This window comes from Kribbella yunnanensis, assembly GCF_039529655.1.
Classification (GTDB): Bacteria; Actinomycetota; Actinomycetes; order Propionibacteriales; family Kribbellaceae; genus Kribbella; species Kribbella yunnanensis.
The window spans coordinates 583,095-637,861 of the sequence record NZ_BAAANF010000017.1; the positions used below are offsets into that span (position 1 = coordinate 583,095).

Below are 54,767 nucleotides of genomic sequence, written 5' to 3' on the forward strand. Positions count from 1 at the left end.
CGGGCGCTTCGGGACGGCTCAGTAGCCGATGCTCCAGAAGAGGTTGACGCCGGAGCTGCCCCCAGCGCCGATCTGGACGCTGCGGCCCGTGCAGTTGGTCCCGGAGTACGCGGTCTGCTGGATCCGCGACCGGTTCTTCACGAAGTCGAACTCGTGCGAAACGAAGTGGCACTCGCCCGGATTCATCGCGCGGTTCTTGGAGACGAGTGCACCCTTGTAGTAGGTGCAGACCTCGCCGTCGTTGCACGGCGGGTCAGCTGCCGCCGGTACGGCGGTGGCGCCGACCAGCGCCGTCGCGCCGACGATGACTGCGGTCAGCGTGCGGGCGATCATCTTCTTCTTCATACAGTTCCCCTCGAGCTCGTGTCCGTTGCGCATGAACGTAGGAGCTCCCGACGGGCCGTTCCAGGGTTTCGACCTGTGCCGTAAGGGTCTGGCGTTGGCCTGTCGATTGTGTTAGACCGCCGGAGTAGTTGCTCCACGCAACTTTGCGCGGCGGCCGAGGATGTACGCGACGAGGGCGGTCGGGAAGAACATGACGATGCCGTAGACGGCTACCGGAGTGGCCATTTCGCTGTTGTTCAGCAGGGCTGGGCTGAGTGCGATGGTGAGTGCGAGGGTGGCGTTGTGGATGCCGATCTCCATCGAGCAGGCGATGGATTGCCGCTCACCGAGCCCGGCCACGCGCGGGACGACGTACCCGAGAGCAAGGCTGATCACGTTGAGCAGTACGGCGATCAGGCCGACCGCGGCCAGGTAGTCGAGGAAGTTGTCCCGCTCGGTGTAGATCGCGGCGAAGATCACCAGCGCCAGTACGACGGCCGACCCGATCTTCACCGGCCTTTCCATCCGGTCGGCGAAGCCGGGCTTGCGGCTGCGGACAAGCATGCCCAGGGCAACCGGTACCAGCACGATCGCGAACACCTGCAGCATCTTCGCCGGCTGCAACCCGAGCTGTCCGGAGTCGCCGAGGAAATGCGCGATCGACAGATTCACCACGATCGGCAGCGTGATGACCGCCAGCACTGAGTTCACCGCGGTCAGCGTGACGTTCAGCGCAACATCACCTCCGGCGAGATGACTGAACAGATTGGCCGTCGTACCGCCCGGCGAGGCCACCAGCAACATCATCCCGACCGCCAACGCCGGCGCCAGCCCGAAGACCTTCACCATCCCAAAACAGATCACCGGCAACAACACCACTTGGGTGCCCAACGCAACCAGTACCGCCTTGGGCATCCGCGCCACCCGCGCGAAGTCCCCCGTGGTCAGGCTCAACCCCAGCCCGAACATGATGATCGCCAACGCGATCGGCAACAAAACCGAAGTAAGCACTGAGTCGGACAAGGTGGTGTTCCCGTCGTAGGCCCGAGGCGGTGGGAGAACAGGGTCCTACGCCGGGCGTCCGTCGTCCAGAGCTCACCAGCCGCGGGCTTGCCAGGTTTCGACGTACGGGCGTTCGGTGCCGACTGTGGTGTCGGGGCCGTGGCCGGGGTGGATGGTGGTGTGTTCGGGGTAGGTGAGGAGGTTGCGGACCGAGGTCATGATGGCGGCGAAGTCGGTCAGCGGATAGACCGGGCTGGTGAGGCCGGGGCCGCCGGGGAAGAGGGTGTCGCCGGTGAAGAGGTGGCCGGCGGCGTGGACGGTCAGGCTGCCGGGGGAGTGGCCTGGGGTGGGGATGATGTCGACGTCGAGGGGGCCTAGCTTGAGCGTGGTGGTCGTCTGGATCTCCTGGTCGAGGTGGCCGTTCCAGAGGGGTACGTCGGGGTTCGGGCGCGGGGCGTTGCCGGTTGCGACCAGGTCGGCGGTGGCGGTGCCGGCGTCCAGGTAGCCGTGTTTCGCTAGGTGGTCGAGCTCGGCGGTCCAGACCTCGCGCTCGGCGGGGTGGCCGATGATCGGGGCGTTGAGGGATTCGGCGAGGGGCTGGAGGGCCAGGACGTGGTCGGCGTGGGCGTGCGTGATCAAGAGCCCGACGACGTCGTACGACGCTGCCGCCGCGGCAAGGTAGTCCGGGTCGTCACCGGGGTCGACGATCAGGGCGGGTGGGCGACCGGGGAGGTCGGGCGCGATGATCCAGCAGTTGGTGTCGAGGTAGCCGACCACCAGGCGTTCGCACCGGATCATGCGGCCTGCTTGAGAAGTCGCTCGGCCCATCCCGGGTCGACGTTCTGAGCAATCGGATAGCCCTCCGCGAACGGACCTTCCCAGCGCACGCTGATCCCGGGGTTGTGCACACTCGACCCATCCGGCAGCACGAACTGCGGACTGCCCTGAATCGCATCGGTGACGGCGACCGCATGGTCGGCCATCATCGTGGCCCGCGCCCGCCCGTCGTCGAGGGCCGCAGCCAATGCGGTGCTGTCGATACCGACCTCAGTCGCGACATCGAGGATCACCTGCCGATGCCCGATCGACCGCGACTCGAACCAGAACGCCTTACGCAGCGCATGATCCAGCTCCTCGGACTCCCGCAGTCCCTGCTCCTTCGCCGCATGCACAGCCTCGGCCGCGAGCAGCACGGTCGACGGATAAGCCCAGTCCGGCTGCGACCACAACCGGAACCCGACCTCCGGCGCCACCTGACCAAGCCCTACCGCCTCGCTGTCCGTACCCGGCCGTGGATGCGGTCCGTTGAACAGCTCAAGCGCAAACGTGTGATGGTCCAGCCGTACGTCGATGCCCAGTTCCTCCCGCGCTTCCCGCAGCCGGTGGATCGCCACATGAGCGAACGGGCACAGCAAATCCGACCAGACCTGGATCGCGTTCATTCGCCCTCCTCGTGGTCAGCGCCCGCAGGGTTGCTGGTAAAACGCTCCGGCCGGATGAAGACCGCCGTACGACGGTCCTCGACCATCGCTCGGTCGTATTCGTCCAGGTCGGGGTGCTCGCCGCCGGCCGCGTGATAGATGTCCCGCAATACCAACCGCAGCGCTTCCGCATCGAGCCCGGGTAGTTCGTCATCGGGTCCGGCCAACTCGACCGGTCCAGTCACGCCGGTCCAGTCCCAGCCGGCCCGAAACACCAGCGTGGCCTGCGGATTCCGCCGCAGATTCGCCAACTTCGCCGTACCGCCTCGAGCCACGAACGCAACCACCGGCTCACCCGTCAACGGGTGATTCAGCACCCCCGCATTCACCACCGAGGCCGCCGGCTCCCCGGACCGCCGCTGCGTCACCAACACCGCAAGCCAAAAGTCCTGCCGCCCCAGCGCCTGGATCCGCTCAAGTCCCGCACCAATATCCATGTCCGCGACTTTAACGGACCGCAGTCCGGTTAGTCTAGAGGCGGCGCAGGAGCTGCGGCCCGAGCTCGACCCACGCGCGCAGCTCGTCCGCGACCTCAGCGGCACGGATCGACGGCGGGTACCCCCGCAGTTCAAAAGCCTGGTCGCGTAGCCGGCGAGACAGGCGGATCTCGTCCGGCGTCAACGTGGTCGCAGCGGCCAGTCGGCGTCCCTCGTCGAGAGTAGGAGTGGTGGTGAGCCACTGTGTGACGGCGTCATCCAGCGGCGGTGCGCTCTCGATCGAGGACCAGCCGGCCAGGTTCAGTGCAGCGCGATCGGGGGAGTCGACACCGCGCTCGGCCGCCGCAAGATCCAGCGCGAGGCCAAGTTGATCGCGGCAGTGGCTGCGCAGGAACGTCCACCACAGCTCGCGGTCTGCCGCGGGTTCACGTTTGTCCAGCCAGCGCGCGAGCTGCTCATCGCTCAGCGTCCGCAAGTCCTTGCTGTAGGCCTTGAACTTCTTCTCCTCGCCGTGGAAGACCGCGCGTGCCTTCAAGATGTCATGGCGGTCGCCGACCCCGCCGAGCATCTTGATCACGGTGCCCGGCGGTCCCCACTCAGGGTCGGAATCGGCGACCAGCGCGCTGATCGACACACCGGGCACCCAGTGTTCGGAGAAGTCGGCCCCAGGCCATTGCGGGCTGCTGTCCATCGTGAAACCGCGCTCAGTCACCGCGCCCCGGAGCTCGTCGATAAGCAGTACCGGCTCGACCCGGTGGTTCTGCGTACCGGCGTACAAGCAGGTCCACTCGCTGCTCCCGCGCTCGCGACCCCAGCCGAAGTCGATCAGACCGTAGTCCGCGTTGGCGTACTCCCAGGTCGATCCTTCCGCGACGGGCTGCACATAGAAGTGTTCGTTGCCGAGCACCTCCTGCACGGTGGCGAGATCGCTGGTGGCGTCGACACCCAGCACCGTGCCCGTGATCGCCAGTCCGGCGAAGAAATCGAGGTCGTTCACGTGAGCATGATCTCCGGCTGTTCGGTCGGCCGCATCTCACTTTCGCGGACAATGCGGGTCGGCCATTGGACGATCAGTACGGCGGACAGGACGATCGCACCGCCGATGCACTGGAGCGGGCTGAGGTGTTCACCGAAGACGAGGGCGGCCGAGGCGACCGTCACCACCGGCTCGAGGATGGACAGGATCGACGCGACCGACGGTCCCACGCGGGCCATTCCGGCGAAGAACAGCAGGATCGCGGCGACCGTGCTGACCAGCGACAACACGGCCAACCAGAACCACCCGGCCGAGGAGATCTCGGTGATCCCGCCTGCGTTCCCGCGGAGGATGGCGTTCACCAAGAAGGTGCCGAAGGCACCTATGCAGACCAGGGTCGCGAGAGCGAGCGGTGGTACGTCGGCCGTCGTCCGATCGCCGACGAGGATGTAACACGTGTAGACGACAGCCGCGCCGGCGGCCAGCAACGCGCCGGTCAGGTTGAAGCGGCCGGAGGTGGCGCCGCTGAGGACCAGCACGATCCCGCCGAACGCCAGGCCGAGTGCCCAGACGCGACGGCGAGAGGCACGTTCACGACCGAGCAAAACCGCGCCGACCATCACCAGGATCGGGTAGAGGTAGAGAAGCAACGCGACCAGGGATGCATCGATCCGGGTCAGCGCGGAGAAGTAGAGCCCGGCCTGAGCGGCGTACCCGAACACGCCCATGCCGAGGCTGACCAGCACCGCGCGCCGCGGGATACCCCGGAACACCCCGCGGGCCAGAGCGATCGCCAGCAGAACCAACCCGGCCAGCCCGAACCGGACCAGCAGAAGTGCGTCCACCGACGCACCTTCGTCGTACGAGAGTTTGCCGAACACGGCCATCGCGCCGAAGGCGGCAGCGGAAAGGAGACAGAAGAGGGCGCCCACGACAACGATGATCAAGCTGTTCAACTGTTCACGTCCATCACGGCTTCGTGGACATGATTGTGTAGCTATCCTGAACAGATGCTGGATCTGCATCGCCTCCGACTGCTCCGCGAGGTGCACGACCGCGGCACTGTCCACGGCGCTGCCCGCGCGCTCGGCTACACGCCCAGCGCGGTCTCCCAGCAACTGTCCGTGCTGGAGCGAGAAGCCGGTACGCCGTTGCTCGAGCGCGTCGGCCGCAATGTCCGCCTGACCGCGGCCGGCCACGTCTTGGTCCGGCACGCCACCACTCTCCTGGAGGGGGTCGAGGCGGCCGAGGCCGAGTTGGCGTCCGTCGCGGCAGGCCGGGTCGCCGGGGTCGTTCGGATCGCCTCGTTCCAGTCGGCGTTTCTGCGGATCGTGGCCCCCGCCGTACGGGCGCTGGCCGTCACCCACCCGAACATCCGGGTCGAGGCGACCGAGGGCGAGGTCGAGCAGGCAGTACCGGCGCTCCGGCTGCAGCAGCTCGACGTAGTGGTCGGCGACGAGTACGACGGTCAGCCGCGACCTGTCCACGCGGATCTGCAGCGAGAGCCCTTACTGCGTGAGCACATCCGGGTGGTGCTCCCGGAGAACCATCCGGAGGCCAAGGCGGACCGCGTGAAGATCGCCCACCTCGCCGACATCCCCTGGGCTGCCTGCCAGCCCGGTACCGGCCACCGCGAGATGCAGGTCCGCGTCTGCCGTGAGTACGGCGGTTTCGAACCAGACCTGCGCTACAGCTCGGACGACTTCCTCATCCTGCTCGAACTCGTCCGTACGACGGGTGCCGCGGCCCTGCTCCCCGATCTGGTACTCCGCCACGGCACCCCGGGCGTCGTCGTACGGCGACCTGCCGAAGCCGACGTCGGCCGTGCCGTCTACCTGCTCACCCGCCGAGCCCGCACCCCAGCGGTCGACGCGGTAGCGGCCGCACTGCGGGAGAACGTCTCTCACTGAGTGGAAGCAAGCGTTGAAGGCCCTCCGGGCGGCTCCTACGGTGACGCCACCAACTGAGCGACCCGCGTCGAAAGTCCTTTGGCGCTTGCGGCGCCCAGGCACGCCACTGGAGGGCAGCGAGATGACGCTTCTGGACACCGCCGACTGGTCGGGGCACGTCTTCAAGGCCGGCAGCTGGCAGCCGGGCCAGGCCGGCGCGTACGCCGTCATCGAACCCGCCACCGGCCGTGAACTCGGCCGCATGGGTCAGGCCGGCGTCGACGATGTCGCCGAAGCCGGACGGGCCGCGGCCGACGCCCAGCGAGCGTGGGCGGCGCTCCCACACCCGGCACGGGCCGCGGTGATGCGCCGAGCCGGCGACCTGTGGCAGCAGCACGCCGACGAGATCGCCGGTTGGAACACCCGCGAGGTCGGCGCGACCGCCGGCATCGTCGGCTTCTCCCTGCACGTCGCCGCCGAGGAGTGCTATCAAGCGGCAGCGCTGCCAGGACATCCGCTCGGTGAGGTGTTGTCGTCGGAGGAACCGCGACTCTCGCTGGCCCGCCGGATGCCGGCTGGAGTCGTCGCGGTGATCTCGCCGTTCAACGTCCCGATCATTCTCGGCATCCGCTCGGTCGCTCCGGCCCTTGCCCTCGGCAACGCAGTGATCCTCAAGCCGGACCCGCGCACAGCGGTCACCGGGGGCGCGTTGATGGCCCGCATCTTCGAGGAGGCGGGACTACCTCCCGGCGTACTGCAGATGCTTCCCGGTGGCGCCGACGTCGGCCAGGCGCTGGTGACCGATCCGAACATCCGCGTCATCTCGTTCACCGGCTCCACCGGCGTCGGCCGCCGCATCGGCGCGCTGGCCGGCGAACACCTCAAACGAGCCCACCTAGAACTCGGCGGCAACTCCGCCCTCCTCGTCCTCGACGACGCCGACGTCTCAGCAGCCGTCAACCTGGCCACCTGGGGTTCGTTCTTCCACCAAGGCCAAATCTGTATGACCACCGGCCGCCACCTCGTCGCCGCCCACGTTTACGACGATTTCGTCGAAGCCCTCGCCGAGAAGGCCGCCTCATTGACGGTCGGCAACCCAGCCACCGAACAGGTCGCCCTCGGCCCCGTCATCGACGCCGGCCAACGAGACAAGATCCACGGCCTCGTGAACGCCTCCACCTCAGCCGGCGCGAAACTAGTTGCCGGCGGCACCTACACCGACCTCTTCTACCGCCCCACCGTCCTGGCCGACGTACCGACCGAGGCCCCCGCCTTCACCGAAGAGATCTTCGGCCCAGTCGCCCCCGTCACCAAGGTCGACTCGATCGACCACGCCATCCACCTAGCCACCTCCGGCGACTACGGCCTTTCCCTGGGCATAGTCACCAAAGACCCCCTCCGCGGCCTGGCCATCGCCGAACAGATCCCCACCGGCATCGTCCACATCAACGACCAAACCGTCAACGACGAAGCCAACGCCCCCTTCGGCGGCATCCGCGCCTCCGGCACCGGCGCCCGCTTCGGCGGCCCCACCGCCAACCTCGAAGCCTTCACCGAAACCCGCTGGATAACCCTCCGCTCCACACCCCCCACCTACCCCCTCTAAAAGTTCCCCCACCCCGCGCCCCCACCCCGCGCCCCCACCCCGCCCCCAAAGAGCAGCCCCCCGCTCCCCGACAACCCCACTGCTCTTTGTGCACCCCCCTCAACTTTGAGAACCCACCAACCACTTGGAGCTCTCGAAAATGACTGGTGGGAGCACAAAGTTGGGTCTCGTGCACAAAGAGAAGGCGACCCACCTTTGGGTGCGAGGGGGGTGCGGGCGACGCTGAATGACGTCCATGGGGCCGCCCCGATCCTCCGATCGACAGGACGTCTACGGCTGCTGGTCGTGCTGGTTGCCGACGGTGAGTGTGGCGGCGGCAGTCAGCACATCTATACGTCCTGTTCTGCGGACGACGGTGGTTACGGGGTGATGGTTCGGCCTATGCCTTGGGCGGCTACTTGGAGGGCGGCTAGCAGGGCTGCTCGGTGGGGGCGGAGGTTGGGGACTACTACGCCTACGGCGGCCACTACTGGGCCTTCGGGGCCGGTGGGGCGGATGGGTACGGCGATTGAGCAGGCTCCGAGGGTCATTTCTTCGGTGGTGGTGGCGTAGCCGCGTTCTCGGATTTCGTCCAGTTGTCTGGTGAGGCGGGCCGGGTGGGTGATGGTGTGGGGAGTGAAGCGGGTTAGTTGGGTCATCGCTTCCTCCTGGATTTCGGCGGGGGCGTGGGCGAGGAGGACTTTGCCTACGCCGGTTGAGTGCAGGGGTAGGTAGGAGCCGACGGTGCTGATGATGGGGACCGATGCGCGTCCGGTGAGTCGTTCCAGGTAGAGCGTGCGGATGCCTTCGCGGATTGCCAGGTGGACGGTTGCGCGGGTCGCGGCGTGGATGTCGTTCAGGAACGGGCCGGCGGTTTCGCGCAGGCCGCTTGGCAGGGGTGCGAGTAGGCCGACTGACCACAGTTTGCGGGCGACGACGTACCGGCCGTCGGGGCGGCGGCTGAGGGCGCCGCCGGTGACTAGTTCGCCGACTAGGCGGTGGGTGGTGGGTAACGGGAGGTCGGCGAGGGTTGCTAGTTCGGTGAGGGTGAGGCGGCGGTGCTGGTCGTCGAAGGCGAACAGGAGGCTGAGGGCGCGGGACACCACGGTCGCGCCCGGGGTGGAGACTCTGCCGGCCATCTCGCCATTCCTTCCACTCAGCGGAAGACCATCGTGGCAGATGGGGTGCGTGCTGGCGACGATTGGCGGGTGACAGAACCTGCCGCGCCTCTCCTTGCCCAAGAGCAGATCTCCGCCGAGATCGCCGCCGCCCACGCCGGGCCGGGCGGGATCCGGGTCGAACCGACTGGTCCGGCGCTGGACTTCGCGCCGTACCGGAGTTCGTTACTGCGGTACCCAACCAAGGAGCTGCGGCAGGCGGACCCGGAAGGTGCTGAGTTGCTCGCACCGGTCTTTGGGGAACACGACGTCGATCCGCTCGAGGCCGACCTGACGATTCAGGCGGGTGGTGAGCCGATCGGCGAGCGGATCCTGGTCGCCGGTCGGGTGCTGGACGGCGACGGCCGGCCGGTCCGGCATCAGCTGGTCGAGATCTGGCAGGCGAACGCATCCGGCCGCTATATCCACCAACGCGACCAGCACCCCGCCCCGATCGACCCGAACTTCACCGGGGTCGGGCGCTGTCTGACCGATGCTGACGGCAACTATTCGTTCACCACGATCAAGCCTGGTCCGTATCCCTGGCGGAACCACCGCAACGCCTGGCGGCCGGCCCATATCCACTTCTCGCTTTTCGGTACCGACTTCACCCAGCGACTCGTCACTCAGATGTACTTCCAGGGCGACCCGCTGTTCGGCCTTGACCCGGTCTTCCAGTCGATCGCCGATCCGGCCGCACGCGAACGCCTGGTCGCGACGTACGCACACGACCTGTCCCAGCACGAATGGCTGCTGGGCTACCGCTGGGACATCGTCCTGACGGGCTCCCACGCCACGCCGCTGGAGGACGAGACCCATGCCTGACCGCACCCCCGGCCAGACCGTCGGCCCCTTCTTCCACTACGCCCTCCCGTACGCCGGCGACCGCGAACTAGTTGCTGTCGGCACCGGCATCCGCCTCCACGGCACCGTGTACGACGGCGCCGGCGAACCGGTCCCAGACGCGCTGATCGAGATCCGGCAAGCCGACGCGGCGGGTGTCGTCCCGGTTGTCGCCGGATCGCTGCGCCGCAACGGGGTCTTCACCGGCTGGGGCCGTTGCAGCACCGACCGGGCAGGGGAGTACTGGTTCTCCACCGTCGAGCCGGGGTCAGTCGACGGCGGTGCACCGTTCTTCGCTGTGACGGTGTTCGCCCGAGGCCTGCTCGACAGGTTGTTCACCCGCATCTACCTGCCGAACCCACCCCCCGAGTCCGACCCCCTACTGTCCACCCTCGACCCCGAAGACCAGACCCGCATGATCGCCACCCGCTCACCCGACGGATCCCTGAAGCTGGACCTACACCTCCAAGGCGAAGACCAGTCGGTCTTCTTGACCTATCCAGGCCACAAATGAGCGACCTCCTGGAGCCCGGCCGCCACCGCGCCGCCGGCCTCGACGACGAAGGCCTCTGGAACGCACTCCTACAAGTCGAGCGAGCCTGGCTGACCGCCCGCCGCGCGGCCGAGCAGTTCCGCGCCAAAGCTGCTGTCCGCGGGGGAGCCTCTGCTGAGCCCGGTGCGGCTCCTGCCGACCGCGCCGCCCGTCGTGCTGACCCCGCCGCCGTTGCTGAGCTCGACAAGGCTATTGCCGACTTCGACAGCGCGGTTGCCAACGGGGTTCCGCGGCCGGGGGTGGAGGCGGTTGAGGGCGCGGGTAGTCCGGTGGTGGAGCTTGTGCGCATCCTGCGGTCGCTGGTTGGCGACGAGTACGTTCATCGCGGGCTTACTAGCCAGGATGTTCTCGATACTGCGTTGATGTTGTTCGCTAAGGATGCACTTGGGCGGGTTGACACCTACCTCACGTTGACGGCTGCTTCGTTGGGTGAACTGGCTCGCGCACATCGCGAGACCGTCATGGCGGGGCGGACGCTTACGCAGTACGCCGTACCGGTCACGTTCGGACTGAAGGTTGCGCAGTGGTTGGTCGGCCTGCTGGATGCGCGGGATGCTGTGCGGGCGATCGAACTCCCGGTGCAGGTCGGGGGAGCTGCTGGGACGCGGTCGTTGCTGGGCGAGTTGACCGACGTACCGGATGCTGTGGTTGATGCGTTCGCGGCCGAGCTTGGGTTGCAGTCGGCGCTGCCGTGGCACACCCGTCGTACGCCGATCACTCGGATCGCGGACGTGTTGGCCGAGGCATGTGCGGCGGCTGGGGTCATCGCCGGGAACATCTTGTTCTTGGGGCGTCCTGAGGTCGGAGAGGTCCGGGAACGGCGATCCGCCGGGAAGGGGACCTCATCGACGATGCCGCAGAAGGCGAATCCGGTGCTGAGCGTGCTGATTCGGAGTGCGGCGTTGCAGGTGCCGCCGTTGGTTGGGCACCTCCACACGTGTAGCGCGCTCGCGGTTGACGAGCGGCCGGATGGTGCCTGGCATGCGGAATGGCCTGCGTTTACTAGGGTTCTGACGTTGAGTGTGACCGCGTTGTCCCAGACCGCTGACCTGGTTGGTGGTCTGGAGGTTGATGCCGCGAAGATGGCTCAGCGTGCGCAGGAGGCGGCGGGTGAGTTGCTGGCTGAGCGCGGTACGGGAGACGACCCGGCGGAGTATCTCGGGTCGGCGACTGCGTTCGTCGATCGGGTTTTGGAGCGGTGGGATCGTGGTTGAGCTCACCTGCACCGACTTCGGCGGTACCGGCGACCTGCTGATCGTCGGACCATCGCTGGGCACATCGGTCGAAGCGTTGTGGGGTCCATGCATCCAGCACCTGACGCCGTCGTTCCGCGTCGTCGGATGGGATCTGCCGGGTCACGGTCGGAGCGCACCCGCGGTCGGGTTCGACCTCGCCGACCTCGCCGACACCCTCCGCAAGATCACCGCAGAGCTTGCCACCGGCGACAGCCTCCGGAGGTCCGGCTCGGAGCTTGCCGTGAGCAACAGTTGGTACGCCGGGGTGTCGGTGGCCGGCGCGGTTGGTTTCGCTCTCGCTGTCGATCCGGGGCCGTTCGCCGGGATCGCGACTCTCGCGGCGGCCGCGAAGATCGGGGAGCCCGCAGCCTGGTATGAACGTGCAGCTCTTGTCCGGACAGCATCGACCTCGGCGTTGATCGCGGGGTCGGTGGAGCGATGGTTCGCCCCTGGTTTCACCGACCGCGATCCGCGGACGGCCGCTCGGTTGTTGGAAAGCCTGACCGATGCGGACGCACGGTCGTACGCCGCGACTTGTGAGGCGCTGGCCCGGTTCGACGGTCGCGAGCGACTGGGTACCGCGACTGTGCCGGTTCTGGTGGCTGCGGGTCGGCACGATCGCGTCGTACCGATTGAGCTGGCGAGGGATTCGGCAGACCGGTTGCCGGGAGCAACGTCGTACGTGTTCGAAGGTAGTGCGCATCTGCCGCCGGCCGAGGAACCGGCTGCGGTGGCTGGAGTGCTGACCGACTTCTTCCAACGAGGGGTGCGATGAGCGATCCGACGTACGAGGCCGGGATGCAGGTTCGTCGAGAGGTGCTGGGGGATGAGCATGTCGACCGCGCTGAGGCCGCGAAGACACCGCTCACCGAGGACTTCCAGGAACTGATCACTCGCTACGCCTGGGGTTCGGTCTGGACACGGCCCGGGCTCGACCGACGGATGCGGAGCGCGATCACCATCACGGCGCTGATCGCGCACGGGCACTGGACCGAACTGCCGATGCACCTGCGGGCCGCGCGTCGCAACGGGTTGAGTGATGCGGAGATCACCGAGGTGCTGTTGCAGGCGGCCGTGTACTGCGGGGTGCCCGCCGCCAACCACGCTTTCGCGATCGCCCAGGACGTGCTCAATGACTGAACGGACACGCACCCAAGTCGGGATCGTCGGTGGCGGACCGGCCGGTCTGATGCTCTCCCACCTCCTGGCGTTGGCGGGAATCGACTCTGTCGTCGTCGATCGCCGTACACGTGAGGAGATCGAGAACACCGTCCGCGCCGGCATCCTCGAGGAGGACAGTGTCCGGCTGCTCGTCGAGACCGGCGTATCCGACCGGGTACGTCGAGAGGGGATCGCGCACGACGGCATCGTCCTGCGGTACGGCGGGACCAGCCACCGGATCGACTTCAAAGGGCTCGTCGGGGCGGCGTCGTGGTTGTATCCGCAGACCGACGTGTTCGTCGACCTGGCCGATGCGCGGGCGCGTGATGGTGGTGATGTGCGATTCGGGGTTGCTCAGACTCGGGTTGTCGATGTCACCTCGGATCTGCCCGGCATTCTGTTCACCGGGGCGGACGGGCGCGAGCATGAGGTGCGGTGCGACTACCTGGTCGGTGCCGACGGGTCGCATTCGATGTGCCGGCTGGAGGTGCCGGAGTCGGTACGGCGGCATTACGTGCGCGAGTATCCGTTCGCCTGGTTCGGGATTCTCGCCGAGGCGCCGAAGAGCGCGCCGGAGCTGATCTACGCGCACTCGCCCCGAGGGTTCGCGCTGATCAGCCAACGCACCGACACCCTGCAACGCATGTACTTCCAGTGCGACCCGGACGAAGACGTCGACGCCTGGTCCGACGACCGCATCTGGTCCGAACTCCAGTCCCGCGTCGCCGGCCCCGACGGCCTCACCCTGAACGAAGGCCCGATCTCCGGCAAGACCGTCCTCCGCTTCCGTAGCTTCGTCGCCGAACCCATGCGCCACGGCCGCCTCCTCCTAGCCGGCGACGCCGCCCACACCGTCCCACCCACCGGCGCCAAAGGCCTCAACCTCGCCCTGGCCGACGTACGGGTCCTAGCCGAAGTCCTAGACCGCACCCTCCACGGCCAAGACGCCCTCGACGAATACGGTCCCCGAGCTCTGGCCCGAGTCTGGAAGGCCCAGCACTTCTCCTACTGGATGACCAGCATGCTCCACACCCACCCCACTGCCAACGCCTTCGACCTCCGCCGCCAACAAGGCGAACTGACCTCCATCACCACCTCCGAAGCCGCCGCCACCTACCTAGCCGAGTCCTACACCGGCTGGCCCACCCGTTAGCCGGTACTTTTTCGGCGCCCACACCCGAAAATCTTCCGACCAACTGACGAACCCACGTCACGAACCCCAGCCCAAGCCCGTCAGCCCCAGGCAAGGTGAACCGCGGTAGCCGACCTCGCCATCCGGCCCAGCCATCTACCCAGCCCACCCTCTTGCTTTGTCGGCCGTCTTTTGACGGTCGAGTGGGCGCCGGGCCTGGGCTCGGCCGACGACGTACGGGGATGGTTGCTCGCCGCGGCGGCCGACCAAAAGAAGGGGTGGCTGGGCGATGCGGTGGCTGAGGGGGATGGCGAGGTCGGCTACCGCGGCTCGACGTCGCCTGGGGCTGACGGGCTTCGGTTGCCGTCCGGGCCGTCAATGCTTGGGGCGGTAATTTTTTCTCGAATAGCACCCAAAAGTTACCGTCCGCCGACAGCGCCGTTCGGCGGCGGTGGAATCAGCGGATGGACAGGACGTATACCTCCAATTGGTGGCGGCCCGGGTGGCGGTTAGCGGGTGGTGGGGGTATACGTCCTGTTGTTAGAGGGTTGCGATGGCGGTGATGCCGGTGGCGATGCCTACCAGGTAGGTGCCTAGGGCACCGATGTCGCGGAGGGGGCCGTGGGCGGCGAGGGTTTTGGCGGTGAGCATGCCGATGGCGTGGGTGGTGCGGACTACGAGGGCGGCGATGGCCAGGGCTTCTACTACCCAGCTGTTCGAGAGGAATGAGCAGACCAGCAGCAGGACCAGCAGGGTGGGGATGTACTCGGCCGCGTTGCCGTGGGCTCGGACGGCGATGAGGAGGGGGTCGGCGGGGTCGGTGGGGGCTTGGTTGCCGCCGCCTCGCATGGCTCGGTGGCGGGTGACGTTGGCGCCTAGGAGGAAGAGCAGGATGCCTAGTAGGGCCATGCAGATGATGGTGATGGTGCTCATGTCAGTACTCCTTCGCGTGCGGTGAGGTGCTGGACGATCGATTGGCTGAGGGTGGTACCCAGGAGGGCGTCGGTTTTGTGCATGCCGCCGGGGCAGGTGACGTTGACCTCGATCAGGCGGCCGCCGATCACGTCGGCGCCGGCGATGGTGAGGCCGTGCTGGATCAGCACCGGCCGGAGCGCGGCCGCGATCGTGAGGTCGACGGCGTCGATCGGGGCGATGGCGACCGGTGGGCCGATGCGGAAGTCGGAGGCGTCCGGTCGACGGAGGACGGCGCCGACGATCTCGCCGTCGAGCAGGAAGAGCCGTTTGTTGCCGTGCGCAACAGCTGGCAGGTACTCCTGAGCGATCACCTGCCGCCGGCCGCCGCGGGTGGCCGACTCCAGCAGGGACAGCGCCGCGTGGTCGTCGTGGACCAGCCAGACGTCGAGTCCGGCGAATCCGTCGACGGGTTTGACGATCGCAGTCCCGGTCCGAGCAACAAACGAGCGGAGGTCGGCGACCGACGTACCGACATAGGTCGATGGGCACAAGGAGGGGAACCGCAGCGCGATCAGCTTCTCGTGTACGGCGCGGACCCCGTCCGGCCGGTTGATGACACGGGTGCCGGCGAGGTCGAGCAGGTACGTCGTGTGCAGGTACCGCTCGTCCACCGGCGGATCGATCCGGAGGTGCGCGACCTCGAAGCCAGCAACGTCGAGCAGCGCGGTGTCGAGTTCGTCGTACCAGGTGGGGTCGACGAGCCATCGGTGATCGCAGCCGGGGCGGCGCGGACGGAGGCGGATGCGGTGCGCGCGGGCGTACAGGCGGCCGTCGATGACCGCGAGTTCCTCCGGCTGACAGCACCAGACGTCGTGGTCGAGGTCCTGCGACGCCGCCATCAGGCCGATGGTCGCGTCGATATCGGCGTGCAATCCGACCAGCGGATCGGTGACGAACAGGATGGCGCTCATGCGACCAACTCCAGATCGAGATCCCCGGCGGCCGCGGCGAGCCAGTGCTCACCCAGGTCAGCCCGATCCACTTCTAGTCGCCGCAACACACTGCGGCGGTGGTTGTCGTCGTACATCAGGCTGGTCAAAGCACTGACCACGGGACCGATCGCGGACGGCTCTTGCGCATCGAGGAAACGAACCTCCAGGTACGTCGACCGCGGCCGGACCGGCGGGAACATCGTGGTGAGGTGCTCGGCCGCCGTACCAACGAAGGCCGTGGCGCCGACCGCGAAGGCCGTGTACGCCGCAACTGGATCGCCGACGAGCAGCCGGTCGTCGAAGCCGGTCCGCGCAGGGTCGGTCTCCAGCCAAGTGGTGAGCCGCCCGTGCGGGCCTGAGCTTCGGGCGAAGGTCGCGGCGAGATAAGGACCGGCGAGGTTGAGGACCCGCCACTGTTCGAGACCCGCCTGCCCCGGCCACCAGTCGAGGCAGAGCTGCGTGGACGCGGTACGCCGCATCATCCGCCGACCGGCCGGTCCGATCGAATCGAAGTGTCGGTGCATGGCGACGTACCGGGGGCTCGTCAGTTGCAGCGGGACCTCGTGCTCGGGGCGCGGGTCGACCGGCAACGCGTAGGTGGTGATGTGCGCGGCGGTCAGGCGGTGGGTGAGATCCGCGACCATCATGCGGAGCTGGCCGACCGGGTCGAGGCTGCACGGCAGGCTGAGTTCCAGCTGCCCGCCCGGCTCGAAGCTCAGGTACGGCGCCGCGATCGCGCCGGCCGCCGCGCGTCGTACCCGCTCGATCGGTACGGCGGCTCCCGTGGTGGCGTCGGCGACCAGGAACTCCTGCTCGACCGCGACCCGGACGGTCCGGCGCCGGCCCTGCGCAAACAGGTTCGCCACCAGCGGCTGCAGTTCCTTCTGATTCATGGTCGCTCCTGATACTGTAAGGATTCCTGTCGAAATAATGGAAGGAATCCTTACGAGTGTCAAGCGCCAAGCTGCCCCGACTCGACCGCAAACCGTTCATCGCCCTGGTCGACCGCGCCAATCGCGCGCTCCAGATCGACATGGTCCGCGAGATGCACAAGCGCGGTCATCCGAAGGTCAAACAGGCCCACAACGCCGTCTTCGCCACCCTCATGTCGGAGGGATCCCGCTCGGCCGAGATGGCGGTCCGGGCCGGTATGACGCGCCAGTCCATGGGTGAACTCATCCGCGAGATGGTCGCCCTGGGCATCCTCGAGATGCGCCCCGATCCGGAGGACGGTCGCGCCAAACTCGTCACTTACAGCGAGCTGGGTGTCCGCGTCGCGACCGACGGCTACCTGCGCCTCCATGATCTGGAAGCACGATTCGCCGAAGAGTTCGGCCCTGATGAGTACGCCGTTGCTCGCGACGTCCTTGCCCGGGTTGCCGACGTACTGGAGCGCTGGTCGGACGAGTGAGCGATCAGTCGGGCAGGTCGGCGATCCGGTCGGCGACGCGCTCGAGTACGGCGACCTCTTCCGGGCTGAGGTGGTCGAGGAAGCGGGCCCGGACCGACTCGAGGTGGCCGGGTGCGGCCTCGGCCAGTACGGCGAAACCGGCGTCGGTCAGGTGGTAGATCGAACCGCGGGCGTCGGCCGGATCCGGCTCGCGCTCGATCAGGCCGCGAGCCTCCATTCGCGCTGCGTGATGTGACAGCCGGCTGCGGGACCACTGCATCTTCTCGGCGAAGTCCTTCAGGCCCCAGCGGCGATCGGGCTTCTCGGACAGCGTGCTGAGCACTTCGTAGTCCGCGGTGGAGACGCCGAGCCGGGTGAGATCGCGGCCGAGCCGCGACGGCAGCACGGTCAGCAGTCGCCGTACCGCACGCCAGGCGCGCTCCTCGTCGGTGGTCAGCCACTGAGTCATGGGGTGATCCTAGCTTTCTTTGACATGTCATAGAAGCTTGGTATCGTCTTTGACATGTCAATGAAAATCATGCTGGTCGTTGCGAGTACTCGGCCTGGGCGGCTTGGGCCGGCGATCGGGGAGTGGTTCGTTCGGGCGACGGCCGCGACTGCGGCTGAGCTGGAGATCGAGATCGACGTGGCGGATCTCGCCGAGGTCGGGCTGCCGTTCCTCGATGAGCCGGAGCATCCGTCGACCGGTGTCTACGTGCATGCGCACACCCGGGCCTGGAGTAGTCGAGTGGATGCGGCCGATGCGTTCGTGTTCGTGACGGCCGAGTACAACTTCGCGATGCCGGCCACGCTGAAGAACGCGTTCGACTTCCTGAGTCGCGAGTGGGCCTGGAAGTCGTGTCTGTTCGTCGGCTACGGCAATACGTCGGCGGGTTCGCGGGCGGTCCAGATGGCGCGTGGAGTGGCGGCGACGATGCGGATGCTCTCGATTGGCGGTGACGTATATCTGCGGATCGCCGACGACGTGTTCGAGGGTGAGGTGGTCGCGAACGAGCGGCGGGAGGGGTACGCCCGCGGTGGGTTGACCCAGCTGGCGCGGGCGGCCGCCGTACTGCGTCCATTGCGTGGGCAGGATGGGCGGATCGTGCCGGCGCGCACTGGGGATGTGCCGGAACTGGTCGTGCTGCAGCGCGCCTGCTGGGTCGACGAGGCGATCGCGAATCAGACACTCGACTTGCCTGCGCTGACTGAAACTGCGGCCCAGGTCGAGGCTGCGCTCGCAGACTGGCAGGTCTGGGTGATTCGCTCCGGTGCTCGATTGATCGCCTCGGTGCGAGCTCGTCGGGACGGCGAGGCGTGGCTGATCGGGCGGCTGATGGTCGCCCCGGACTATCGACATCAGGGCCTAGGGCAACAACTTCTCGCCCACGCCGAATCCCACGCCCCCGCCGGTACGGCGACAATCGCGTTGCACACCGGCGTTCGCAGTACCGGCCCCCAAACCCTCTACCGCCAAGCCGGCTACACCCTCACCCCCGAAGGCGCCCCACCCGGCGCAGTAACCATGCGCAAAGCCGCCGTACTGGCGGAGTCGGCAGTTGGCATGAACCTGCCGTAAGTTCCCGTCGGGAACCCATGACGTGGGATAATCGGGCATCGACTAGAGAGCTGGGGGTGCTCGATGCGGACTTATCGCGTTATAGCCGGTGTTACTGGGGTTGTGGGAGTTCTCGGGGCGGTGCTGAGTCAGGTTGGGGCTGCTGAGGCGGATCGGACTTTTGCGTCGGCTTCTGGGGTTGCGCAGAGTTTGATCTCGGTCGGGGTGCCGTTCATTGGTGCGGTCGCGGCGGCTCGGCGGGAGCGGTCGGTGTTTCGGTTGGCTCTTGGGTACGCCGTGGGGTTGGCGGCGGTCGGGTTGGTTGCGTCGATACTCGTTGCGTGGTTGGTGCCGTCGACGGCTAGTGATCGTTGGCAGCATGCGGTGGTGTTGATCGTTGGAGCCTTCGTCACGCAGGTCGTCGCGCAGTTGGTCGGCATCGGGCTGGGGAGGCTGATTGGGCGTGGGTGGATTGCGGCCGTGCTCACCATCGTGATCCCACTCGGTCTGTACGGCGTACTGTCCGCGGCCGCACCAGATGCGCGGCCGTGGCTGACGCCGTTGGGGTCGGCGATGCCGTGGTGGAAGGGTGAGTTCGGTGGATCGGACTGGCCGCCGTTCCTGGTGATGCTGGCGTTGTGGGGGCTCGCGCTCAACCTCGCGGGCCTGTACGTCGCGCGTTCGCGACGATCCTGAGGGCGATTCCGGTCAGGAAGGCAGCGCCGCCGAGAGTGCCGACGATCCCGAAGGCCCAGGTGGCGGCGCTGTTCGTGGGGTCGTCGTGGCGGCGGCCGATTTCGGCGGCTAGTTCGCTCAGTTTGAATTGGTCGACCGTGTCGAGTCTGTCGTCGGCGGCCATCGTGGTCGCGAGCTTGAGGATCTCCTCGCGCTCGGCCGTGGTGAAGCCGCCCTCAGGTGTGCCGGAGCACGGGAGCTCGGCGCCCGTGCTCTGGTCGAGCAGCAGCAGGGTTGGTTTGCAGTCGGGTAGACGTCCGGACGCGGCCGGCTCGGTGACCATGACCTGATAGCTCAGCTTGGTGGCCGAGTCGGTGACCATTGCGCCCACCAACCCGACCACCGCGGCCAAAGCTCCGCCAACCAGCAGCCGCGTCGCAGTACGTCGTACGTTCATCGCTAGGGCAGGGTGTTGCCGGCGGCGGTGTAGAGGCGGTACCACTCTTCGCGGGTGAGTCGGATCGCGGCGCCGGTGGCGGCGTCCTGGACTCGGCTCGGTGTCGTGGTGCCGATGACGATCTGCATCTTGGCGGGATGCCGTGCGAGCCACGCGATGGCGATCGCGTCGGGGGAGGTGTTGTGCGCCTTCGCCAGCTCGTCCAGAGCGTCGTTCAGGTCGGGGTAATTCGACCGGTCGCCGATGAAGACGCCACCGCCCGCGGGGGACTGTACGGAACCCCACGTCTGGATGGTCATGTCGTGCAGCCGGCTGTAGTCGAGGATGCCGAGGTCGCGGTCGGCCGACTGCTCGAGGCCCATGATGTTCGCGGCCAGGCCCTGCGCGACCAGTGCGGCGTTCGTGATGCTGAACTGGAGCTGGTTGGCGACCAGCGGCTGGCGGACCGACTTCTTCAGCAGTTCGATCTGACCGGGCGTGTGGTTCGAGACGCCGAACGTGCGGACCTTGCCGCTGCTGTGCAGCTCGTCGAACGCGGCCGCGACCTCGTCCGGCTCGACCAGAGTGTCGGGACGGTGGATCAGCAGTACGTCGAGGTAGTCGGTCCGCAGCGCGGTCAGCGACTGCTCGACACTCGAAAGAATGTGCTCGCGCGACGAATCGAAGAACCCCGAGCGGATCCCGACCTTCGACTGCAGCAGGATCTGGTCCCGCTCGGATTCCGGTACCGGCTGCGCCTCGCCGTACCGTTGCTCGCACCCGTGCGAACCGCCGTAGATGTCCGCATGGTCGAACATCGTCACCCCGGCATCGCGCGCGGTCCCGACGAGTGTGCGGATCTCCTCGTCGGACTTCTCCTTGATCCGCATCAATCCAAGAACGACCTGCGAAGCCGCGGTCCCGGTCCCACCCAAGTCAATTGTCGTCACAAATGTCGACCCTAGCCTTCATCCGCGGTCGGCGGCAGCGTCGGGTAGTCGACGATCGGGTAGAGACCGACAGTGAACCCGTACGTCGTGTCGCCGGCGCGCGGGAGTTTGTCGAACGTGTCGATCAGGTCGCGGACTCCGCGCCAGAACTCGCCCGCGCGTTCCTCGGGGATCCGGGCGTGCCGGATGAACGAGCGGAGCTGACCCTCGTCGTACGCGGTCCTGGACTCTTCGGCGGCGACCTCGAAGTCGTTGAAGTCTTCCGGCAGCTTGCCGCCCTGGCGGCCGAGGCCGACGTAGAACGAGCGGGCGGCGCGGCCGTAGAACCGCTCCTCGATCGCGCGCACCTTCCGGGTCCGGACGACGCGCAGGATGCCGGCGTCGGCGAGCACCTTCACGTGATGGGCGACTGTGCTCTTCGGTCGTTTGACCGCGGTGGCCAGCTCGGTGACGGTCGCCGCACGTTCGTGCAGGAGGCCGAGGATCGTCGTACGGAGTGGGTCGGCGATCGCCCGCACCTGCTCGGCGGTCGTCAGCTCGAGAGTCTCCGCGAGTTCGTAGTCCGGGACCGCGGGGTTGTTGCCTGTCACGGTCGAACAGACTAGCATTCCCGATTGTTCGAGATATTTGGATCATTGGAGCTGAAGATGACCGAGGTCGTTCTCTTTCACCACTCGCAGGGGCGCACCGATGGGGTGAAAGCCTTCGCCGAAGAGTTGCGGCAGGCCGGGCACACCGTCCATTCGCCGGACTTCTACGACGGCAACACCTTCGACACCATCGACGAGGGCATGGCCTACGCCAAGAGCATCGGGTTCGGCAAGCTGCTCGAGCAGGGCGTGGCCTACGCCCAGGACCTGCCCGAAAACGTCGTGTACGCAGGGTTTTCGATGGGTGTCATGCCGGCCCAGCAACTCACCCAGACGCGTCCCGGCGCGCTCGGCGGTCTCTTCTGCTACTCGTTCCTCCCGGTCAGCGAGTTCAGCGAGACCTGGCCGGCCGGGGTCCCCGTCCAGATCCACGCGATGGACGAAGACCCCTGGTTCACCGAAGAAGACGGCGACCTGACCGCCGCCCAAGCCCTGGTAGCGGCGAACCCCGCCGAGGCCGAACTCTTCCTCTACCCCGGCAAAACCCACCTCTTCGCCGACTCCTCCCTCCCCGACTACAACGAGCCCGCCGCCAAACTCCTCACCGAACGCGCCCTCGCCTACCTCGCCCAGCTCGCCTGACCCGCCGAGAGCTTGCCCCCTAACCCAGGGGGTTGCCCCCTGAGATTCCCGCCGGGCAACCCCCCAACTGAAGGGATAACGCCTGAGATCGGGGGTTGTGGGCGCGAGTTCGGGGGTTGCCCGTTGAGATGGGGGGTTGCACGGCGGGTTTTTGAGGGGGCAACCCCTCGGCTCGGGGGTTATCCACTGAGATGGGGGGTTGGCCGGCCGGGGCGGCGGATTTGGGTGGGTGGCCAGTGTGGTTGGGGGTTGTGCACCGTGGTTATGGGAGGGGAACCCCCGAATTGGGTGGCTAGCCAGGCAAATGGGCGGGTGGGGTGGGGTTAGGCTGGGGCTTCGGCGGAGGCCGGGGTTGCTGGGGGTGCGGGGGTTGGGGAGCGGGTGGGGATGCAGGCGGCGATGGCTAGGGCTACTAGGGCTGCGGCGGCGCCGGTGATGAGGACTGTGCGGAAGCCGGTTTGGGAGGGGAGGGTGTGGGTGCCTAGGTTGATGGTCAGGTTGGCGAGGATTACGCCGGCTACTGCGCTGGAGACCGAGGTGCCGATGGAGCGCATCAGGGTGTTGAAGCTGTTCGCGGCGGCGGTCTCGGAGACGGGGACGGCGGACATGATGAGGGCGGGCATGGCGCCGTAGGCGAGGCCGATGCCGGCGCCGATGAGCAGGGAGACCAGGACGATCTCCCAGACCGAGCCCATCAGGACGCTGCCGACGCCGTACCCGGCGGCGACCACGATGGCGCCGAGCATCAGCGTGGCCTTGGGTCCGCGGGCGGCGGAGATCTTCGCGGACAGCGGTGCGGTGAGCAGCATGACGAGGCCGGACGGGCCCATCACGAGACCGGATGCGAGCATCGACTGCCCGAGTCCGAAACCGGTTGCCTTAGGCATCTGCAGCAGTTGCGGTACGACGAGTGACATCGCGAACATGGCGAATCCGAAGACCATCGATGCCAGGTTCGTCAGCAGCACCTGCGGTCGCGCGGTGGTCCGCAGGTCGACCAACGGCTCGCTGGTACGGCGTTCCCACCAGCCCCACGCGAGAATCGTGACGACTGCCACCGCGAACAGGCCCAGTGTCGGAGCGCTCGTCCATCCCCAGTCGGCGCCCTGAGAGATTGCCAGTAGCAACGAAATCAGGCCGACCGAGAGACCGACACCACCCAGCAGGTCGAAGCGCCCGCCGGAGCGGACCGAGGATTCGGGGACGAAGCGCAGTACCAGCCCGAAGATGATCACGCCGAGTCCGGCCGATACCCAGAACAGCGCGTGCCAGCTGATGTTCTCGGCCAGCAAAGCCGCGGCGGGCAACCCGAGTGCCCCGCCGACTCCGAGGGACGCGCTCATCTGCGCGGTCGCCGTACCGAGTCGGTCGGACGGTAGTTCGTCGCGCATGATGCTGATCCCGAGCGGGATCACGCCGGCCGCGAAGCCCTGCAGTGCGCGGCCGACGATCAGCGGGATGAGTGAGCTGCTGAGGGCGGCGACGATCGAACCGACGACGAGCAGGCCGATGCTGATCAACAGCATCCGGCGCTTGCCGTACATGTCACCGAGTCGGCCCATGATCGGCGTCGCGACCGCGGCCGCGAGCAGGGTGGCGGTGATGGCCCACGCGGTCGCGCCGGACGAGGCGTTCAGCAGCCGCGGCAGTTCGGGGATGACCGGGATGACCAGGGTCTGCATCAGCGCGACCGTGATACCGGCCGACGCGAGCACTGGGACGACTGCGCCAGTGCGCACCGGCGAGCCGGCGGGAACTGCGGACATCGGAAGCCTCCGGGAGAGGAAATAGTTGGTTTCTGCAACCAAATATTAAGTCAGTCAGTTGACTTAAGCAAGATCGCGAGGCAAGGTGGGAGCAGAGATCAACGCGGAGGTGATGTCTCGTGACCGAACGTGAAGCGATCGACTATCCATTGGCGCCCATCGATGCCATCGAGCCCCCTACCGAGTGGGCGGAGCTGCGGGAGCAATGCCCGGTGGCCTACGTCCGGCTGCCGAGTGGCGACCAGGCGGCCCTACTGACCCGGTACGACGACATCCGGCAACTGATCGGGGATCCGCGTTTCGCGCGCAACTCGAGTGAGAAGGACGCGGCCCGGATCTCGATGCTGAGCCAGCAGGAGTCGCCGATCCCGCGGCTCGGTGAAGGTCACCAGCGCTGGCGGCGGATGCTGACCAAGTGGTTCACCACCAAGCGGATGGCCGCTCTGCGACCGCAGATCGAGGCGATGGCCGAGCAACTCGTCGACGAGATGGTCGCGGGTGGTCAGCCGGCCGACCTTCGGGCAGGCTTCGGTTTCCCGCTCCCGGTCTGGGTGATCTGCCATCTGCTCGGCGTGCCCAATGAGGATCGCGATCGCTTCTCGCACTGGTCCGACACGTTCCTGAGCGTCAGCCGATACAGCCAGTCGGAGATCGACGCTGCGCAGGCCGAGTTCACGACGTACATGGCAGGTCATGTCGCGGCCAAACGGGCCGCTCCTGGTGAGGATCTGCTCGGCGATCTGATCACGCGCGCTGATGCTGCTGGGGAGTATCTGAGCGATGACGCACTCGTTGCCACCGGCAAGGGGTTGCTGATCGCCGGGCACGAGACGACCACGAACATGATCGGCAAGATGATGGCGATGCTACTCGCCGACCGCAGCCATTGGGAGCAGTTGCTGGCCGATCCGTCGCTGGTCCGCACCGCGGTCGAGGAGACCCTGCGGTACGACGCGAACGCCGGCTTCGGGCTGACTCGGTACGTCGATGAGGATGTCGAACTGCCGGGTGGGACCTTGACCGCCGGTACGACGGCGATCTGCAGCCTCGGTTCGGCGAACCGCGATGAGTCGGTGTTCCCGGATGCGGCCGAGCTGGATCTGTCGCGCAGCCCGAATGTCCATATGTCGTTTGGAGTCGGACCGCATTCGTGTGTTGGTCAGTCGCTGGCGCGGACTGAGTTGCAGGTCGTCCTGGAGGTTCTGTTGCGGCGACTGCCGACGCTGGCTCTCGGCGTACCGGTGGGGGAGTTGCCGCCGGTCGAGGGGTTGCTTGTCGGGGGTCTGCAGAAGGTGCCGGTGGTCTGGTGATGATGGCGAAGACGGTTCGGACCGAGCGAGTGAACGCGACCCGGGAGCTGATCCTGGTCACGGCTGAGCGGATGTTCGCCGAGCGTGGGCTGCATGAGGTGTCCAACCGGCAGATCAGCGAAGCTGCGGGGCAGGGGAACAACACTGCGGTCGGGTATCACTTCGGGACGAAGACCGATCTGATCAAGGCGATCCTGCAGAAGCACGCGGTGCACGTTGAGCAGCGTCGTGCTGAGTTGATCGCTGAGGCTGGGGATAGCGAGGACCTGCGGGTTTGGGTCGGGTGTTTGGTGCGGCCGAGTACCGACTACATGGCGACTCTCGGGATCCCGAGTTGGTTGGCGCGGTTCAACGCGCAGTTGATGAATGATCCGGTACTGCGTGGGCCGATGGTTGACGACCTACTGACGTCGCGGTCGATGCAGTGGATCATCGAACGGCTCGATGTGATTCTCGCTGACCTTCCGCTGGAGGTGCGGATGGAGCGCGGGAGCATGACGCGGCTGCTGATCTTGCAGATGTGCGCGGAGTACGAGCGCGCGCTTGCGGATGGCGAGCCGACCAACCGCGCGACGTGGCACGACATGGCGACCGGGCTGATCGACGGCATCGTCGGGGTCTGGAACGCTCCGGTGACGCAGTGAGCGTCTTGATCGTCGGCGCTTCCGCGGCTGGGTTGTCGACGCTGGAAGCCCTGCGCAGGCAGGGATACCAGGACCCGATCACCGTACTCGGCGCCGAAACCCACCTCCCGTACGACCGCCCGCCGCTGTCGAAGCAGTACCTCTGCGGCGACTGGGACGAGGCCCGCACCCGGTTGCGTCCCGAGGAGATGCTCGCCAAGCTAGGCGCCGACTTCGTCCTGGGTGACCCGGCAACCGCCCTGGACGTCGAACGGCGAGTGGTGAGCACCGAGTCGGGTCGAGAGCTCGCCGCCGACTCGATCGTCATCGCAACAGGCCTCCGCGCCCGCCGGCTACCCGGCCAAGAAGGTCTAGCCGGCGTCCACGTCCTACGCACGCTAGGCGACGCCGACGCCCTACGCCGAGACCTGGCGGGCGCATCCAGGGTGGGGGAGCCGGGCGCGGCAACCACACCACCCGGTGGCGCCCCCTTCACTCCACCGCGGTTGGTTGTTGTGGGGGACGGGGTGCTCGGGGCTGAGGTTGCTGCTACTGCTCGGAAGCTGGGTTGTTCGGTGACTATGGCTGGGCCGCAGGCGGCTCCGTTGGAGAGTCAGTTCGGGGCTGTGGTGGGTGGGTTGCTGGGCGAGCTGCACGTGGCTGAGGGGGTCGAGCTTCGGCTGGGTACGGCGGTTAGTGGGCTGACGTCGGCTAGTGGTCGGGTGACTGGGGTGCAGCTGGCTAACGGGGAACTGCTGCCGGCTGATGTTGTGGTGGTGGCGCTTGGAGCGACGCCGGCAACGGAGTGGCTCGCAGGTAGCGGGCTTGCGCTGGACAACGGGGTTGTTTGTGATGCGCGGTGCCGGGCGGCGGAGGGGATTTACGCCGCGGGGGATGTCGCGCGGTGGCGGCATGACGGGCTGGATGCCTTGTTGCGCTTGGAGAATCGGACGAACGCCACCGAGCAGGCCGCATGTGTCGCCGCGAACATTCTTGGCGAGAACCGTTCCTACACGCCGATTCCGTACTTCTGGACCGACCAGTTCAGCACCAAGATCCAGGTTCACGGCCTGCCGAGCGCCGACGCCGAGATCACCGTCGCCGAAGGGGCGATCGACGAGCGCCGGTTCGTCACCCATTACCGCCGCGACGGCCGCACAGTCGCCGTACTCGGCTGGAACATGCCCAAACAAACGCGCCTGCACCGGGCACACCTGGTGCACACGTAAACCCTCGCTGGGGAAGGGAATGCGATGACAGCAACACAGCAAGCTCCGGAGTATCCGATGGCCCGGGCGGCCGGCTGTCCGTTCGATCCGCCGCCGAAACTGCGGGAGCTGCAGGAAGAGGCGCCGCTGACGAAGGTGGAGGTCTTCGGCCAGGTCGCCTGGATGGTCACCCGGTACGACGATCAGCGCCGGCTGATCGGGGATCCGCGGGTCAGCTCGGACATCTACAAGCCGGGTTATCCGGCCGGCAACCGGATCCTGCCGCGTCAGGACGACGACACCGGGATCGGCTTCATCCTGATGGACGATCCCGATCACGCGCGGATGCGGCGGATGGTGACCGCGCCGTTCATGATCAAGCGGGTGGAGGCGATGCGCCCGCAGGTGCAGAAGATCGTCGACGACCTGATCGACGAACTGCTGGCCGGGCCGAAACCGGTCGACCTCGTGCAGGCGTTCGCGTTGCCGATTCCGTCGCTGGTGATCTGCCAGCTGCTCGGCGTTCCGTACGAGGACCACGACTTCTTCCAGAAGAACAGCAGCATCCTGTTGCGGACCAGCGCCTCGATGGAGGAGCGGACCAAGGCGCGCGGCAACATCGGCGGCTACCTGAACGAGCTGATGGGCGACAAGCTGGAGAACCCGTCCGACGACCTCCTGTCCGGGCTCGCCGAGCGGGTGAAGGCGGGTGAGCTGACCCGCCGGGACGCGGCCGGGATCGGTGTACTGCTGCTGATCGCCGGGCACGAGACGACCGCGAACATGATTGCCCTCGGCACCCTTGCGCTGCTTGAGCACCCCGATCAGCTCGCCCGGCTGCGCGACACCGGCGACCCGAAGCTGATCTCCAGTGCGGTCGAAGAACTGCTGCGCTACCTGACGATCACCCACCAGGGCCGCCGTCGGGCGATCCTGGAGGACATCGAGTTCGACGGTCAGATCCTCAGGGCCGGCGAAGGGATCATCTTCCCCAACGACATCGCCAACCGGGACCCGGAGATGTTCCCGGACCCCGACAAGCTCGACGTCACCCGGGATGCGCGCCGGCACATCGCGTTCGGCTTCGGCGTCCATCAGTGCCTTGGGCAACCATTGGCGCGGATGGAACTACAGGTTGTCTACGGGACCCTCTACCGCCGGATCCCGACCCTGCGCCGCGCGGTCGAGCTGGACGACATCCCGTTCAAACACGACGGCGGCGTGTACGGCGTCTACTCCCTGCCCGTCACCTGGTAACCCGCGGGCCCACGAGAGAAAGAAGCAAGCTATGAAGATCATCGTCGATCAGGACAAGTGTGTGGCGTCGGGGCAGTGCGTGACCGCGGCCATGGATGTGTTCGACCAGCGGGACGAGGACGGCATCGTCGTCCTGCTCACCGACAACCCGCCGGAATCCCTCGCCGCCGACGTCCACCAGGCCGCCGCCGTCTGCCCGGCCTTGGCCATCGTCGTCGAGGACTGAGGACCGCCCCCTGCTCGGCGTAGGTTCCTTGTATGGACCCGTTCAGGATCGAGATCCCGGACCAGGCCGTGCAGGACCTCGCCGAGCGGTTGCGCGGGGTGCGCTGGCCCCGGCAACTCCCCGGCACCGGATGGGACCGCGGCGTGCCGGTCGACTACCTGCAAAAGGTCGTCGAGCGCTGGCAGTCCTACAACTGGCGCACCTGGGAAGCCCGCCTCAACGCATACCCGCAGTACACGACAAGGATCGACGACCAGACGATCCACTTCCTGCACGTCCGTTCCCCCGAACGCGACGCCGTACCGCTGATCCTGACCCACGGCTGGCCGGGTTCCGTCGCCGAGTTCCTCCCGGTCATCGGCCCGCTGACCAACCCGGCCGCGTACGGCGGCGATCCGCGCGACGCGTTCCATGTCGTCGTACCGTCGGTCCCGGGCCACGGGTTCTCGATCCCGCTGGAGTCCGGCTGGAACCACGAGCGGATCGCGCGCGGCTGGGCCGAGTTGATGCGCCGGCTCGGCTACGACCGGTACGGCGCTCAAGGCGGCGACACCGGATCAGTCGTGTCCCCGTGGCTCGGCGCGGTCGACCCCGAGCACGTGATCGGCGTACACATCAACGGTGGGCTGGCGTTTCCCGACGTACGGGCGGATGATCTCGCGTACCTCAACGAGGTTGAACGGGAGCGGCTCGCGGCGGCTGAGCGGTTGCGTGCCGTCGGGACCGGGTACGCCGAACTGCAGGGGACGCGGCCGCAGACGGTGTCGTTCGCGCTCAGCGACTCACCGGTCGGCCAGTTGGCCTGGATCCTGGAGAAGTTCTGGGAGTGGACCGATCCGACCCGCGCGCTACCGGAGGATGCGGTCGAGATTGATCACCTGCTGACCGATGCGTCGATCTACTGGTTCACCAACACCAGCGCGAGCTCCGCGAACCTGTACTACGAAGGTCGCGGCGAACCCGCGCCGCCGCGGACCGAGGTGGCGACCGGCGTGGCCGTGTTCCCAACCGATCCGGCGATCCGGCGGGTGCTCGATCGCCGGCACCGGATCGTGCATTGGTCCGAGTTCACCCGCGGCGGTCACTTCGCGGCGTTGGAGGCCCCGGATCTGCTGGTTGACGACATCAGGACGTTCTTCCGTGGGTTGTGAGGAAGGCCTGGAGATCGGCGGCGAGCTGGTCGGGGTACTCGCCGTTGATCGCATGTGAGGCACCCGGATAGAACTTCACCGTCTTGTTCTTCAACGCACGCTCGGCCACCTCGCGAGCCTTGACCGGGTCGTGCATCACCGACTTCCCCGCGATGATCGCGAGCACCGGCATCTTGAGGTCCGCCAACTGCTCCTCTTTGATCTGCCCGGGTTGTGGCTGGCGGATCGTGTAGTTCTTCATCGCGGACTCGATCATGTCGGCGACCGGCACGTGCTCCACCGGCGCGCCGCCGGCCGTGTACGAGTTGAAGCTGTCGCGCCAAGACCTCGGCAGCCATTTCACCGAAGCCGGGAGTGCCCGGATGGCAGTCTCGGCCGGGATGTTGCCGAAGACGAGACCCGGCTCGAGGAGCGACAGCGTCGCGATCCGATCCGGACGCCGTACGGCGAGGTTTGTGGCGGTCCAGCCGCCGATCGACAGGCCGAGCACGTTGAACTGCTTGTCCGGGAGCGCAGCCAGCGTCTGATCGAGCCAGGCGGCCTTGTCGTCGGCGTTGGTGATCGGCCGGTTCTGGATGCTCATGCCGGGCTCGCCGAGCAGGTCGAGGGTGTAGACATCGCCCAGCTTGAGCAACGACGGCATGTTGTCCGCCCAGACCGGCGTACCGGACATCGTGCCCGGTAGCAGTACCAGGGGGTGCAGGTTCTTCGGTGAACCAGCGAACCGATAGACCCGGACCAGGCCGTAGCCGGTGCGGACGTCGAGGGTCGCGGCCGGCTTCGGCATGTCCTGCATCGACCGGTCGTACTTGGCCAGGTAGTCCTCGTATCCGGCCGCACTGTTCCAGTGGCCGACCGGCGACGGCGTGCGCAGCACGAACACGCCTGCGAGCACCAGCGCGCCGACAACTCCGAGCGCTATCAGCAGCCGGCGACGTCGCTTCGGCTTCACCATTTTGACCCTCTCCTAACCGCTTGGTAAGTAATTCCACCATAGGGTAAGTTGAGGTCATGCGCGAACGGACCTTCACCGAGCAGGCCCGGCGTACTCAGCTGATCGACGTCACGATCGAGCTGGTCGCCGAGCACGGCTATCCGGCAACGTCGCTGGCCCGGATCGCCGAGAGCGCAGGGATCACGAAGGCCGCGGTGCTTTACCACTTCCCGTCGAAGAACGCGCTGGTCGAATCGGCCTACGCACACGTCCTGACGGGACTCGTCACAGCAGTCGGTACGGCGGTTGCCGCGGCTGCACCGGTCGACGGACCGGCGGCGTACGTGCGGTCGATGGTCGGGCATCTGCGGGAGCATCCGCGGCACGTCCGGATGATCATCGAGGCGATGATCAACGTCGTACCGGAAGCCGCATCGGCCGACCGCTGGACCGCGGTCGCCGATCTGCTCGATCAGGCTCGAGCGGCGCGCGGAGTCAAAGGGCCGTTCGATCGGCGTACGGCGGCCCTGGTGATCGGCGGCGGGATCGACGCGATTGTGGCCGAGTCGCTGACCGATCCGGCCTACGACACGGCTGCGGCGGCCGACGTACTGGTGACTGCCATCGAGCGGGCCTGGCTCATCTGAGCTGGGACTCGGGCGGGGGCGTGGAACATGAGGAGGGCGCCGTCGCGTTCGACGGTGGCGTCGGGCCAGCGGCGGCGGACCATTCGGAGGCTGGCGTCGTTCGCGGAGCTGACCACGAACAAGAAGTGGGTTGCGCCGGCCGCGATCGCGTCGGCGGCGGCGATGGCGAGCATCCGGACGCCTAGGCCGCGATGCTGCTCGGCGTCGCTGATCACGGCGGCCAATTCCGCCGTACCGGGGGAGCCGGCGACCCACGCCCACATCGCGTGGCCGACGACCTCGTCGTCGCGGTCGGCGACCCAGGAGGCGCCGTTCGGGCAGAGCATCCGCAGCAGCAGGGCCGGGCGGGGTGGTCGGCCGACCCCTGCTTGGAAGCGGAAGTAGAGGCTGAGGTCGGAGAGTCCAGTCAGCATCAGGGAGACTGCATCCAGGTCGGCTTCCCCTGCGCGACGAATGGCAGGAGATCTCACGAGCTGAGTCTGATTCACGGATTCAGCCTGACTGCACTTGGCTAAGTCTGTCAAGCAGACTTATCCTCGAACCATGACCATTCGGGTACCGGAGGCGATGGCCTTCTCGACGGAGAACTGCACGATCTCCCGGACGATGGAGATCCTCGGCGACAAGTGGACCTTCCACGTGTTGCGGGAGCTGTTCGTCGGCGTCCGCCGGTTCGAGGACATCCGGACCCGGTCCGGGATCCCGCGGCAGGTGCTGACCGATCGGCTGGCCGCGCTGATCGAGCGCGGCGTGCTGCGCCGGCACCCGTACCGCGAACCCGGCCAGCGCGAGCGCTACGAGTACCGCCTGACCCAGGCCGGTCTCGACCTCTACCCAGTGCTGGTCGCGATGATCCAGTGGGGCGACCAGTACCTCGCGACCGCGGGCGGTCCGCCGATCGAGCCGCGGCACCGCGAGTGCGGTGAGCACGTGAGCGTCGTACTGCGATGTGAGGCCGGGCATGAGCCGGAGCCGCGCCAGGTCGCGATCCTGGCCGGACCGGGCGCCGTCTTGCGCGAGGCGAGCTAGATCTCGTCGAGCGCTGCGCGGATCAGCCGCTCGGTGTCCCGCGGCTGCGCAGCGGCGATGGACAGTGCGTCCATGGTGACGATGTAGGCGTCGAGGTCCTCGCGCTTGTCCAGGTAGACCGCACTGGTCAGGTGCTCGATGTAGACGATGTCGTTCAGCTCTGCTTCGTTGAAGCGCAGCAGGGTGAAGGCGCCGCCGGTCGCGGTGTAGCCGCCCTTGCCGAACGGGATGATCTGCAGCGTCACGTTGTGCCGCCGGGACTGCTCGATCAGGAACTCGAGCTGGTTGCGCAGGATCGTCTTGCCGCCGATCGGCCGGCGCAGTACGGCCTCGTCGATGATCACCCACAAGCGGGCCGGTCGCTGCCGCGTCAGCACCTCCTGGCGGCGCATCCGCAGGGTGACCAGGCGGTCCTGCTCGGCCCGCGGCAGCGGTTCGTCCAGCCGGCCGAGCGCGATCACTGCCCGCGCGTACTCGGGGGTCTGCAGGAGACCTGGGACGAATTGGAGCTCGAAGGTCCGGATCAGGTCCGCGGCCATCTCCAGGCCCAGATAGGAATGGAACCAGTTCGGCGTCAGGTCGTCGTACCGCTGCCACCAGCCGGGGTCGTTCGCCTGCTTGGCCAGGCTCAGCAGCCGGTCCCGCTCGACCTCGTCCTCGAGTTTGTAGAGCGTGAGCAGGTCCTGGACGTCGCGCACCTTGAAGCCGACCCGGCCGAGCTCCAGCCGGCTGATCTTCGACTCCGAACCGCGGATCGCCCAGCCCGCGTCGGTGCGGCTGATCCCGGCTTCCTCACGCAACCGGCGCAGGTGTGTACCCAGCATGATGCGCAGGGCGGTAGGCCCGCCGTACGCCGGTTCCGTCACGCCTCGCCTCCCGAGCTCTTTGGGTCGTCAGCGATCATTTCACAACAGAATGTGAAGACGTCCAGGGAACCCGCGCGCACGACGTGTTCTCCGGAGCCTACTGTCAGTAGAGTTCCTTCAAAGCTCCCGACAGACAGTGATGAGGTTCGTATGCCCGACTCCAGCAAGGCTCCCAGTTCGGTTCCGGTCGGGGTGGACACCACCAGGGCCAGTATCGCCCGGGTGTACGACGCCTTCTTGGGCGGCAAGGACAACTTCGAGGTCGACCGCGAGGTACTGCGCGGGGTCCAGGCCGCCGCGCCGCAGGCCCAGGACCTCGCCTGGTCGAACCGGAACTTCCTGATCCGCTCGTGCCGGTTCCTTGCGGGCCAGGCCGGAATCACCCAGTACCTGGACTGCGGATCCGGTCTGCCGACCGCCGAGAACACCCACCAGGTCGTGCAGCGGATCCAGCCCGACGCCAAGGTGCTCTACATCGACAACGACCCCGTGGTGCTCGCGCACGGCCGCGCGCTGCTCGAGGAGAACGAGAACACGCTGTTCGTCAGCGCCGACATCTTCGAGCCGGACGAGGTGCTGAGCACGCCCGAGGTGCGTGAGTTCCTCGACTTCAGCCAGCCGATCGCCGTGATGCAGGCCGGCACGCTGCACCACTACATCGGCTCCGAAGGTGCGGAGATCATGCAGAAGTACGTCGACGCGGTGGTGCCCGGGTCGTACACGGTGATCTCGCACTTCTACGACCCGGAGACTCCGGAGCACACCGAGGTCGCCCAGCGGATGGAGGACAAGTTCATCCACAGCCCGATGGGCAGCGGCAGGTTCCGCACCCGCAAGGAACTGATGGAGTTCTTCCCCGGCCAGGAGCTGGTCGCCCCGGGCCTGGTGCTCTGCGACGAGTGGTGGCCGGACGGCCCGCGGCTCAAGCCGCTGAACCAGGTCGAGGAGTGCATCGTCGGCGCCGTCGGCCGCAAGCTCTGACCTGTACGTCGAAGTGCCCCGGGACTCGACTTGTCCCGGGGCGTCTCGCGTTCTAGGCCGGGAGCGTCCAGCGCTGACTGGCCGAGTTGTTGCATGTGGCAACGGTTACTGGATTGCCGAGAGTTGCCGGTGCGGTCAGGCACTTGCCGTTGACTCTTAGCTCGCCGGCCGCTGTCCATTGCTGGTTGGTGCCGCCGTGACAGCTGTAGGCGATCACGGTTCCGGCCTGGGTTGCGCTGGCGTCGAGACAGCTGAACATGGCGTGCAGCGTGTTGTTCTCCGCGTGGACCCAGTTCTGGTTGTTCCCGCCGGTGCAGCTGTAGAGCAGGACCGTCGTACTGTCGGTGCCGGAGATGTCGAGGCAACCACCGCTACCGCGGATCTCCCCGGACGACGAGTTGCCGATCCCGTTCTCCTGTACGGCGGTCGAGCCCGAGATAGTCACCTGGCTGTCGGCCGCGCAGCCGCTGCTCTCCGAGCTGCCGGTGAAATGCGCCGTACCGCCGTTGCTGGTCGGTAGCGGCATCGTGAGCTTCGCGTACGGTTCGTCGTCGCAGGTGGCCTTGCTGTTGTTCCAGTCGAAGTACTCGGTCCAGCTGACCATGCCCGACGTACTGATCCGGTTGCCGTCGCCGGTTTGCAGGCTGCCGAGTTTGAACGACGTACCGGCGGTCAGGTCGCGAACGGTGACGCCGTACCAGCCGCTGCCTTCGTCGGCGATCGCGAAGGCGTAGGTGTGGCCGGCGATGGGGGTGCGGTCGAGGCGGCAACTGCCTCCGGTGCCGTCCTCCTGGAACTTGATGCAGTAGGTACCGCTGTCGCCGGCGCGCCAGTCGGTCGAGTTCCAGAGCGAGTAGATGAACATGCCGACGCCGTCGCGGTGGGTCTGCATACCGGTGTAGCCGCCGACGTCGCGGGCGGTGAAGCCGAACTGGTTGGCCCAGTAGACGTTCGCCTTCCCCGGTGACGCGTCGATCGTCATTCGGAACTCGGCCTGGGACAGCGAGGCGGTGTCGAACGTGTAGTTGACGTAGGTGCCGGGGGTGACGCCGATGGCATGGGCCTGGGTGGGTATCAGGGCGGTGCCGACGGCGAGCAGGGCGCAGAGCAGTACGGATTTGAGTCTCACGTGCATCCTCCAAGGCGAAGTGGGGCGGACTTCGGTTCAGGAGCGCTCGAGAGTGATGATGCGCGGAAGTGCGCGGACTTGTCCAGAGGTGAGCAGTTAACGTTACACGTGCTCGGAAATGAGCGTGGCGATCGTGCCTTCTTCCAGCGCTTGGAACACGTGCGGGATGTCGCCCGGGTAACCCACGTAGTCGCCGGGGAGCAGTTCGATCGGCTCGTCGGTGGGACCGACGAGAGCGCGGCCGGTGCCGAGCACCACGTGCTCGAAGACGCCGGGCATATGCGGCTCGGAGTGCCGGCCGGGTCCGGGGGAGGCGGCGATCCGGTAGATGTCGCGGCGCACGTTCGGCGGGCTCGAGGCGACCAGGGTCGCGCTGTACTCGGTGCTCTCGGAGTAGATCACCGGCCCCTCGCCCGCCCGGATGATCTGGATCGTCGGCCGCGGCGGGTCCAGCAAGGTGGCGAACGGCGTGTCGAGGGCGACCGCCAGGGCCCATAGTGTCTCGACGCTCGGATTGCCTGCGGCCGACTCCAGCTGGGAGAGCGTGGACTTCGCGATTCCGGCCCGTTTGGCCACCTCGCTCAGCGACAGACCCGCCCGGACCCGGTGCCGGCGCAGGGAAGCCGCGATCACGTCGAGTGGTGCTTTGTTGTCCATGGGTGTTCGCTCCATCGGTCCAGTCGTTCGGCTTGACGAACGGGTGGCATTGTGTTCATCGTAATGTCCATGCGTTCGATCTGGCGAACACTCGACCCTCGACTGGCCCGCGACATCGGGCTGGTCTGCCTGGCCGACGGCGTCGTCGGCCTTTCGTACGGCGCGATCAGCGTCGGCGGCGGTCTCCCATGGTGGGTGCCGGTGCTGCTGTCGATCGTCGTCTTCGCAGGTGCCTCGCAGTTCCTGTTCGTCGGGATCGTGGTCGCCGGCGGGAGCCCGATCGCGGCGATGATCGCCGGTCTGCTGGTGAACACCCGGCATGTCGCCTTCGGCCTGGCCGTCAGCGACGTGATCGGGTCCGGCTGGCGGCGCTGGCCCGGAAGCCACCTGATGACCGACGAAAACGTTGCCTTCGCCATCGGTCAGGACGACCCGCGGCAGCGGCGCGCGGCGTACTGGGCCGGTGGGATCGGCATCTTCATCTGCTGGAACCTCGGCGTACTGGTCGGTTCCGGGGCCGGCTCGGTGATCACCGACACCGACGTCTTCGGCCTCGATGCGGCCTTCCCCGCGGTCCTGCTCGCGCTCGTTCTTCCGGCCCTGCGCGATCGATCGACTCGTACGGCGGCCCTGGTCGGAGTCGTCGTCGCCTTGGCCACAACGCCGTTCCTGCCCGCCGGTCTGCCGGTCCTCTTCGCCTTGACTGGCTTGCTGTTCTACCGAACCCCCGCTTTGGAGCCGGTCCGATGAATAACACTCCGTTGCTTTTGGCAGCTATCGCGATCCTTGCTGTCGGCACCTTCTCGCTGCGGTTCGCGGGACCCGCGTTGCGCAGCCGGTTCGAGATTCCGGAGCGAGTTCAGGGACTGCTCGCGGCTGCCGCGATCGTGCTGCTGACCGCGCTGGTCGCGACTGCTGCGCTCACTGACGGTACCGGTCCGGCCGGGATCGCCCGGCCGACCGGCGTACTGGTTGGGGGCATCCTCGCCTGGCGTAGGGCACCCTTCGTCCTGATCGTCGTGGCCGCGGCCGCAACTGCTGCTGGACTGAGACTCCTCGGCGTTCCGTAAAACGGATAACGTGCTCACCATGAGCAGCTCATCCGCCCAATCGGCTGCGCCGCGACGAACGCTGATCTGGATCGGGATCGGGTGTTTTGTCGTCGGCGTGGCACTCACGGCGTTCTTCGTCGTGCGGATCGTCACGACCGCACCGGCCTCGCCGCAACCGGTCGGTGAGAGTCAGACGCCGGTGACGCTGGAGGAGAAGGGGCTGACGATCTACTCGTCGATCCCGGTGCTCGAGGTGCCGTGCCGGGTCAAGGACGCGCAAGCCGGCGACGTGGCGATCGTGCAGTCGCGCAACACCGAGCAGATCACCGTCAACGGTGATAGCTGGTACGTCGTGGCTCGAACGCAGGACGCGGTCCCGGCCGGGGATTACGTGGTGACCTGCACCGACAAGGAGACCAGCGCGACCTATGCCGTCGGACCGCGGAGTTCGGTCGTGGCGTTCGTGCTGTCGATCTTCGGCGCGATCGGTTCGGTCCTGGTGTTCGGAGCGCTCGGAGCTGTCCTGGTGACGGTCGGTCTGATCCGGAACCGCCGGAAGCCGGTCGGCCGAGTCCCCGGCTACGCGCCACCGCCCGGCACACCCGCGCCACCCAACCACCCGCACCCGGCACCGCCGCCGTACGTGCCAGGTCCGAACCCTGACCGACCGCAGGACCGCTGACTACAAAGGCAGGGTGAAGGCCGACAGCCGCGTGTAGACGCCCGGGAAACCTTCCCTGGCGCAACCGTGCGCCCACGACGTGAGCCCGGCCAGCTTGCCCTGCAGGACTAGCGGACCACCACTGTCGTACTCACACGTGTCGGCCTGCGGCGTGCCCGCGCACACCATCTGAGCGGACACGAACGAGCCGCCGTATGCCGACGCGCAGGTCGAGTCCGCCACGATCGGCAGGTCGGCCTTCCGCAGTACGGCGTTGGAGTCGTTGCTCTCGGAGGTCGCGCCCCACCCGAGCACCTCGGCTGGAGCGCCTGCCGGATACTCGGCCCCGGCGTCGATCAGCGGCAACGTCGTACGGTTCACGGCCCGGCTGAGGGTCAGCACCGCGACGTCGTTGTGCTCGACGCTGTCACCTTGGAACTTGGTCTCCTTGAACCCGGGGTGCACCCAGATCTTCTTGACCGTAACGGTTTCGCCGCCCTTGCCGTGCAGGTCCGCGCGGCCGAAGATCCCACGGACCGCCCACGGGGTGAGTTTGAGCAGGTTGACGCAGTGCGCTGCCGTCACGACCTTGTCCGGGCGGACCAGCGTCCCGCCACAGAACTGTCCGGACGGCCGCAGCAGCATCCCCGGACTCGACACTGCGACCATCCACGGTGGCGGATCGGTCGTCGCACCACCGATGATGGCGTTCGCACTCGGAGTGGACAGGCCCGCCGAGACCAGGAGGGCTGCCGCGAAAAGGCTCAGCTGTCGTCGCATGCCTGGCACGATAATGGCTGAATGGATCTCGACTGGCCGGGTTGCCGCAATGTCCGTGATGTCGGTGGACTACCTACGGCGGACGGTCGCACGATCCGGTCCGGCGTACTGATCCGTTCCGAGAGTTTGCAGTACCTGACACCCGAGGGCGTCGAGGCGGTACGGCGGTCGCCCGTCCGCCGGATCCTGGATCTGCGGACGGATGACGAGGTGTCGGAGTCGCCGACGCCGTTCACCGGCCTGCCGATCGCGGTCCGCCAACTGCTGGCGGATCCGGCCGATCCGAAGCACGGTCAGCCGACGATCGTCGCGGCCTGCACCTGGATGCTGGACAAGCGACCGGCGTTGTTCGCCGCCGCCGTGAGGGCGATCGCGGACGAACCCTCTGGAGCGGTCGTCGTGCACTGCCACGGCGGCAAGGACCGCACCGGCATGGTCGTCGCCCTGGCCCTGAGCATCTGCGGCGTACCCCGCGACGAGATCGTCGCCGACTATTACCTCACCCAGTCCCGCCTGGCCCCCTGGCTCGAAGAACAACTGGCCGCCGAACCAGACACCACCAAACACCCCGAAATGATCGAGTTCCGCGACACCCGAGCCGAGTCCCTGGTCGCGATCCTCAATCACGTAGACGACGTCTACGGCGGCCCCGAGGCCTACCTACGCCAAGGCGGCCTAACCACCGAAGACCTGGCCAGGCTGCGTCGGCGCTTGATCGACTAGACCGTGCGGGGCTTTTCGCGGAGGCCGACGAGGAAGCCGAGGCCCCAGGACATGTGCATGGTCATCACGATCATCGGCATCCGGGCCAGTGCCTTCCACGGCAGGTAGCGGCCTTCGATCGTGGAGCCGACCAGAATCAGTACGGCGTACCCCAGCGGCGCGAGGAAGCCGAGGTCGAGCCAGGCGATCCCGGTCAGCAGGCCGACGATGCCGAGCAGGGTGCCGAGTGTGATCCCGATGACGGCCAGCGGCGGGGCGAGGTAGCGCTTGTTCGCGGTCTCGGGGTGCCGGCGGACCACCTCGCGGCGCCATTGGCCGGTGTGGAAGAACTGCTTGGCTACCGCGGACAGCGAGGAGCGCGGGCGGTAGGTGACTGACAGGTCGGGGCTGAACCAGATCAGGCCGCCGGTTTTGCGGATGCGGTAGTTCAGCTCCCAGTCCTGGGCGCGGTGCATGGTCTCGTCGAAGCCGCCGACTCGCTCCAGCGCCGCTCGGCGGAAGACGCCGAGGTAGACGGTGTCGGCGGGGCCTGCCTTGCCGCCCTGGTGGAAGGTCGAGGCGCCCAGTCCCAGCCGCGAGCGGTACGCGCAGGCGACCGCCATTTCGGTCGGGGTCCGGCCCTCGGCGGCCATGACGCCGCCGACGTTGTCCGCGCCGCTCTCGTCCAGTACCTCGACCGCGCGGGTGATGTAGCCGTCGGTCAACGCCCCGTGGCCGTCGACCCGGACCAGGATGTCGTGCCGCGCGTGCGCGATGCCGACGTTCAGGGCGGCCGGGGTCTTGCCGGTGGGGTTCTCGACGATGCTGATCCGCCGGTCCCGGTCGGCCAGTTTGTCGGCGATCTCCTGGGTCCGGTCCTTGCTCGGGCCGATGGCGAGCACGACCTCGAGCTCACCGGGATAGTTCTGGTCGAGCACGCGCCCTACTGCCTCTTCGAGGTGACGTTCCTCGTTCAGCACGGGCATCACGACGGAAACGGGCGGCCACTGGGACAACGGCATATCAGGTCAGGCCTTACAGATCGAAGCGACGTCGTCGACGTCGTTGGCGGGTTTGGTCGGTGAGGTCGTCGGCTTCTTCGCCGGCGTACTCGGCTTCTTGGTGGACGTGCTCTTCGGCGGTTCGGTGGTCTTACCGTCTCCTTCGGAGGCGGCCTTGTCCAGCGCTTCGGATTTCTGGATCGCCTGGGCGACCTTGGTACGGATCAGGTCGAAGTCCGGGTTGCCGGTGTGGATCAACGGGGGGACCGCGGAGAAGCTTGACACCGGCAGCTTCTTCGCGTCCAGCGCGAGGTCGGTGAAGGTCCCCAGCTCACCGGCCGGGATGCTGGTCTTGACCACTTGTTTGCTGGCCGCCGCGATGCCCTGGAACTTGGTCAGCACGGTCTGCGGTGACAGCTGGTTCAGCATCGCAGACATCACGCACTTCTGCCGCGTCATCCGCTCGTAGTCCGACGACTCGGCCCGGGACCGGGCGAACCACAGCGCGTGGTACCCGTCCAGGTGCTGGTTCTTACCGGCTTCGATGTACCCCTTGATCGGCGAACTGCCGCCACCGATCGGGACCCGCTTGCCGATGTCCAGGGTGATCCCGCCGACCGCGTTCAGCAGGTCGCGGAAGCCGGCCAGGTCGATCAGCACGTAGTAGTTGATCTTCAGCCCGGTGACCGCCGACACCGCCTGGGTGGTCGCGGTCTCACCGGGGTTGGGGTCGCCGGGGAACAGGTTCTTGTGGCCGGCCGCGTAGGTGTAGACCGCGTTCAGTAGACACTCGGCGGCACACTTGCTCCACTGGAATCCGTTCGGGAACTGCTTGGCCATCGGCGTACCGGCGGGAAACGGCACCTTGGCCAGGTTGCGCGGCAGGCCGATCAGGACGGTCCGGCCGGTGTCGGCGTCGATACTGGCCACGGTCATGCTGTCCGGCCGGGTGCCGATCCGGTCCGCACCGGAGTCGCCGCCCATCAGCAGCACGTTGTAGCGGCCGTGCTCGGCCTTGGACTTCTGCCCGTTGCCGAAGACGCTGGCGACGAAGTCGCGCTGCGTGTTCACGAACGCGCTGGCCCAGATCAGCGCACCGGCGACCACGAACACCAGTACGGCGTCCAGGATGCTCGTCGCGAGCCGGTGGTTGCGTTCCAGCGTCATCGGCTGGGCGATCCGGTACGCGTCCACGAACAACGCGGCCCAGCCGATCGCCAGCAGGATCAGCAACACCTGGATGATCCGCAGGGTGCCCGGGCGGGCCATCAGGTTGATGGTCCCGGAGCGCCAGATCAGTCCCAGGATGACCAGGAAGATGACGATCGCGAGCAGGCCCGCGATGATCCGCCAGGCCCAGCGCCCGGCGCGTTTGCTGCCTGCCACGATCTGCGCCGACCCCGGCAGCACCAGGGTCATCAACAGCAGTGCCAGGGCCCGCTTGAACCGCACCGGCTCGCTGAGGTTGCGCAGGTCTGCTTTCTCCTGCGGCATGAGGTCCTTCCGTTCTCGGCTCGGGCGGGCTGTTGCCGACCGTACCGCGCCGTCCCCACGGTCACCTGGTACGACGTGCCGGAGGACGGGATGGTTCGAGCCGGAGCGGGTGCGAAAACGAAGAGTAGCAGGGTAGGCACAGAGCGCAGGAAAACCCCTGCGTACACCCGGTGATCAGGTGATTTCACACGGTTGTGATGGTGTTCGGGGGCTGAGATCGGTTATCTGGTAGGTGCCCAAATCGACAGTGAGGATCCGCCCCCCATGAAACTGTTCCGTCCTCTTTTTGCCGTCGCCGCGGCCACGGCCATCACCCTGACCGGCCTCAGCGCCGCGCAGGCGGCGCCCGCCCCCGCCCCTGCGCCCGCTGCGGTCCGGGCCCCTGGTGGCGATTTCACCGGGATCGCCGCGCTCAGTAACTGCTCCGGATCGCTGGTCCGGTTCGCGTCCTCGGTGTCGACCGATCCGGCGCTCATTCTGACCAACGGTCACTGCTACGAAGGCGGTATGCCCGGCGCGGGCGTCGTCATCAAGGACCGCGCGTCCAGCCGCTCGTTCACGCTGCTGCGCCCGAGCGGGAGCAACGCCGGTACCGTCCGGGCCAACCGGGTCCTGTACGCGACGATGACCAAGACCGACGTCACGCTGTACCGGCTCACCGAGACGTACGCCGCGATCCAGTCCCGGCTTGGCGTTCCGGCGCTGACGCTGTCCCAGTCCGCGCCGGCTGCCGGCGCCGGGATGGCCGTTGTCTCCGGTTACTGGAAGCGCATCTACACCTGCTCGGTGCAGTCGACGATCTACAAGCTGCGCGAGGCCAGCTGGACGATGGAGAGCTCGATCAAGTACCGCCAGCCGGGCTGCGAGACCATCGGCGGTACGTCGGGTTCGCCGATCGTGAGCACCTCGTCCGGCCAGGTCATCGGCGTCAACAACACCGGTAACGAGGACGGTGGCCGCTGCACGCTGAACAACCCGTGCGAGGTCGACGCCGCCGGCAACATCACGGTCGACCAAGGAGCGGCGTACGGCCAGCAGACCTGGTGGTTCTACACCTGCCTGTCCGCCACCCGCACCATCGACCTCAACAAGTCCGGCTGCCTCCTCGCCAAGTAGGCGCAACCGCTGCCCGCTTCCGGTGGTCACTCCACCGGAGGCGGGACTGGGGTGACGTAGCACACTGTGATTCGGGTAACGTCGCGCCACATGGCAGTCGACTCCTCCACGGAACAGGTCACGACAACGAACTGGCCGAGCCCCTTCGGGGTCCGGACCCGGCTGGTGGCGGCCAGCGCGCTGATGCTGTTCACCGAGCTCGCGCTGATTCGCTGGACCGGCTCGAACGTCGTCCACCTCAGCTACTTCTCGAACTTCGTGCTGCTCGGTTCCTTCCTCGGAATCGGGATCGGCATCCTGCGCTCCGGCCGGGCCAAACGGCTGCCGTACTACTCGCCGGTGATGCTCGGCCTGCTGGTTCTGGTGATCGCGTGGAAACCCGTCACCGTCAACCGCGGCTCGTCGTCGAGCGTCATCTACTTCACCAGCCTCAGTACGACGGGTCCGCCGGTCTGGGTGATCCTGCCGATCGTGTTCATCGCCGCGGCCGTGGTGCTCGCCGGTCCCGCGGAACTCGTCGGCCGATGCTTCACCGAGCTGCCGCGACTGACGGCGTACCGGTTTGATCTGGTCGGTTCGCTGATCGGGATCATCGCCTTCACCGGGCTGTCGTTCCTGGGGGCACCGCCGATCTGGTGGGGACTGATCGTCACAGTCGTCTTTGCCGGGTTGATGATTCCGCGGTCGCGCGGGATTGCCCCGCAGCCGCTGGTGGCCGCCGTACTGAGTGCTGCGTTGGTGCTCGCGCCGTTGCTGGTGATGGTCGGGGTGCTGTTCAACGAGTCGACCAAGTCGGAGAACAGTTGGTCGCCGTACTACAAGGTGCAGACGGCCAAGACCTCGTTCGAGGGTGTGCCGCTGCTGACGATCACGGTGAACGGCGTACCGCATCAGCAGGCGATCCCGGCGGATGCCCGGTTGCAGTGGGAGCCGCAGTACGGACTGCCGTACGCGCGGGCGAACGTCGGTAAGGAGCCGAAGAACGTCCTGATCATCGGGGCCGGCTCGGGTTCGGATGTCGCGATCGCGCTGAAGAAGGGCGCGACCCATGTGGACGCGGTCGAGATCGACCCGGAGATCCGCGACATCGGCAAGGCGCTGCACCCGGACCGGCCGTACCAGGACCCGCGAGTGTCGTCGCACATCGACGACGGGCGGGCGTTCCTGTCCCGGACCGACAAGAAGTACGACCTGATCCTGCTGGCACTGCCCGACTCGCTGACCCTGGTCAACGGCGCGAGCTCGCTGCGCCTGGAGAGCTACCTGTTCACCCAGCAAGCGTTCGAGTCGGCCCGTGACCACCTGAACCCGGGTGGCGCGTTCGCGATGTACAACTACTACCGCGAGACCTGGCTGATCGACCGCCTCGCCCTGACCGCCGAAAAGGCCTTCGGTCACAAGCCCTGCGTGGACAAGGTCGGCGACTCCCTGCAGCAGGCCGTCGTCACCGTCGGCCTCACCGCCAACGACCAGAACTGCCAGGGCGAATGGGCCGGCGCCTCGTCGGTCACCCCGCCGCCGGCCACCGACAACCGCCCGTTCCTGTACCTGTTCACCGACCGCATCCCGTCCCTCTACTTGGTCACCCTGGGGCTGATCCTCGTCGCGGGCGTGGTCGGCGTCGGCATCGCGGGCGGCGGATCGTCGTACAAGCGCATGCGCCCCTACACCGACCTCTTCCTGCTAGGCGCCGGCTTCATGCTCCTCGAAACCAAGAGCATCACCGGCTTCGCCCTGCTCTTCGGTACGACGTGGGTCGTCAACGCCATCGTCTTCGCCGGAGTACTCGTGGCGGTGCTCGCCGCCGTCGAAGTCACCAGACGGTTCCGAACACCACCCACGAAGGTGATGTTCGCGATCCTGTTCGGCGGCCTCGTCCTGTCCTGGATCTTCCCCGACGACTGGCTACTCTCGATGCCCGTCGGCCTCCGCGCCCTGGTCGCGGTGATCATCGCCTTCACCCCGATCTTCGCCGCCAACGTCATCTTCGCCAAACGCTTCACCGACACCGAAGACGGCACGGCCTCCTTCGGCGCCAACCTCCTGGGCGCCATGCTCGGCGGCTGCCTCGAGTACGCCGCCCTGATCATCGGCTTCCACGGCCTCCTGATCATCGCCGCAGTCCTCTACCTAGGCGCCTTCCTCCTCCGCCCCAAGTCGAAAACAGCCATCGGAACGTAACTGCCTAGACCGACGAAACGGCAGGATGCCTCGCACCCCCGCGAGGCCTCCTGCCGTCGCTCGTTGCGGGCCCGCGTTGATCGGAAAGAAAAGGGCAAATAGCACCCAAAAATTACCGACTAACGAGCTGGGTCGGCGAGGTGTCGCTCGGATGCGGCCGGGGGCGTACGGCGGTGGGTTGCTCGCCGCTGCGGCCGGCTTACAGAAGGGGTGTGGTGGGGGTCACCTGTGGCTGGGCCGGTTGGCGAGGTCGGCGGTCGGGTGGACGTTGCCTGGGGCGGACGGGCTTGGGTTGCGGTTGAGAGATGAGGTCGGCGGTTGGGTGGAGGTTGCCTGGGGTTGACGGGCTGTGGTTGCTGCTGATGGCGAGGCGGGTTGCAGGGTGACCGTGGCGGTGGTTTCTGCGAGTTCACGGATACCTGCTGCCACGGAGCGGCAGTGATCGTCCGCAAAGCGCCGTTTCGCCTTTCGTTACTGGGGTTTGGGGCAACTATTCGTCACCTGCGGGCACATTTGTTCCACTCAGCTCTCTTACCGCAACCGAAGCCCGTCAGACCCAGGCGACGTGCAGGCGGTCGCCGACCTCGCCAAGCAGCTCAGCCACAGACCCGGCCAGCCACACTTCCTCTGTAAGCCGGCCGCAGCGGCGAGCACCCGGCACCCACGAGACCGGCCGCATTCGAGCGAACCCCCGCCGTACCGGAGAGGAGTGGTACGGGATCGGCCCGTTTCCGGGAAGAGGTTGGGATGGGGGTGCGAAGATCGTTGTATGACATGGCTGGTTAGTGGCGGGGCTGGGTATATCGGGGCGCATGTGGTGCGGGCGTTCCTTGCTGATGGCATCGATGTGGTGGTGGTCGATGACCTGTCCAGTGGGAAGGCGGAGTTCGTGCCGGACGGGGTGCCGTTCGTGCAGGCGAACTTGCTGGATATCGAGGCGGTGCGTGGGGCTCTGGTCGGGGTGAGCGGGGTCGTGCACCTGGCCGGGTTCAAGTACGCCGGGGTGTCGGTGGAGCGGCCGTTGCACACGTATACGCAGAACGTGACGGCGATGGTGTCGTTGCTGGAGGCGATGGATGAGACGGGTGTGCAGAACATCGTGTTCTCGTCGAGCGCCGGGGTTTACGGTACGCCGACAGTCGAGACGGTGACTGAGGCGACCGAGCCGGCGCCGGAGTCGCCGTACGGGGAGACGAAGCTGATCGGGGAGTGGTTGCTGCGCGACCAGGCCAAGGCGGCTGAGTTGAAGCACACCTCGTTGCGGTACTTCAACGTGGTCGGCTCCGGCGACCCGACCGTGTACGACGCGAGTCCGTACAACCTGTTCCCGATCGTCTGCAACCTGCTGTCGCAGGGGAAGGTGCCGCAGATCTACGGCACCGATCACCCGACCCCGGACGGTACGTCGGTCAAGGACTACGTGGATGTCGCCGATCTCGCCCGCGCGCACGTGGCCGCGGCGCGTGCTCTCGAGGCCGGTACGGCGTTGGAGCCCGTCTACAACCTGGGGAGTGGGACCGGTACGTCGGTCCGCCAGATCATGGATGCCGCTCGCCGGGTCACCGGTATCGACTTCACGCCGACCGAGGGTCCGCGTCGTCCCGGCGATCCGTCGCGCGTGGTTGCACAGGGCGAGCTTGCGGCCCGTGACCTCGGCTGGAAGAACACCCACACCGTGGACGAGATGTTCGCCTCGGCCTGGAAGGCCTGGCCGGCCAACCGCTGATCCCGGGCGGGACTACAGTCCGAGCCATGGCCGATGCGTTCGACGACATGCCGGCGTACCTGCGGCCGGAGGCGCCCCGGCAACCGTGGCGGACGCGGGACTCGGCGTACAGCCCGGCGTCCTTCATCGGCGGCCTGGTGTGGATGGCCCTTGGCATCGGCTCGCTGATCGGTGGCTGGACCGTCTTCGGCAGCGCGGTGCTCGGCGTACTGGTGCTGCTCGTGGTGGGCGCGATCGTGGTGCAGGCGAGGCGTGGGCACCACGGTTGGTGCCTGGTACGGCGCGGGGTGTGGTTCGGGATCGCGGTCTCGGGGCTGCCGCTGCGCGTGGCGTACTGGTTCAACTTCTGATCCAGACCAAAACCTCCCGGACGCTCCCTCGCGGTTGTACTGTGTGCCGCAGTTCACAGTGCTGTCCGCGGGGGCGGGCAACGATCGAGGGGTGCGATCCATGAGTCACGAGAGTTTGCCGCAGTTCCTGGCGAAGGTCGATCTCTTCGAGGGGCTGTCCAAGGAGACGCTGTCCGAGCTGATCGAGCGGGGCACGAACCTGCAGGTCCCGGCCGGGCGGCACGTGGTCGAGCAGGGTGCGAACGACGCCGGTCTGCAGGTCGTGCTGGAGGGTTCGGCCGTGGTGTCGGTCAACGGCGTCGAGCGGGAGCCGCTCGGACCGGGCGACTACTTCGGCGAGATCTCCCTGATCGACGGCCAGCCGCGGTCCGCGACCGTGGTCTCGGGTCCGGACGGACTGACCACGTTCGCCCTGTCCGCGCTGGCGTTCGCGCCGGTCGTGAAGGCGAACGGCGATGTCGCGCAGGCGCTGCTGAAGGCGCTGACCGCGCGGATCCGCAGCCTCGAAGCCCAGGGCTGAGGCGGGCCGGGACCACCATGCCTCCAGCCGAGGAGCGCAAGGTCGTCTCGGTGCTGTTCTGCGACCTTGTCGGCTTCACGAGCGCGTCGGAGTCCGCCGATCCGGAGGACGTCCGCGGCTGGCTCGCGCCGTACCACTCGACCCTGCGCGACACCGTCGAGCGGTATGGCGGGACTGTCGAGAAGTTCGCCGGTGATGCGATCCTGGCGGTCTTCGGCGCACCGCGGTCCCGCGAGGACGACACCGAGCGTGCCGTCCGTGCGGGCCTTGCCATCCTCGATGCGGTCGCGAAACTCGCACTCGAGGTTCGGATCGGCATCGAGACCGGCGAAGCGCTGGTTCAGCTGAATGCCCGCCCGGAGCTCGGCGAGCCGTTCGTCACCGGTCTAGTGGTGAATCTGGCCGCGCGCCTCCAAACCTCGGCCCCGATCGGCACCGTAGTCGTCGGCCCGGGTGCGCACGCCGCGACCAGTCGCGTCTTCGGCTACCAACCTCTCGAACCAGTCGTTGCCAAGGGCATCAGTCACCCGGTCGAGCGCTGGCAGGCCGGTACGCCGCGAGCCCGCTTCGGTGCCGATGTCATCCGTGACCTCAGTACGCCGATGGTCGGTCGCGAGCGTGATCTCACCCTCGTGCGCATCACGTTCGAGAAGACCGTGGCCGAGCGGCAACCGCAGTTCGTCACGCTCCTCGGCGAACCAGGTATCGGCAAGTCCCGCCTGGTCGCCGAGCTCGCGCGGGTCGTCGACGATCAGCTCGTCACTTGGCGCGAAGGGCGCTGCCTGCCGTACGGCGAAACGCCGTTCTGGCCGGTGGCCGAGATCATCAAGGCTCAGGCCGGCATTCTCGACACCGACCCGCTCACCGAGGTTGCGAACAAGCTGGACGCGATTCTGCCCGGTGATGCGGACCGGGCCTGGCTGCGGTCCCGGGTCGGACCGCTGATAGGTGCTGAGAGCAACGATTCGGTCAGTCCGGAGGAGTCCTTCGCCGCCTGGCGGCAGGTGCTCGAAACGTTCGCCGACCACGGCCCCGCCGTACTGGTGTTTGAAGATCTGCATTGGGCGTCTGACGCGCTGCTCGCGTTCCTGGATCATCTGGCCGAGTGGCTGAGCGACCTGCCATTGTTGATCATCGTCACCGCCCGTCCGGAGCTCCTCGAACGCGGGCCGGGCTGGACGCGCAATGCGTTGACGATCGGTGTCTCGCCGCTGACGGTCGCCGAGACCGAGCAGGTACTCGACCGGATGCTCGCCGGCCGGACGATCCCGCCCGAGACCCGCGACCTCCTGGTCCGGCGTGCCGACGGCAACCCGCTGTACGCCGAAGAACTCGCCCGGATGATGAACGAATGCGGCCCGGAGTTGCCCTGTGCAAGCAGCCTCCCGACCGGGATTGCCGCGATCATCGCCGCCCGGCTGGACTCCCTGGACCCAGATCGCAAGGCCCTGCTCGCGGATGCGGCCGTCATCGGTCGGGCCTTCTGGGCTGAGGCGGTGGCGGCGTTGTCGGGTCAGCCGGTCGAGCAGGTCATCCGCGCATTGCAGGAGTTGGTTCGCAAGGAGCTTGTCCGCCCGGTCCGGCAGTCGTCGATGTCCGGGCAGCACGAATACCAGTTCTGGCACGCGCTGACTCGCGATGTCGCCTACAGCCAGTTGCCCCGCGCCTCACGATCTGCGCGACACCTCGCCGCTGCTGACTGGTTGGAGGAGCAGCATGCCGACACCAGTACCTCGGTCGCGCATCACCTGACGACCGCCCTCGACCTCGCCGTGGCACGTCACGATCAGGGCCAGATCGCGACGATCACACCGAGAGCGCGCAGCTATCAACGCCGGGCCGCTGAGCTCGCGATGAACTTCGACACCGCGCAGGCGCTGACGCTGCTCGATCGTGCGCTCGCGCTGACCCCGGCCGACGATCCGGAGCGGCCCGAGGTGCTGACGCGCTGGGGCTGGGCGGCCTTCCTGGCCGGCCGGCTCGACGATGCGCGGGCCGCTTACGACGCCGCGGTGGCCGGGTTCGAGGCGACGGGTGACATCGCCGGTACGGCGCGCGCGTTGCGAGCGTCGACGTACGTGATGAGCAACATGGCGGAGAGCATGGCGACGATCGACCGGGTGGTCGCGATGCTGACCGAGCTCGGGCCGAGCGAGGACCTGGTTGGCGCGCTGGCCGGACAAGCCAGTATCAAGATGGTCGCCAGCCGCCGGGGCGACTCGATCGACACGGCGAACCGGGCGCTGCGGATGGCGCGTGAGCACGGGTACGCCGTACCGCTGCGAGCTCTTGAGTCACGCGGGCTGGCGCGGGTCGGGGAGGGCGACACCGGCGGTCTGGTCGATATGAAGGACGCGCTGGCCGCGCTGCTCGACGGCGGAAACGGCCGGGATGCGGCGGTGACGTGGCTCAACTACGGGTTCGTGCTCTGGCAGATCGAGGGACCGGTGGTCGCGCTCGCGACCTTGGCGGAGGCGCAGGAGTTCGCCGTACGGCGCGGGCTGGCCGAGCCGGAACAGCTGATGAACTGCACGGTCCTGGAGCTGCTCATGGAGACCGGCCAGACGGACGAGGTACTGCGGCGCTGTCGGGACCAGCTCGATCACCCGGGGCCGGCGTTCATCACGCTGCGGCGGATCGAGGTACTGGCCGCGCTGGCACACGCTGAGCTGGAGACCGGGGTTGCCGCGGGGCGCGCGTCGGCCGAGGAAGCGTACGAACTGGCCGTCGCGGCGGGGTGGCCGGACATCATCGCGGTCGCGGCTGCTCCCGCGGCCACTGGCCGGGCGCTGGACGGGGACCAGGAAGGTGTCCGCGAGATCCTCGACCGCTTGATCGGTCTGACCGAGTTGCCGGGGAGTCATGAGCTCCCCGCTCGGGTGCCGACTCTCGTGCGCGCGGCTCTGGCCGTGGATCTGCCGGATGAAGCCGCGGCGCTGACCGACGTACTGGTGCCGTTGCTGCCTATGCGGGAGTACGCCGTACTGACTGCGCAAGCGCTGCTTGCCGAGTACGCCGGGGAGCCCGCGGCTGACTGGTTTGCGCAGGCTGCCGCGAGCTGGGGGACGTTCGGGAACCGGTTCGAGCAGGAGCACGCGTTGCGGCGGGTCAGTACTCCTTCTTGAACGGACCCGACGTGCTGAGGTCGACCATGTTCGGGCCGGCCAGCACGCCACCCTCGACCGGCAAGGTGTGGCCGGTGATCCAGGAGGCGTCGTCGGAGGCGAGGAACGCGACCGCGGCCGCGATGTCCTCGGGCTCGCCGATCCGGCCCAGCGGGTAGAGCTGCTTGAACTTCTCCAGCGTCTCCTGCTGGTTGTCCCAGTTCGGCGTCCTAATGGTGCCGGGGGCAACAACATTGAAACGGACACCGAGCTTGCCGTAGCGGGCGGCGTAGTTCAGCGTCATCGCGATCTGACCGGCCTTGGCGGCCGAGTACTCGATATTGCCGAACGCGGCCAGCCCGTTGACCGAGCTGATGGTGACCACGTTGCCGCGCGACTCCACCAGGTGCGGCAGGGCCGCCTGAATGCAGCGCGAGGCGCCGACCAGCGTCAGGTCGAGCTGGCGGAACCAGTCCTCGTCGGTCGTGTCCTCGGGAACGCTCGTGACGATGCAGCCGCCGGCGTTGTTGACCACGACATCCAGCCGACCGAACCGCTCGACCGCCGCTGCCACTGCGGCATCGACATCCTCGCGCTTCGTCACATCGGTGCGCACCCCGATCGCCCGCTCACCGAGCTCGGCCGCGAGCTCCCCGATCTTGTCCTCCTGCAGATCGGTGATCACCACCGAACCACCCTCGGCCACGAACCGCCGTACCACCGCGGACCCGATTCCCTGCGCACCCGCCGTGACGAGTGCCACCCGCCCCTCGAACCGCACCTAGTCCTCCAGCACTCGATCGACCTTCTCGTCCGCCACCCGGCGGTCGAGCTTCGTGGGGTCCAGGTTGCGGCACAAGACGATCGAGCCGCCACCGATGATGACCCCGATCAAGACCCTAAGTCCGTCGCGGGTCGTCAGGTCCTGAGTGGTCAGAATCCGGTCGGCGATGGGTTCCGCCGTACTGATCAGGTCGGCGTGGGTGAGTTCGTCGTACGCCGAAGAGTCGGCGGTCGGGGAGTCGAACGGGACGAACACGTCGGGGTGGTTGTAGACCTCGGCGCCGTAGTCGTGGACGCCGGCCGGCAGCGGTTCGCGGAATCGCCCGCCGAGGGGGAGGAGCGCGGAGGCGATCGTCTCCCGCTCACCGGTCGTCTTGAAGTCGGGGCCGGTGATCGCGAGCGTGCCGGTCTTCGAGGTGAGCGAGGCCCCGGCCGACCAGGTCGCGAGCGCCCAGACCACCCCGAGCCAGTGCGGCGGGAGGCCGATCGCGACGGTCTCGCCCGCCTCCAGGTCGTACTCGTCGACGAGCAGGTTGGCGGTCTTGGCCACCCAGTTCGCCGTCGTGAGCGCGCTGAGCTCGATCCGCTCACCCGTCTCGTCGTCGTAGTAGGTCAGCAGCGGGCCGGCGCCGTCCCGGCGGACCGCAGCGGCGAAAACCTCGGGCAGAACCTGTGACATATGGCCCAGCCTACGGTCCGGATCCCGACGTAGCTTGAGAGGGGACTAATCGAAAGAAGGCTGGTCATGGTTCCGCAGTTGGAGATGCCCGCGGGCGGCGAATGGGTCGTGATCCTGATCGTCGTGGTGCTGCTGTTCGGTGCGAACAAGCTCCCCGAACTCACCCGCGGCGCCGCCCAAGCGCTCAAGGAGTTCAAGAAGGTCCAGAACGAGGACGAGCAGGATCCGGCCATCGAGGCTGCGCAGAAGTCGGAGAGCCGGCCCTAACGACAGGATGTGTCGGCCCGCCGAGAGGTTGGCGGCCGCGCCGTGAGCGGGCGGGCTCGCGGCGCGGCCCCACACCTCCTGTCGTTGGTGTCGCCCAGTCGGCCCGGTGGGGTGATCACCTAGGGTCGAGGCATGCTGATTCTTGGCGGCCTGGGGTTGATCCTGGTGCTGACTGTTGCCACCGGCTACTTCGTGGCGCAGGAGTTCTCGTTCGTCGCGGTGGACCGGAACCGGCTGCAGACGCTCGCGGACGGCGGTGATGCGGCGGCGGTGCGGGCGTTGAGGGTGACGTCGCGGTTGTCGTTCGTGTTGTCGGGGTCACAGGTCGGGATCACGGTGACGGCGTTGCTGGCGGGGTACTTCGCGGAGCCGTATCTGGGCGAGGGGCTCGAGGGGGTGCTCGGGTCGGCCGGGGTGCCGGAGGCCGTGAGCGTTTCGGTGTCGGTGATCGCCGCGCTACTGCTCGCGACGGTGATCCAGATGGTGCTGGGTGAGCTGGCGCCGAAGAACCTGGCGATCGCGAAGGCGGAGGCGATCGCGCTGCGGTTGTCGCGGTCGACGCTGCTGTACCTGACCGTCGCCGGGCCGATCATCCGAGTGTTCGACGCCGCCTCGAACCGGATTCTGCGCCGGGTCGGAATCGAGCCCGTCGAGGAACTACCGCAGGGGGCGACCGCCCAGGAGCTGGACCGGATCATCGTCTCGTCGTACGAGCAGGGGTTGCTGGACGAGGACACGATGCGACTGCTCGACCGCGGTCTGGACTTCCGCGGGCGGATCGCCGACGAGGCGATGCGGCCGCGGGTCGACGTGATCACCGTGCACCAGGACGAGCCGCTGACGCGCGTGGTCGAGCTGCAGGACACCGGGCACAGCCGGTTCCCGGTGATCGCGGGTTCGGTCGACGAGGTCGTCGGCGTGATCGCGATCGGCGATGTCGTCGAGGTCGAACCGGCCGACCGCGCGCACGTGACCGTCGGCTCACTCGCTTCGCCGCCGGTCGTCGTACCGTCCACGCTTCCGGTGCCCGTCGTACTGGAACGGCTCCGTACGGCGCACCGCCAGCTCGCGATCGTGGTCGACGAGTACGGCGGCTTCGCGGGCATCGTCACGCTGGAGGACATCGCGGAGGAACTGGTCGGGGCGATCCGGGATGAGGACGATTTGCCCGAGACCTCGCCGGTCCAGGGTGGTGACGGTTCGTGGGTACTGCCCGCGCGGTGGCGGCTCGACGAGGTCGAGGAGGCGACCGGGGTGGCGCTGCCTTCGTCCGACGATTACGAGACAGTGTCCGGGCTGGTGATGGCGCGGCTCGGCCGGATCCCGGTGGTCGGTGACGAGATCATCGTGGAGCTCCCACACCGGTTCGACCACGAGGGTCGGCCGATTCCGGTGGAGTTCGTCAAACTCGTCGTACAGACGTTGGAACGCCGGGTGCCCGGTCTCGTCGGGATGGAGCGGCTGGCATGAGTACGACGCTCGCTCTGGTCATCTCGGTCGGATTGCTGGCGCTGAACGGGTTCTTCGTGGCGGCCGAGTTCGCGCTGGTGGCGTCCAAACGACATCGGCTCGAGGAGGTCGCGGCATCGGGCAGCCGGTCGGCGCGGGCTGCGATCGCGGGGATCAGCGAGTTGTCGCTGATGCTCGCGGGTGCGCAGCTCGGGATCACGTTGTGCACGCTGGGTCTTGGTTCGCTGAGTGAGCCGGCGGTCGCGCACCTGCTGCATCCCCTGTTCGAGCTCGCGCACATTCCCGAGGGCGTGGGGCATGTGATCGCGCTGATCATCGCGGTCGGCGGGATCGGTCTGCTGCACGTGCTCCTCGGTGAGATGGCGCCGAAGTCGTGGGCGATCAGCAACCCCGAGCGGGCGGCTCAGGCGCTGGCGCTGCCCTTCCGCGGTTTCACGTACGTCGTTCGCCCGCTCCTGCTCGCGCTGAACTGGATCGCCAACCTGTGCGTCCGCCTCGTCGGCGTCACCCCGCAGAACGAACTAGCCAGCGCCCACGGCCCCGACGAACTCCGCCTCCTGATCGAGTCATCCCGCGACCACGGCACTCTCGAGGCGCCGGAACACGATCTGCTGACCGCGATGCTCGCCCTGCAGAACATCACCATCGCCCAGGTCATGGTCCCGATGAACCGCCTAGCCACCGTCGTCTCCACCGCCTCAGCCCGCGACGTCGAACTAACCAGCCGCCGCGAAGGCCGCTCCCGCCTGGCCGTCATGACCGGTACGACGATCTGCGGCATAGTCCACGTCCGAGACGCCGCCCGAGCCACCACCGGAGGCGGTACGACGCTCCGAGCCGCCGACCTGATGACCGCGCCCCTCAACCTGGCCCCCGACACCCCCGTAGCCACCGCCATCCGCACCATGCGAGACCACCGCTCCCAGCTGGCGGTGGTCTGCACCGGCGCTGAGCCGCTGGGCGTAGTAGCCCTAGAAGACTTGCTCGAACAGGTCATCGGCGAGTTCGACGACGAAACCGACCCCATCGTCAGCGCCGCGGCAAAATCACCGGACCGCCAGTCCCCGGATGCGCCCACACCTCCACCGGATGCCGATAAACCTCACTAAGCAACTCAGCCGTCAACACCACCCCCGGCGCCCCATCCGCAACAACCTTCCCACCCGAAAGCACC

61 protein-coding genes (1 of these 61 only partly in view) are annotated in these 54,767 nt (G+C 67.3%); 34 read left to right on the forward strand and 27 right to left on the reverse strand.

Going from position 1 to position 54,767, the window contains the following annotated elements:
* Positions 1-18: 18 nt before the first annotated feature.
* The 7 genes from ABD231_RS26075 to ABD231_RS26105 all read right to left on the reverse strand — a co-directional run bounded on the left by ABD231_RS26075 (position 19) and on the right by ABD231_RS26105 (position 5,176).
* Positions 19-345 carry a hypothetical protein gene (locus tag ABD231_RS26075; RefSeq protein WP_344157293.1) on the reverse strand — a complete coding sequence of 109 codons (327 nt, stop codon included), beginning with the start codon at positions 343-345 and terminating at the stop codon, positions 19-21.
* Positions 346-456: 111 nt separating this feature from the next.
* Positions 457-1,335 (reverse strand): bile acid:sodium symporter family protein, encoded by an 879-nt coding sequence (locus ABD231_RS26080; RefSeq protein ID WP_344157295.1) that lies wholly within the window; start codon positions 1,333-1,335, stop codon positions 457-459.
* 84 nt (positions 1,336-1,419) lie between these two features.
* Complete coding sequence (locus ABD231_RS26085; RefSeq protein WP_344157299.1) at positions 1,420-2,124, reverse strand: MBL fold metallo-hydrolase; 705 nt, start codon at positions 2,122-2,124, stop codon at positions 1,420-1,422.
* Positions 2,121-2,768, reverse strand: a complete 648-nt coding sequence (locus tag ABD231_RS26090; protein WP_344157302.1) for a DsbA family oxidoreductase — start codon at positions 2,766-2,768, stop codon at positions 2,121-2,123. Before ABD231_RS26090 ends, ABD231_RS26085 begins: the two co-directional genes overlap by 4 nt.
* On the reverse strand, positions 2,765-3,244 hold the full coding sequence (locus ABD231_RS26095; RefSeq protein WP_344157305.1) for a pyridoxamine 5'-phosphate oxidase family protein: 480 nt from the start codon (positions 3,242-3,244) through the stop codon (positions 2,765-2,767). The genes ABD231_RS26090 and ABD231_RS26095 overlap by 4 nt, the downstream gene beginning before the upstream one ends.
* 34 nt (positions 3,245-3,278) lie before the next feature.
* On the reverse strand, positions 3,279-4,241 hold the full coding sequence (locus ABD231_RS26100) for a hypothetical protein (RefSeq protein WP_344157308.1): 963 nt from the start codon (positions 4,239-4,241) through the stop codon (positions 3,279-3,281).
* On the reverse strand, positions 4,238-5,176 hold the full coding sequence (locus tag ABD231_RS26105; protein ID WP_344157311.1) for a DMT family transporter: 939 nt from the start codon (positions 5,174-5,176) through the stop codon (positions 4,238-4,240). Before ABD231_RS26105 ends, ABD231_RS26100 begins: the two co-directional genes overlap by 4 nt.
* A gap of 54 nt (positions 5,177-5,230) precedes the next feature.
* Here ABD231_RS26105 and ABD231_RS26110 point away from each other — a divergent pair, with 54 nt between their 5' ends.
* A complete protein-coding gene (locus ABD231_RS26110; RefSeq protein WP_344157314.1) occupies positions 5,231-6,130 on the forward strand; it encodes a LysR family transcriptional regulator in 900 nt (299 codons plus the stop codon).
* Positions 6,131-6,251: 121 nt separating this feature from the next.
* Positions 6,252-7,715 (forward strand): benzaldehyde dehydrogenase, encoded by a 1,464-nt coding sequence (locus ABD231_RS26115; protein ID WP_344157317.1) that lies wholly within the window; start codon positions 6,252-6,254, stop codon positions 7,713-7,715.
* A gap of 359 nt (positions 7,716-8,074) precedes the next feature.
* Here ABD231_RS26115 and ABD231_RS26120 read toward each other — a convergent pair whose 3' ends face one another.
* Positions 8,075-8,833, reverse strand: a complete 759-nt coding sequence (locus ABD231_RS26120) for an IclR family transcriptional regulator (protein WP_344157320.1) — start codon at positions 8,831-8,833, stop codon at positions 8,075-8,077.
* Between the two features lie 69 nt (positions 8,834-8,902).
* On the opposite strand from ABD231_RS26120, the gene pcaH reads away from it, so the two are divergent.
* Genes pcaH through ABD231_RS26150 form a run of 6 tightly spaced genes read left to right on the forward strand, consistent with a single transcriptional unit; the run spans position 8,903 to position 13,796 of the window.
* Complete coding sequence (gene pcaH / locus ABD231_RS26125) at positions 8,903-9,676, forward strand: protocatechuate 3,4-dioxygenase subunit beta (RefSeq protein WP_344157323.1); 774 nt, start codon at positions 8,903-8,905, stop codon at positions 9,674-9,676.
* Positions 9,669-10,208, forward strand: coding sequence for a protocatechuate 3,4-dioxygenase subunit alpha (pcaG, locus tag ABD231_RS26130; protein WP_344157326.1), 540 nt, complete (start codon positions 9,669-9,671; stop codon positions 10,206-10,208). The genes pcaH and pcaG overlap by 8 nt, the downstream gene beginning before the upstream one ends.
* Positions 10,205-11,461 (forward strand): lyase family protein, encoded by a 1,257-nt coding sequence (locus tag ABD231_RS26135; protein ID WP_344157329.1) that lies wholly within the window; start codon positions 10,205-10,207, stop codon positions 11,459-11,461. Before pcaG ends, ABD231_RS26135 begins: the two co-directional genes overlap by 4 nt.
* Positions 11,454-12,257 (forward strand): alpha/beta fold hydrolase, encoded by an 804-nt coding sequence (locus ABD231_RS26140; protein ID WP_344157332.1) that lies wholly within the window; start codon positions 11,454-11,456, stop codon positions 12,255-12,257. Before ABD231_RS26135 ends, ABD231_RS26140 begins: the two co-directional genes overlap by 8 nt.
* Positions 12,254-12,622: a 4-carboxymuconolactone decarboxylase gene (pcaC, locus tag ABD231_RS26145; protein WP_344157335.1), complete on the forward strand. Its 369-nt coding sequence runs from the start codon at positions 12,254-12,256 to the stop codon at positions 12,620-12,622. Before ABD231_RS26140 ends, pcaC begins: the two co-directional genes overlap by 4 nt.
* Positions 12,615-13,796 carry a 4-hydroxybenzoate 3-monooxygenase gene (locus ABD231_RS26150; RefSeq protein WP_344157338.1) on the forward strand — a complete coding sequence of 394 codons (1,182 nt, stop codon included), beginning with the start codon at positions 12,615-12,617 and terminating at the stop codon, positions 13,794-13,796. The genes pcaC and ABD231_RS26150 overlap by 8 nt, the downstream gene beginning before the upstream one ends.
* A 519-nt stretch (positions 13,797-14,315) precedes the next feature.
* Here ABD231_RS26150 and ABD231_RS26155 read toward each other — a convergent pair.
* The 3 genes from ABD231_RS26155 to ABD231_RS26165 are packed head-to-tail and all read right to left on the reverse strand — an operon-like array spanning position 14,316 to position 16,575.
* Positions 14,316-14,708, reverse strand: coding sequence for an MAPEG family protein (locus ABD231_RS26155; RefSeq protein WP_344157341.1), 393 nt, complete (start codon positions 14,706-14,708; stop codon positions 14,316-14,318).
* Positions 14,705-15,661, reverse strand: coding sequence for an ATP-grasp domain-containing protein (locus tag ABD231_RS26160; protein ID WP_344157344.1), 957 nt, complete (start codon positions 15,659-15,661; stop codon positions 14,705-14,707). Before ABD231_RS26160 ends, ABD231_RS26155 begins: the two co-directional genes overlap by 4 nt.
* The gene (locus tag ABD231_RS26165) at positions 15,658-16,575 is read right to left on the reverse strand and encodes a glutamate-cysteine ligase family protein (RefSeq protein ID WP_344157347.1); all 918 of its coding nucleotides are present in this window, start codon (positions 16,573-16,575) and stop codon (positions 15,658-15,660) included. Before ABD231_RS26165 ends, ABD231_RS26160 begins: the two co-directional genes overlap by 4 nt.
* Before the next feature lie 56 nt (positions 16,576-16,631).
* Here ABD231_RS26165 and ABD231_RS26170 point away from each other — a divergent pair, with 56 nt between their 5' ends.
* A complete protein-coding gene (locus ABD231_RS26170) occupies positions 16,632-17,093 on the forward strand; it encodes a MarR family winged helix-turn-helix transcriptional regulator (protein WP_344157350.1) in 462 nt (153 codons plus the stop codon).
* Between the two features lie 4 nt (positions 17,094-17,097).
* Here the strand turns inward: ABD231_RS26170 and ABD231_RS26175 are convergent, their stop codons facing one another.
* Positions 17,098-17,541, reverse strand: a complete 444-nt coding sequence (locus ABD231_RS26175; protein WP_344157353.1) for a MarR family winged helix-turn-helix transcriptional regulator — start codon at positions 17,539-17,541, stop codon at positions 17,098-17,100.
* Positions 17,542-17,595: 54 nt separating this feature from the next.
* Between ABD231_RS26175 and ABD231_RS26180 the strand changes: the two genes are divergently transcribed.
* The gene (locus ABD231_RS26180) at positions 17,596-18,651 is read left to right on the forward strand and encodes a GNAT family N-acetyltransferase (RefSeq protein ID WP_344157356.1); all 1,056 of its coding nucleotides are present in this window, start codon (positions 17,596-17,598) and stop codon (positions 18,649-18,651) included.
* Positions 18,652-18,771: 120 nt separating this feature from the next.
* The gene (locus ABD231_RS26185; protein WP_344157359.1) at positions 18,772-19,326 is read left to right on the forward strand and encodes a hypothetical protein; all 555 of its coding nucleotides are present in this window, start codon (positions 18,772-18,774) and stop codon (positions 19,324-19,326) included.
* On the opposite strand, the gene ABD231_RS26190 is transcribed toward ABD231_RS26185, so the two are convergent.
* From ABD231_RS26190 to ABD231_RS26200, 3 genes are read right to left on the reverse strand one after another with little or no spacing between them, the layout of a single operon-like run.
* Positions 19,283-19,762, reverse strand: a complete 480-nt coding sequence (locus ABD231_RS26190; RefSeq protein ID WP_344157362.1) for a hypothetical protein — start codon at positions 19,760-19,762, stop codon at positions 19,283-19,285. The two genes, ABD231_RS26185 and ABD231_RS26190, sit on opposite strands and share 44 nt — an antisense overlap.
* A gap of 2 nt (positions 19,763-19,764) precedes the next feature.
* The gene (locus ABD231_RS26195; protein WP_344157365.1) at positions 19,765-20,691 is read right to left on the reverse strand and encodes an aldo/keto reductase; all 927 of its coding nucleotides are present in this window, start codon (positions 20,689-20,691) and stop codon (positions 19,765-19,767) included.
* Positions 20,692-20,702: 11 nt separating this feature from the next.
* Positions 20,703-21,281 (reverse strand): ArsR/SmtB family transcription factor, encoded by a 579-nt coding sequence (locus ABD231_RS26200; RefSeq protein ID WP_344157368.1) that lies wholly within the window; start codon positions 21,279-21,281, stop codon positions 20,703-20,705.
* Between the two features lie 57 nt (positions 21,282-21,338).
* Between ABD231_RS26200 and ABD231_RS26205 the strand changes: the two genes are divergently transcribed.
* Entirely contained in the window at positions 21,339-21,923 is a 585-nt protein-coding gene (locus ABD231_RS26205) for a dienelactone hydrolase family protein (RefSeq protein WP_344157371.1), read from the forward strand.
* A 323-nt stretch (positions 21,924-22,246) separates the two neighbouring features.
* Here ABD231_RS26205 and ABD231_RS26210 read toward each other — a convergent pair whose 3' ends face one another.
* The gene (locus tag ABD231_RS26210; protein WP_344157374.1) at positions 22,247-23,689 is read right to left on the reverse strand and encodes an MFS transporter; all 1,443 of its coding nucleotides are present in this window, start codon (positions 23,687-23,689) and stop codon (positions 22,247-22,249) included.
* A gap of 119 nt (positions 23,690-23,808) precedes the next feature.
* Here ABD231_RS26210 and ABD231_RS26215 point away from each other — a divergent pair, with 119 nt between their 5' ends.
* Genes ABD231_RS26215 through ABD231_RS26240 form a run of 6 tightly spaced genes read left to right on the forward strand, consistent with a single transcriptional unit; the run spans position 23,809 to position 29,464 of the window.
* A complete protein-coding gene (locus tag ABD231_RS26215; RefSeq protein ID WP_344157377.1) occupies positions 23,809-24,999 on the forward strand; it encodes a cytochrome P450 in 1,191 nt (396 codons plus the stop codon).
* On the forward strand, positions 24,999-25,643 hold the full coding sequence (locus ABD231_RS26220) for a TetR/AcrR family transcriptional regulator (RefSeq protein ID WP_344158211.1): 645 nt from the start codon (positions 24,999-25,001) through the stop codon (positions 25,641-25,643). Before ABD231_RS26215 ends, ABD231_RS26220 begins: the two co-directional genes overlap by 1 nt.
* On the forward strand, positions 25,640-26,851 hold the full coding sequence (locus ABD231_RS26225; RefSeq protein ID WP_344157380.1) for an NAD(P)/FAD-dependent oxidoreductase: 1,212 nt from the start codon (positions 25,640-25,642) through the stop codon (positions 26,849-26,851). The genes ABD231_RS26220 and ABD231_RS26225 overlap by 4 nt, the downstream gene beginning before the upstream one ends.
* A 24-nt stretch (positions 26,852-26,875) precedes the next feature.
* Complete coding sequence (locus ABD231_RS26230) at positions 26,876-28,087, forward strand: cytochrome P450 (protein WP_344157383.1); 1,212 nt, start codon at positions 26,876-26,878, stop codon at positions 28,085-28,087.
* 31 nt (positions 28,088-28,118) lie between these two features.
* A complete protein-coding gene (locus ABD231_RS26235; protein ID WP_344157386.1) occupies positions 28,119-28,313 on the forward strand; it encodes a ferredoxin in 195 nt (64 codons plus the stop codon).
* A gap of 32 nt (positions 28,314-28,345) precedes the next feature.
* Entirely contained in the window at positions 28,346-29,464 is a 1,119-nt protein-coding gene (locus ABD231_RS26240; RefSeq protein ID WP_344157389.1) for an epoxide hydrolase family protein, read from the forward strand.
* Here the strand turns inward: ABD231_RS26240 and ABD231_RS26245 are convergent.
* The gene (locus ABD231_RS26245; protein ID WP_344157392.1) at positions 29,439-30,419 is read right to left on the reverse strand and encodes an alpha/beta fold hydrolase; all 981 of its coding nucleotides are present in this window, start codon (positions 30,417-30,419) and stop codon (positions 29,439-29,441) included. The two genes, ABD231_RS26240 and ABD231_RS26245, sit on opposite strands and share 26 nt — an antisense overlap.
* A gap of 56 nt (positions 30,420-30,475) precedes the next feature.
* Between ABD231_RS26245 and ABD231_RS26250 the strand changes: the two genes are divergently transcribed.
* Complete coding sequence (locus ABD231_RS26250) at positions 30,476-31,045, forward strand: TetR/AcrR family transcriptional regulator (protein WP_344157395.1); 570 nt, start codon at positions 30,476-30,478, stop codon at positions 31,043-31,045.
* On the opposite strand, the gene ABD231_RS26255 is transcribed toward ABD231_RS26250, so the two are convergent.
* Positions 30,982-31,515: a GNAT family N-acetyltransferase gene (locus ABD231_RS26255; protein ID WP_344157398.1), complete on the reverse strand. Its 534-nt coding sequence runs from the start codon at positions 31,513-31,515 to the stop codon at positions 30,982-30,984. The two genes, ABD231_RS26250 and ABD231_RS26255, sit on opposite strands and share 64 nt — an antisense overlap.
* A gap of 73 nt (positions 31,516-31,588) precedes the next feature.
* Between ABD231_RS26255 and ABD231_RS26260 the strand changes: the two genes are divergently transcribed.
* Positions 31,589-32,074, forward strand: a complete 486-nt coding sequence (locus ABD231_RS26260) for a winged helix-turn-helix transcriptional regulator (protein WP_344157401.1) — start codon at positions 31,589-31,591, stop codon at positions 32,072-32,074.
* On the opposite strand, the gene ABD231_RS26265 is transcribed toward ABD231_RS26260, so the two are convergent.
* Positions 32,071-32,940, reverse strand: coding sequence for a helix-turn-helix domain-containing protein (locus tag ABD231_RS26265; protein ID WP_425554208.1), 870 nt, complete (start codon positions 32,938-32,940; stop codon positions 32,071-32,073). The two genes, ABD231_RS26260 and ABD231_RS26265, sit on opposite strands and share 4 nt — an antisense overlap.
* 150 nt (positions 32,941-33,090) lie before the next feature.
* Here ABD231_RS26265 and ABD231_RS26270 point away from each other — a divergent pair, with 150 nt between their 5' ends.
* Positions 33,091-33,921: an SAM-dependent methyltransferase gene (locus ABD231_RS26270; protein WP_344157404.1), complete on the forward strand. Its 831-nt coding sequence runs from the start codon at positions 33,091-33,093 to the stop codon at positions 33,919-33,921.
* A gap of 52 nt (positions 33,922-33,973) precedes the next feature.
* On the opposite strand, the gene ABD231_RS26275 is transcribed toward ABD231_RS26270, so the two are convergent.
* Complete coding sequence (locus ABD231_RS26275; protein ID WP_344157407.1) at positions 33,974-35,050, reverse strand: ricin-type beta-trefoil lectin domain protein; 1,077 nt, start codon at positions 35,048-35,050, stop codon at positions 33,974-33,976.
* 102 nt (positions 35,051-35,152) lie between these two features.
* Entirely contained in the window at positions 35,153-35,722 is a 570-nt protein-coding gene (locus tag ABD231_RS26280; RefSeq protein WP_344157410.1) for a helix-turn-helix domain-containing protein, read from the reverse strand.
* Between the two features lie 54 nt (positions 35,723-35,776).
* On the opposite strand from ABD231_RS26280, the gene ABD231_RS26285 reads away from it, so the two are divergent.
* From ABD231_RS26285 to ABD231_RS26295, 3 genes are read left to right on the forward strand one after another with little or no spacing between them, the layout of a single operon-like run.
* Entirely contained in the window at positions 35,777-36,457 is a 681-nt protein-coding gene (locus tag ABD231_RS26285) for an AzlC family ABC transporter permease (RefSeq protein ID WP_344157413.1), read from the forward strand.
* Positions 36,454-36,777, forward strand: coding sequence for an AzlD domain-containing protein (locus ABD231_RS26290; protein ID WP_344157416.1), 324 nt, complete (start codon positions 36,454-36,456; stop codon positions 36,775-36,777). The genes ABD231_RS26285 and ABD231_RS26290 overlap by 4 nt, the downstream gene beginning before the upstream one ends.
* A gap of 19 nt (positions 36,778-36,796) precedes the next feature.
* A complete protein-coding gene (locus ABD231_RS26295; protein WP_344157419.1) occupies positions 36,797-37,441 on the forward strand; it encodes a hypothetical protein in 645 nt (214 codons plus the stop codon).
* Here the strand turns inward: ABD231_RS26295 and ABD231_RS26300 are convergent, their stop codons facing one another.
* Entirely contained in the window at positions 37,442-38,200 is a 759-nt protein-coding gene (locus tag ABD231_RS26300; RefSeq protein WP_344157423.1) for a S1 family peptidase, read from the reverse strand.
* A gap of 21 nt (positions 38,201-38,221) precedes the next feature.
* Between ABD231_RS26300 and ABD231_RS26305 the strand changes: the two genes are divergently transcribed.
* Entirely contained in the window at positions 38,222-38,923 is a 702-nt protein-coding gene (locus tag ABD231_RS26305; protein WP_344157426.1) for a tyrosine-protein phosphatase, read from the forward strand.
* Here ABD231_RS26305 and ABD231_RS26310 read toward each other — a convergent pair.
* Together ABD231_RS26310 and ABD231_RS26315 are read right to left on the reverse strand one after the other, a co-directional pair.
* Positions 38,920-39,924: a glycosyltransferase family 2 protein gene (locus ABD231_RS26310; RefSeq protein ID WP_425554209.1), complete on the reverse strand. Its 1,005-nt coding sequence runs from the start codon at positions 39,922-39,924 to the stop codon at positions 38,920-38,922. The two genes, ABD231_RS26305 and ABD231_RS26310, sit on opposite strands and share 4 nt — an antisense overlap.
* 6 nt (positions 39,925-39,930) lie before the next feature.
* Positions 39,931-41,397, reverse strand: a complete 1,467-nt coding sequence (locus tag ABD231_RS26315; protein ID WP_344157429.1) for an LCP family protein — start codon at positions 41,395-41,397, stop codon at positions 39,931-39,933.
* Between the two features lie 264 nt (positions 41,398-41,661).
* Between ABD231_RS26315 and ABD231_RS26320 the strand changes: the two genes are divergently transcribed.
* The 6 genes from ABD231_RS26320 to ABD231_RS26345 all read left to right on the forward strand — a co-directional run bounded on the left by ABD231_RS26320 (position 41,662) and on the right by ABD231_RS26345 (position 50,415).
* Entirely contained in the window at positions 41,662-42,513 is an 852-nt protein-coding gene (locus tag ABD231_RS26320; protein ID WP_344157432.1) for a S1 family peptidase, read from the forward strand.
* A gap of 90 nt (positions 42,514-42,603) precedes the next feature.
* Entirely contained in the window at positions 42,604-44,694 is a 2,091-nt protein-coding gene (locus ABD231_RS26325) for a spermine/spermidine synthase domain-containing protein (protein WP_344157435.1), read from the forward strand.
* 769 nt (positions 44,695-45,463) lie between these two features.
* On the forward strand, positions 45,464-46,420 hold the full coding sequence (gene galE / locus ABD231_RS26330) for a UDP-glucose 4-epimerase GalE (RefSeq protein WP_344157438.1): 957 nt from the start codon (positions 45,464-45,466) through the stop codon (positions 46,418-46,420).
* Positions 46,421-46,446: 26 nt separating this feature from the next.
* Entirely contained in the window at positions 46,447-46,770 is a 324-nt protein-coding gene (locus ABD231_RS26335) for a hypothetical protein (protein ID WP_344157441.1), read from the forward strand.
* Between the two features lie 100 nt (positions 46,771-46,870).
* Complete coding sequence (locus tag ABD231_RS26340) at positions 46,871-47,290, forward strand: cyclic nucleotide-binding domain-containing protein (protein WP_344157444.1); 420 nt, start codon at positions 46,871-46,873, stop codon at positions 47,288-47,290.
* A 17-nt stretch (positions 47,291-47,307) separates the two neighbouring features.
* Positions 47,308-50,415, forward strand: a complete 3,108-nt coding sequence (locus tag ABD231_RS26345) for an ATP-binding protein (RefSeq protein ID WP_344157447.1) — start codon at positions 47,308-47,310, stop codon at positions 50,413-50,415.
* Here ABD231_RS26345 and ABD231_RS26350 read toward each other — a convergent pair.
* Both ABD231_RS26350 and ABD231_RS26355 read right to left on the reverse strand, forming a co-directional pair.
* Entirely contained in the window at positions 50,399-51,175 is a 777-nt protein-coding gene (locus tag ABD231_RS26350) for an SDR family NAD(P)-dependent oxidoreductase (protein WP_344157450.1), read from the reverse strand. The two genes, ABD231_RS26345 and ABD231_RS26350, sit on opposite strands and share 17 nt — an antisense overlap.
* A complete protein-coding gene (locus ABD231_RS26355) occupies positions 51,176-51,856 on the reverse strand; it encodes a TIGR03089 family protein (RefSeq protein WP_344157453.1) in 681 nt (226 codons plus the stop codon). It abuts the gene before it with no gap.
* 66 nt (positions 51,857-51,922) lie between these two features.
* Between ABD231_RS26355 and ABD231_RS26360 the strand changes: the two genes are divergently transcribed.
* From ABD231_RS26360 to ABD231_RS26370, 3 genes are all read left to right on the forward strand, one after another.
* Positions 51,923-52,123 (forward strand): twin-arginine translocase TatA/TatE family subunit, encoded by a 201-nt coding sequence (locus tag ABD231_RS26360; protein WP_344157458.1) that lies wholly within the window; start codon positions 51,923-51,925, stop codon positions 52,121-52,123.
* A gap of 132 nt (positions 52,124-52,255) precedes the next feature.
* Positions 52,256-53,593 (forward strand): hemolysin family protein, encoded by a 1,338-nt coding sequence (locus tag ABD231_RS26365; protein ID WP_344157461.1) that lies wholly within the window; start codon positions 52,256-52,258, stop codon positions 53,591-53,593.
* Positions 53,590-54,702: a hemolysin family protein gene (locus ABD231_RS26370; RefSeq protein ID WP_344157464.1), complete on the forward strand. Its 1,113-nt coding sequence runs from the start codon at positions 53,590-53,592 to the stop codon at positions 54,700-54,702. The genes ABD231_RS26365 and ABD231_RS26370 overlap by 4 nt, the downstream gene beginning before the upstream one ends.
* Here the strand turns inward: ABD231_RS26370 and ABD231_RS26375 are convergent.
* Positions 54,623-54,767 carry the final stretch of an ATP-binding cassette domain-containing protein gene (locus ABD231_RS26375; protein WP_344157467.1) on the reverse strand. Its footprint extends 1,064 nt past the window's final position, so only the last 145 of its 1,209 coding nucleotides appear in the window; the start codon falls outside the window, past its right edge; it ends in the stop codon at positions 54,623-54,625. The genes ABD231_RS26370 and ABD231_RS26375 overlap by 80 nt on opposite strands.

Bases quoted from the DNA above. Each gene is read 5' to 3' on its own strand.
- ABD231_RS26205 (WP_344157371.1), top strand. From the start codon at position 21,339: ATGACCGAGGTCGTTCTCTTTCACCACTCGCAGGGGCGCACCGATGGG.
- ABD231_RS26090 (WP_344157302.1), bottom strand. From the start codon at position 2,768: ATGAACGCGATCCAGGTCTGGTCGGATTTGCTGTGCCCGTTCGCTCAT.
- ABD231_RS26315 (WP_344157429.1), bottom strand. From the start codon at position 41,397: ATGCCGCAGGAGAAAGCAGACCTGCGCAACCTCAGCGAGCCGGTGCGG.
- ABD231_RS26370 (WP_344157464.1), top strand. From the start codon at position 53,590: ATGAGTACGACGCTCGCTCTGGTCATCTCGGTCGGATTGCTGGCGCTG.
- ABD231_RS26260 (WP_344157401.1), top strand. From the start codon at position 31,589: ATGACCATTCGGGTACCGGAGGCGATGGCCTTCTCGACGGAGAACTGC.
- ABD231_RS26240 (WP_344157389.1), top strand. From the start codon at position 28,346: ATGGACCCGTTCAGGATCGAGATCCCGGACCAGGCCGTGCAGGACCTC.
- ABD231_RS26355 (WP_344157453.1), bottom strand. From the start codon at position 51,856: ATGTCACAGGTTCTGCCCGAGGTTTTCGCCGCTGCGGTCCGCCGGGAC.
- ABD231_RS26235 (WP_344157386.1), top strand. From the start codon at position 28,119: ATGAAGATCATCGTCGATCAGGACAAGTGTGTGGCGTCGGGGCAGTGC.
- ABD231_RS26115 (WP_344157317.1), top strand. From the start codon at position 6,252: ATGACGCTTCTGGACACCGCCGACTGGTCGGGGCACGTCTTCAAGGCC.
- ABD231_RS26290 (WP_344157416.1), top strand. From the start codon at position 36,454: ATGAATAACACTCCGTTGCTTTTGGCAGCTATCGCGATCCTTGCTGTC.
- ABD231_RS26360 (WP_344157458.1), top strand. From the start codon at position 51,923: ATGGTTCCGCAGTTGGAGATGCCCGCGGGCGGCGAATGGGTCGTGATC.
- ABD231_RS26175 (WP_344157353.1), bottom strand. From the start codon at position 17,541: ATGACTCAGTGGCTGACCACCGACGAGGAGCGCGCCTGGCGTGCGGTA.
- ABD231_RS26150 (WP_344157338.1), top strand. From the start codon at position 12,615: ATGACTGAACGGACACGCACCCAAGTCGGGATCGTCGGTGGCGGACCG.
- ABD231_RS26110 (WP_344157314.1), top strand. From the start codon at position 5,231: ATGCTGGATCTGCATCGCCTCCGACTGCTCCGCGAGGTGCACGACCGC.
- ABD231_RS26300 (WP_344157423.1), bottom strand. From the start codon at position 38,200: ATGCGACGACAGCTGAGCCTTTTCGCGGCAGCCCTCCTGGTCTCGGCG.
- galE (WP_344157438.1), top strand. From the start codon at position 45,464: ATGACATGGCTGGTTAGTGGCGGGGCTGGGTATATCGGGGCGCATGTG.
- ABD231_RS26160 (WP_344157344.1), bottom strand. From the start codon at position 15,661: ATGAGCGCCATCCTGTTCGTCACCGATCCGCTGGTCGGATTGCACGCC.
- ABD231_RS26210 (WP_344157374.1), bottom strand. From the start codon at position 23,689: ATGTCCGCAGTTCCCGCCGGCTCGCCGGTGCGCACTGGCGCAGTCGTC.
- ABD231_RS26135 (WP_344157329.1), top strand. From the start codon at position 10,205: ATGAGCGACCTCCTGGAGCCCGGCCGCCACCGCGCCGCCGGCCTCGAC.
- ABD231_RS26310 (WP_425554209.1), bottom strand. From the start codon at position 39,924: ATGCCGTTGTCCCAGTGGCCGCCCGTTTCCGTCGTGATGCCCGTGCTG.
- ABD231_RS26120 (WP_344157320.1), bottom strand. From the start codon at position 8,833: ATGGCCGGCAGAGTCTCCACCCCGGGCGCGACCGTGGTGTCCCGCGCC.
- ABD231_RS26230 (WP_344157383.1), top strand. From the start codon at position 26,876: ATGACAGCAACACAGCAAGCTCCGGAGTATCCGATGGCCCGGGCGGCC.
- ABD231_RS26325 (WP_344157435.1), top strand. From the start codon at position 42,604: ATGGCAGTCGACTCCTCCACGGAACAGGTCACGACAACGAACTGGCCG.
- ABD231_RS26365 (WP_344157461.1), top strand. From the start codon at position 52,256: ATGCTGATTCTTGGCGGCCTGGGGTTGATCCTGGTGCTGACTGTTGCC.
- pcaG (WP_344157326.1), top strand. From the start codon at position 9,669: ATGCCTGACCGCACCCCCGGCCAGACCGTCGGCCCCTTCTTCCACTAC.
- ABD231_RS26285 (WP_344157413.1), top strand. From the start codon at position 35,777: ATGCGTTCGATCTGGCGAACACTCGACCCTCGACTGGCCCGCGACATC.
- ABD231_RS26295 (WP_344157419.1), top strand. From the start codon at position 36,797: ATGAGCAGCTCATCCGCCCAATCGGCTGCGCCGCGACGAACGCTGATC.
- ABD231_RS26095 (WP_344157305.1), bottom strand. From the start codon at position 3,244: ATGGATATTGGTGCGGGACTTGAGCGGATCCAGGCGCTGGGGCGGCAG.
- ABD231_RS26280 (WP_344157410.1), bottom strand. From the start codon at position 35,722: ATGGAGCGAACACCCATGGACAACAAAGCACCACTCGACGTGATCGCG.
- ABD231_RS26305 (WP_344157426.1), top strand. From the start codon at position 38,222: ATGGATCTCGACTGGCCGGGTTGCCGCAATGTCCGTGATGTCGGTGGA.
- ABD231_RS26165 (WP_344157347.1), bottom strand. From the start codon at position 16,575: ATGAATCAGAAGGAACTGCAGCCGCTGGTGGCGAACCTGTTTGCGCAG.
- ABD231_RS26075 (WP_344157293.1), bottom strand. From the start codon at position 345: ATGAAGAAGAAGATGATCGCCCGCACGCTGACCGCAGTCATCGTCGGC.
- ABD231_RS26345 (WP_344157447.1), top strand. From the start codon at position 47,308: ATGCCTCCAGCCGAGGAGCGCAAGGTCGTCTCGGTGCTGTTCTGCGAC.
- ABD231_RS26270 (WP_344157404.1), top strand. From the start codon at position 33,091: ATGCCCGACTCCAGCAAGGCTCCCAGTTCGGTTCCGGTCGGGGTGGAC.
- ABD231_RS26220 (WP_344158211.1), top strand. From the start codon at position 24,999: ATGATGGCGAAGACGGTTCGGACCGAGCGAGTGAACGCGACCCGGGAG.
- ABD231_RS26245 (WP_344157392.1), bottom strand. From the start codon at position 30,419: ATGGTGAAGCCGAAGCGACGTCGCCGGCTGCTGATAGCGCTCGGAGTT.
- ABD231_RS26340 (WP_344157444.1), top strand. From the start codon at position 46,871: ATGAGTCACGAGAGTTTGCCGCAGTTCCTGGCGAAGGTCGATCTCTTC.
- ABD231_RS26085 (WP_344157299.1), bottom strand. From the start codon at position 2,124: ATGATCCGGTGCGAACGCCTGGTGGTCGGCTACCTCGACACCAACTGC.
- ABD231_RS26155 (WP_344157341.1), bottom strand. From the start codon at position 14,708: ATGAGCACCATCACCATCATCTGCATGGCCCTACTAGGCATCCTGCTC.
- ABD231_RS26180 (WP_344157356.1), top strand. From the start codon at position 17,596: ATGTCAATGAAAATCATGCTGGTCGTTGCGAGTACTCGGCCTGGGCGG.
- ABD231_RS26320 (WP_344157432.1), top strand. From the start codon at position 41,662: ATGAAACTGTTCCGTCCTCTTTTTGCCGTCGCCGCGGCCACGGCCATC.
- ABD231_RS26335 (WP_344157441.1), top strand. From the start codon at position 46,447: ATGGCCGATGCGTTCGACGACATGCCGGCGTACCTGCGGCCGGAGGCG.
- pcaC (WP_344157335.1), top strand. From the start codon at position 12,254: ATGAGCGATCCGACGTACGAGGCCGGGATGCAGGTTCGTCGAGAGGTG.
- ABD231_RS26190 (WP_344157362.1), bottom strand. From the start codon at position 19,762: ATGAACGTACGACGTACTGCGACGCGGCTGCTGGTTGGCGGAGCTTTG.
- ABD231_RS26250 (WP_344157395.1), top strand. From the start codon at position 30,476: ATGCGCGAACGGACCTTCACCGAGCAGGCCCGGCGTACTCAGCTGATC.